Raw genomic sequence first — 57,671 nt, 5'->3', positions numbered from 1 at the left:
GTGATTGAACGTGCTGTGAGTCAATTTTCGCCAGAAGAACTATCTGCTTTTCGTAATTGGTTTGCAGAATTTGATGCTGCTATTTGGGATCAAAAGTTTGAGAAAGATGTACAAACAGGAAAGCTCAATAATCTTGCTCAGAAAGCATTAGAACATCTGCGGAAAGGACACTGTACGGATCTGTGATACACAAAGCAACTCCAGACTTTTGGTATCACTACCGACAGTTACCACGCAATATTCAGGAACTCGCTGATCAGTGTTATGCTTTACTCAAGCAAGATCCCTGGTATCCATCACTGCATTTCAAGAAAGTAGGGAGTTTTTGGTCTGCAAGAATTGGCTTACACTATCGGGCATTAGCTGTTCAAGAAGATAACAAAATAGTTTGGTTTTGGATTGGCTCACATTCAGAATACGATAAACTTCTAGGGCAGTAGCACAAAAATAAATTACTGAAACTGTATCTGTAATGAGATCGCTCTCATTCAGAAACTAGAATAATGATATAGAAAAATCTGGGAGATTATTAGGTATGACTCCAGTATTTAATGAGAAATCAGCTATTATCCGTACAGAACGTGGTCTGACGATCGCTGGAACACGCATCACTATTTATGATGTTATGGATCACCTTTTGGCTGGATGGACACCTCAATTGATCCGAAATTGGCTTCCTTTAACAGAAGAACAACTTGATGCTGCACTTGCATATATTAACGCCAACCGTACTGAAGTAGAAGCAGAATATCAAACAGTTTTAAAAGAAACCCAAGAGCTACGTAAATACTGGGAAGAGAAAAACCGCGATCGCATTGCAAAAATAGCTAAAATGCCACCAAAGCCAGGACAGGAAGAGATTTATGCTAAACTTCTGGCTTGGAAAGCTAAACTTGGTCTAAATTGATGATTTTTCTGGTTGATTACAATCTGACAGGCTATGTGGTTTTGTTTCAAGGAACACTGGCTGCTGAAGGTTGGCTAGAGCTTTTGTCAATTCGTTTTGTAACTCTGAGCGAGGTGGGTTTAGCTGCTGATACCAATGATCGACTTATCTGGCGGTTCGCACAGTCTAATCAGATGCTTCTTTTAACAGCGAATAGAAACGCCAAAGGTGAGGATTCACTCGAACAAACAATTCGTGAAGAAGGCACATTAACAACACTACCTGTAATTACAATTAGTAGTTTGGATAGACTTATTGAGCGAGAGTATCGAGAACAGTGTAGTGCGCGTATTGTTGAAATTGTACTGGATATTGAAAACTACTTGGGCGTTAGTCGTTTGTTCATTCCGTAATTCTAAAGGGATTCTGTGCGATCGCTTTTAGCCAGCATTACCAAATTATACGAATAGCTGATTGTAGTGAATGAGCGATCGCCTGTGGTGATTTTGTGCGATCGCTTTTAGCCAGCATTACCAAATTATACAAATAGCTGGTTGTAGTGAATGAGCGACTACCTGTTGCAACTAAAAGTTATGATTAAGCATCTAACGCTTTATGAAATGCGTTAAAATATACTTCCAATATTTTAAGTCAAATCTATTTGTATCTATCGCGTATGAGATTGGAAGACCTTAGAAAAGATAATATTGGTCAGATTTATGCTTGGTTTCCTAAAAAGGGAGACAATGAATCTTCTAGGCTCCTAATTACCTACCCTTACTATTCAATCAAAGCTTTCTACTTCTCATGCCAGAATCTTGAGCAACTGGAGCATTCAAAAAATATAATCAATCAAGGAAATGTATCTATCAGTGCAGTTGGTTTTTGGTTTCTGGCTATTGAAGCATTTATAAATACATTGTTAAAAATTGCTTGTTTCCTTGTAAATAGGGATTTCAAAAAACTAAGAGGAAAAGATATTAACGGTCGCATTTCAGCAATTTTTGATATATTGCAAATAGAGAAAAATGAATTTCAGCGATCAGGAATAGTACCCAAGTTAGAAGAATTTAAAACTTTCAGAAACGAAATTTTTCATGACAGATTCTTTGATTCAGAAGTTCAATTTTACAAGACAAGTTTTTCTTCTATACCTTATATGGCTAATCAGGTAGATGTTTTACAAGCCTCAATTATTGCTTTGGAAATTTTTCAGGCATTCCGATTTGTATACCCTGGATGTGATTTAATGCCAGATATATTTATTCAGAAAAATACATCATTTGGATTTATTAAGTATGATCTTCTTTATAAAGAAGTCATGTTACCGCTTTTTTATGAAGCTCTAAATAAACATAGTCTCGATACAAATTTAGCAACTGAACCTTTAGAAATAAGACTTCCAGAGAGTTCAATATTACAGAAGGGAGATGTTGAGATACAAATACGAGCAGATCATCAAGAAAACCTTGTTTACTCAGCCAATAATACTGAAACAAATATAGGAGCTACTTTGTTTGATAAAGTCCGTGACTATATCAAAATAAATGAGGAAGAAACCTTTCCACCTCCTAAGTATTAATAACTAAATAAACAATTTCATTTTGAGGAGTTAAAACTATCCCTACACCAGAACAAAAAACGCAGTGTTATATATTGTGCTGCTGGTTTACAAAACTTTATTTACCTATCAATATTGTTCGGATGGATGAACGAACAGGAAATATATTCTTGCTGGCAGGCGAGGAAAATATTATAGAAGTATACCCTAACGGACGGTGGAGGTACATCAGATGAGTAAGCCTAACTTTCAAGCTATGAGTCAGAAAGAATTACATGATTATGTTCTTACTCATCGGGATGACCAAGAAGCTTTTTATGCTTACATAGACAAATTACACGCAGAAGCAAATTGGATTGAAATGCCACCATTAGAATCATTGCAAGATTTGGATAATTATCCTGAATTTATGGAACGTTTTCGTGGTAATTCTCAAGCTTGATGTGATATGGAATAAGCTAATGACTAAATAACAAATAGCCATTAGCCATACTCATAAAAAACTCTCTGCGTTTGAATTTACGCAGTCCGAAAACGCGCCAACTCCTCACCTGTCTTCGCATCGTGGGCGTGGACTGTACACACCAGACAGGAATCAAAAGCACGCGCAACGTGTCCTACTTCTACTGGGTCAGTAGGATCGGCAATAGGCGTACCTACCAAAGCTTCTTCAATAGGGCCGCGTTTACCTTCACCGTCACGGGGGCCGATGTTCCACGTTCCCGGTGCAATTACTTGGTAGTTCTTAATCTTACCGCCTTCTATATCTACCCAGTGACACAAAGCACCCCGCGCGGCTTCGGTTGCGCCCCAACCTTTGCCGTCTTTTTCTGTGGGTTTAATATACCAAGGGTCGTTTAACTTGAACTCGCGCAAGCAGTGTTCGGCTTGACGATATAGTTTGACGATTTCGTGAAGTCTGGCTAACTGACGGACGTGAATGTTCGCACCGCCCATTTTCTTGAATACATCTAAGATGAAGCCATCATGATGTTGCCAAGATTCACCGTGATTACCACCTGCTACTAGCTGACGCGCTAAGGGGCCTGCTTCTAAGCGTCCGAAGTCTTTGTGTAATACTGCACTCGCCCAAGAATAGGCGTTGTCGAAGTCTTTTGTATTGTTAGCGATGGGTTTTGTAGTGCGATCGCTCGGATGAATATCTGCTGTCCCTTCATCGTACCAAGAATGGGTTAAATTCTCACGAGCGAAGGACTGATCCATCAAGGTGTGAGTGTCGGTGAAGCTATCATACACGCCACTCTTCATAATCATTGCCGCATTGCGCCCTTCAATGGTGGGCTTTTGGTATCTATCTTCATGGGCTAAATATCCCCAAGTGACGTATTTACCAACACCAGCACCATATCTATCTAGACCAATATCTAGACCCATCCGCCAATAAAAACCTAAGTCTGACTCACGATGCTTGATGTCTTCATCTAACCAGTTCATGAAGTCATCGTAAGTCTGAATTTCTTCGTAGCGTTCTAAAGAACAGCCTAACCATACTGGTTCTAACCAGTTGGTGCGGAAGTATTCTAAAATTGCCCAAGCGCGGGTAATGTCGGTGAGGGTAGGGGCGCACATCACACCACCAGGCACCATATAACTGCTATGACAACTGGTGGTATGCTGAAAATGTTCCTGGGTAACTTATTCAATAAAGTAATTTTGCTCTGTAAGAACATTTTATTTTCACCATTTCAGTTTATAAATAAGGGAATATTTAGGGAATGAGCCGAGAAAATCAGGGTAATTGCGAGGAAACATATTCCACATCTACACATGAATATGTAAATGCAGATTTAACCGACTTATTCGCCGATATATTTGCCGATTTTGAGCCGCAGAACACCACAGACGGTAGCTATAGGGGAACAATGGCGAAAATAAAAGCAACGGAATTACAGTATCAAGCAGTTTTTGAACAAAAGTTAGTCGAAGCCAATACTAATTTAAAAAGGGAGAGAATAAGAGTTAGCATTAAACAAACTGGCAATTCTCTCCAATTACGAGCTACCCTACCCTTAAAACCAGGCGATGGAAATTCAGGTAAGCAAAAAAAACAGTATGACTTGTCTCTAGGGATACCAGCAAATTTAGAGGGATTAAAAACTGCAATTGAGGAAAGTTATGAGTTGGGTAAATTAATTGCTCGTCACACTTTCCAGTGGAATGAAAAGTATTTAGGAATTAAATCTAGAGAAAAGCAAGAAATAAAAACAATTAGGGAATTATTAGATACATTTGAAGAAAAATATTACCAAACACGTCAGAAAAGTATCACCAGTCAAAATACTTTTGCTAACTACATATCTGTCATCAAAAGAAACTTCCCTCTCACTTATTTAGCCACAAAAGAAAATTTTGAGGAAATTATTAATTCAGTTCAGGGTAATAAAAAAAATGAACTGATTGCGGTAACTTCTGTTTTGATTAAAACCTTTAATTTAGGATTTAAACTCGATGTTAAACGTGATAATGTCACCCCTGCTTATCGAGAAATCCCTGATGATGAAAAAATAATATCTGCTTTTGAATTATTTGAAAAATTCGCCCTTAACCGCAAAAATACAAATATTAGTGATGAAATAGACACTTGGGAAATGTGGCGTTGGGTATATGGAATGTTGGCGACTTATGGGTTAAGACCAAGGGAATTATTTGTAGAACCGGATATTGATTGGTGGATGTCTCCCCAAAATATAGACCATACTTGGAAGGTGAATAAAAATACAAAAACTGGATATCGAGAAGTTCTTCCTTTTATAGCTGAATGGATAGAATTATTTGATTTAAAAAATCCCAAAGCATTAAATATTTTAGAACAAAAGGTGGCAAAAATTGCATCTGTACAAAATATTAATTGGATGCGGAGAGATATATCAAGATGGTTTAAAAAAGTGGGAATTGAGTTTCAACCTTATGATTTACGCCATGCTTGTGCGATTCGAGCGCATCTTCAAGGAATACCCATTAAAGCCGCAGCAGATAATTTAGGTCATACTGTTGATGAGCATACAAAAACTTATCAAAGATGGTTTGGGATTGAAAATCGGAAAAAAGCCTTTGGTGAGGTAATTAGTCAAAAGTCGTTAATTGAGTTGCAGAAGAATGAAATATTGGCTTTAAGGATGGAGAATGAGAGGTTGAGGTTAGAGGTGGAAAAGTTGAAATTGTTGGAGAATGTCTAAATAAATAGTTAGACTGCAACACTTCCAATCAAATTCCTGATCTGAGACTCAGGAATTGCTAAGGTTCTTCTCTTGAAGTAGTATGGAGACTGACATTTAATAAAGGATTTAGAATATGGGATATGTTGAAAACACACAGTCAAACACCGAGATTTTAGCGAAAGAAACTCTCATTTCCGTAGGATTTTATACAACTAATATCGGAAAACTTTCTAGTACTGATACCTCAAGATTTCAAGAAGCCTTTAGTACTGCTATCTCCAATCTAAAGAACGACTACACTAAAGACAAGTATATACGTGACGAGAGATTTGTTCAATCTTGGGATCACATTCAAGGTGAGGCGCGAGAACTCATAATTAAACTTCTAAAAATGTACTGTGCTGCTGAGTACTCAGGATTTATCCTTTACAAAGAACTATCATATGAACTTAAAGAAACAAACAGTGTCCTCTCAGATGGATTCTCTCTGATGTCTCGTGATGAAGCTCGTCACGCTAGTTTTTTAAATAAAGCCTTCTTAGATTTTCATATTAAACCTGGATTGGGTTTTCTAAAGAAAGAACATAGAAAATATGTTTTTCTACCTTTTTCATGGTTTATCTACTCTACTTATCTGTCTGAGAGAATTTCTAGCTGTTATTACATAACTATTTTCGAGCATTTAGAATCTCATCCTGAATACTCCATTTATCCTCTTTTTAGCTTCTATAAATCATGGAGTGAAGATGAGAATCGACATGGAGATTTTTTTGGTGCAATTATTAAATCCCAACTACAACTTTCTAATGGATTAAAGGCAAGATTACTCTGCAAGTTCTTCTTGCTGATGATTTTCAGCATGACATACTTCAAGCATAAAAGTAATGATAAACTCCTTGCATTGCTTGGGCTAGATGCTCGTGACTACTACATATCTACAATAAGAAAAGTCAACAACTCTATCAGAAAAGATTTACCTGTAGTTCTCAATGTTGAAGAGTCGCATTTCTTTGAAGAATTAGATATTTGCTTGCTGCATATCTCAGAAAATGAAAAAATCAATATTTCAAATCAGAACAATCTCTTAAAATTGATTAGAAAGATTCCGCATTATTCCATTATTTTATTAGTTATGTTACGTTTATTTGTCATGAAATCAATTAATACACAAGTGCGATCGCCAATTCTGTAGGGTGCTTTAATGAAATGTAATGCACCTTATAATTTTACCGTTAAACATCTTTGGGAAAAGCGATCTTTCTTGTGCTTCCTTAACTGTGATTAACAGTGATCGCTAATATTGGGTTAACGCGATCGCTCAAAATCCATTATCTTGCGCTTCCTTAACTGCGATTAACTGCGATCGCGCAATATCCAAACAAATCAATCATACAAAATACTCAAGCCCGAATCACAGTAATCCGACGCTGATGTTGTGTCAGCACAACCTGAGTTGATAAACGTTCTTCCATTGGCAAGGCATTTTTCCGCCTGTCAAACACAAATAACCAACCAAAATCTAACCCCAAACGCCCTAAATAGGATTCCAACTGCTCAATCCCCTCAGCTTGGGGATCGCGCTTTTTCTCCCGCCATACCTTTAACTCGATACCTAATATCACACCTTTGTAACGCAGACATAAATCCATTCTGTCACTACCAATTGCATATTCCCTCTCCAAAATGCCACCACCATTAACCACACGATGCAAGAAAGCCATCAATACAATATGCGGTGCAATTTCATGATAGCTAGTGCTACCTAATAACGGTTCTCCGTGCTGTCGCCAAAACTTGAGAAATGCTGCAAGTAACGCATCTATATTTAATTCTCCTTCTGGAGTTAACCAAGTTGGTGCAATCACTGGTAGGGAAGCCATTGGTGTCACTGTTAATACCCTGGGTAAAACTTCCCGATAAATGGGATTAGCAATAGTTAATCCACCGTGGGGGTGCATTTTACATAAACCTAAATCAATCACAAATTGAATATCATCATTGGGTATATCCCCCAATTCCAAACCCGCTAACATCGGCTCGATAATTGCTTTGATCCTTGGTTCTCGTAAGCGTTCAGCTAAACTATCCAAGTGAGTATCTTGACGAGCAATTAAGATTTCTTTTGCTTGTAAAATATGTTCTTTGGTAATAGAAATACTTCTATCTTTCACCATTTTTTCCACAACTTCTTTAGCAAGGGCATTGACTAACCAAGGTTGTCCTTGGGTTAAATCAAAGGCTGTTGCTGTGGCTTCTGGTGTGAAAATTTGTCCTGTTTCTGCTGTATGTTGTTGATATAGTTCTGCAACTTCCTCGGCATTAAAATTTCTCAGGGTAATTGAACTGACTTTAATATTAAAAGGGCTGGATGTGTTTAATCTGTCGCTACCACCGGATGCTACTTTATAATCCCGCACATCCCTTAAACCTATTAATCCCACCGATGAGGGAAAATTTTCTGGACGGTTGGGAAAACCATCTCTTAACTGTCGTAATACTGAAATTAGTGTTTGGTCTTGTAGGGAATCAATTTCATCTATAAATAATACTAACGGACGATTTATAGCTTTTGACCAAGCTCTTAAATTTTCGCCAATTCTCTGCCCAGGGGCATTATAAACCCAAGCTGGGGGTTGTAGTTCTGGGGGTAAGTTATCCTCAATTGTATTACGCCAAGTTCCCAAAATCGCTAATTCTGCTGCACTGGGGTCATGATTGAAAGCACTTCCCACTTCCGCAGATACCATTACTGCTGCATAACGTCCTGTGGCGGTAAGTTGCTGTGCTAGGGCTAACATTGCTGTGGTTTTCCCTGTTTGTCGCGGTGCATGAACGACAAAATAACTACGCTGTCGAATTAGCTCCTCCAAATCTGGTAATCGTATTGTTGGAGAGAGCATATAGTGGATATCGTCTTTACAAGGGCCTGCAATATTAAACCAGCGAGACATAGGATTTTGGCAGTTAGCGGATACTTTGAGTTTAGATGATTTTGGGGTTGGAGCGAGGCAATGTAGGGAAAAGTTAGGTAACGCCTGAGAAAAGGAAATAACTCTTATGAAAGAAAAATAAATGGACTTATGATATAGCTGAGGGTGGGTTTATTGCCTAATTTAAGGAAAAACTAGGGAATCATCACACCTATCCTGGCAAGTCTTTACTATATAAGCGATTTACTGATTTATTTCCATATAACTGCTGTGCGGCCATTGTCCACCTAGTAGAGCGTAAATTTCTACGGGTTTGGCGGAAATGGTCACGCCAAGTTCGTAAGATTTCCCGGTGAACGCAGAAAAGCGGCGGACTGCTTCATCATAGAAGCGGCTACTACGGTAGTTTTTGTTTGTTAAGTCAATGGCGAACAATCCATAAAAGTAACGGGGGATACTTTGGATAGTTTCGACAATTTGACCGAGGTTTCTGGCTAAGATGGCGTTGCGTGGTACTTCTGTACCCCAGGCTGTATCCAATGCCCAGGATGCAGATGTGAGGTGAGAACCGCCGCAAATACCGCAAATCCGGGGTGTGACAATTAATCCGGCTTGGGGGTCTTTGCCACGGAGGATAATTTCAAAGCCGCGAAATAGTTCGGCGTGAGTCCAGGCGTTGACTACATAGCCGTCGGCAATTTCCACGCGAACGTCTAAATCACCCTCGACTCTCCCGACGGGTGATATATCTAATGTTTGTTTTCCCATTTATTTTGTCCTTTGTTATTTGTCATTTGTCATTTGTTGGTGTTGTTTATTAGAGAGGATTTATCTCACGCAGAGACGCAGAGGCGCGGAGAGAATAGGGAGTAGTAGATTTCACTACCTTGATTCAGTCACACCGTTTTTTACTAATGACTAATGACCAATGACTAAACTGTGAAAAAGTCTTCTTCTGCCCAAGGTGGTGCGGCATCTTTGGCGACCATTGTTAAGAGGGCGTAGTCTTTTTTGTTGACTCCTGGTGGTAGTTCTTTGGGAACTCCCATGACGGTTTGGGTTTTAAATACGGTTCCGGGTTTGAGGTCAAAGAAGGGAAATTCTGGTTCTGTACAACCTAAACACGGCATTCCGGCGCGGGTTTTGGAGGAGACGCGGTTCCACAAGATGCGGTTGCAGGATGAATGAGTCATGGGGCCGCGACAGCCTAAGTCGTAGAAGAGACAGCCTTTGCGTTGACCAAATTCGGCGGTGGTGGCTTTGTAGGCAAAGTGGACGTTGCGGGTACAGCCTGTTTGGGTGTAAGTGTTGAAGAAGGTTTGGGGGCGATTGAGTTCATCCAAAGCAATATCGCCGATGCGTCCGGTAGCGATCGCCACTAATATCTGCGTTATCCAATCAGGGTGTGCGGGACATCCTGGAATGTTGATCACAGGTAATCCTGATTTGGCGCGGAAGTCTTTACCTAAAAAGCCGCCTTCTTCACGTTTGAGAAATTGTAAGCCTTGGGATTCGCTGGGGTTGGGAGACATTGCGGGAATCCCGCCCCAAGTAGCACAATCTCCGACAGCAACTATGAAGCTGGCAGCTTTGGCTAGGTCAATTAACCAATCTTTCATCGGGCGATCGGCAAAGCGATTCCATTCCCCTGTGCCGTTGGGGGCATTTACTACACTGCCTTCAAATACCAAAATATCGAGGGAGATGTTACCTAAAATGCAGTCCCAAAGCAGGGTTTGTAAGTTATTGCCTAATTCCAACCCCAAGGAAGGATGCCAAAGCACTTTAATGCCAAAGTCAGATATGAGGTCGCATACTGTCGGTTCTTCGGCATTGAGAAACGACATGGTGTTGCCCGAACAGGCACCACCTTGCAGCCAGAGTACGTTAGTCATTGGCTATGTGTTGGTTGATTTTTTATCCAGGTGATCAGCGTTGTAGAGTCTCACCTGTTTCTGATGTTTATTCTTCACCATAAGGTATTTTTTTATTATATTTTTATTTTTTCAAGAAAAATTAATTATCTTCAGGATGATGTAAATATGATGCAGAGGCAATAATAGTTCATATCATGAAGGTTTAAATAGGTATTTATGGCTATCAAATAATATATTTAGTTTGCTAGTGATACAAAAAATAATTTTAATCAGGAGAGTATGGAATTTTGATAATAATATTGTTAATTCTCCTCTAGATTTTTGAAAATAGAGTGTTTTATAGTAAGGAAACTGGGGGATAAAGTATGAAGTGTAAAGTCTGAAGTCTGAAATTTATGCTTTGATGTCTCACTACAAACCACAACATCAATAAGTTACCCATAATTAATTGCTCTCTAGCGAAATATATGGGTGTATTTATTCATACTTCACACTTCATACTTCATACTTTCATAGCCTTTGGTAGTGAGGAAAATTTTGTGTATTTTGATGGCGGGAATCGAGTAATTTTCTTAATAGCTAGAGTAGGGTAATTATGACACCTAGCATTACAGATTCGGCGGTGAAAGCAGCTGTAGCAGCGATCGCGTCGGAGTCAGCAACGACAGCAGAAAAAATCCAGATGCTCATCGAAATGGCACAAGGGTTTCAAAAGAAGCCGAAAACTGCCCAGGATTTGCGAAATGCAGTTGGATTGTATTATCGTGCTTATGAAATGTCTGGTAATGAGTATCCACTGCTGAAGGCTAAGGCGCAGGTGGGAATGGCTGGAACTTTGCAGATTATTCCCCACACGGATACGGAATTGCTGCTACAAGCCAAGGCTGGTTATGAAGAAGCATTACCAGTTTTACAAGAGTTAGCCACGCCGGAGGAAGTTGCAGAGGCGCAGATGAATTATGGCTTGGTGTTGCAATCTTTAGCGCCGTATAATTTAGCGCGAATTAGTGATAGTATTCAGGCTTATCATGAAGCTTTGCGGGTGTTTACCTGGGAAGATTACCCGCAAGATTACGCGATTTTATACAACAATATTGCGATCGCTTACCTGTCGATGCCAATGGCTTCAGAACGGGAATATTTACGCCAGGGGTTAGCAGTGCAATCATTTGAAGTTGCTCTCAAGCATATTAATCTGATTGAGCATCCGAGAGAATATGCGATGTTGCAAAACAACTTAGGGAATGCTTTGCAATATTTAGTTAGTTCTCATCCTGTCGAGAATAATTTAAAGGCGATCGCAGCATACAATGAGGCGTTAAAAGTGCGTAATTCTAGGGATACACCTTTAGAATATGCCAACACAATTTCCAACAAAGCTAACGCCTTATTCAATTTACCTGATAATCCGGAAAAGCCGGAATTAGGTAATCCTAACAATCTTTTACAAGCACGCAATTACTATAAAGAAGCTTGGTCAATCTTTACCGAACATCAACAGTTAGAACAAGCTGAGTTAGTCGTGCAGGCATTAAAAGATGTAGAAGTGGAAATTATGGCTAGTAGTTAGGCTTACCAGACTTATTAACGAACCGCAAAGGACACAAAGAGCGCGTTCGCGCAGCGTCTCGCAGAGAAGGAAGAAAAATGAGTGAGTTATTGAGCAATTTTAGTGTGAGTGATTTTCTCACGAGTATGGTGTCTAGTGACATCAACATAGTTACTGGATTTTTGTGGCTAATTATCGCAACAGTTATCTCGATGATTGGCGGTGCAATTGGCGGGATGATTTTAGCAGGTAAAGATATTGGTTATTCTTTTTCGGCAATGTTGGGGGCGTTATTTGCTCCGGCTGGTGCAGTTCCAGCAATACTTTTAGGTTTTGCTTTATTAACTTTGTTAAATAAATACTAGGAGGAAAAATGTTTGAATTAGGTTGGTTTTCGGCTAAGTTATTTTTCCGAGGTAAGCTATTACGCGAACCTATGTATTTTGTGCAACAAACTGGCATTGGGATTAGTGTTGGTTTGCTATCACTATTAGCACTAGCCCAAGCCGAAATTCCTTTGTGTATTCCTATAACTCTATCTAGTTTAATTACAGGCGCTTTGATGCCTTTCTTACTGAAAGATTTCAAAATGAAGTAATGAAATAGTCAACATTTCACACTTCACACTTCATACTTCACACTTCACACTTTTCTTGATGACAAACCTCGAAGAATTCATTGAAGAAATTAACCGCTTTGAGGCAATTATATCTGAGTGGGATGAAAGTCAAAGGTGTGTAGCTGTCGGTTTAAAACGAGCAATTGAAGCTTTGCATAAAGAAGCACTGACAAGGTTAATTAAAAGCCTGAAACAAGATTCAGTGTCAGCTTTGCGCCATGCTGCTGATGATCAAGTTGTGTATGCAGTGTTGCTATATCATGACTTAGTTAAACCACCGTTACCACCAATATTACAACGCATTCAAGCCGCCCTTGATGAAGTACGTCCAGGGTTAAAAAGTCACAAGGGAGATATAGAATTAGTTGCTTTTAAACCACCAGATACGGTAGAAGTTAGGTTAATCGGAACTTGCAGCAGTTGTCCAGCTTCTAATTTGACTTTATCTCAGGGAGTCGAACAGGCAATTAAAAATTATTGTCCAGAAATTACGCAAGTGGTTGCGGTTGGCGATCGCTCTACGGTAGATAATACCAATACTGGTTTAACTACTCCTTTTCCGCCCACAATTACAACTGCTTGGGTGAGGGTAGCAACAGTAGAACAAATTCCTGATGCGGGGATATTTGTCACCAAAGTTGGCGGACATTCACTGATTTTATATCGTCAAGGCGATCGCATTACCTGTTACCGCAACGCTTGTTCTCATCTCGCATCACCACTGGACGGCGGAAAGGTAGAAAATGGTATTATCACCTGTCCTACTCACGGGTTTCAATATCAACTAGATACAGGGAAATGTTTAACTGCTGATGTCCCTTTACACTCCTATCAAGTTCAAATTAAAGGTGATAAGGCGTTTGTCAAAATTTCCCGATAATCAGGAACCCTTACATTCACATTAGGACTTACACATAAAAACGAAAAAGCAAGGGTTGAGGAGAGGGTGTAGAGGCGAAATCAAGTCAAAAGTCAAAAATTCTCTTACTTTTGAACTTTGAATTTTGATTTCTCCGTAGGGGTGTATGTCTCCAAAGCCCCACCCCTGATACCCTTTCGCCTCTAAACCCCATCTCCACAAACAATCTTGCTGCGTAAGTCCTGAGTTAATATCAATCAATAGCCGCTATGCTTATATTATATATTTGTGAAATTTTCACAAATATATAGTTTAGTATGCAGAGGTTACTATGCTCATAGAGTTTAGTGTCGGTAATTACCGTTCTTTTAAGGATAAAGTTACCTTTAGCATGGTTGCGGCTAACATTGTTGCCAAAGATAAGCAACTTGATGATAACAATGTTTTTGCAGTTGATGACGAGTTGAAATTACTTAAAAGTGCGGCAATTTATGGTGCTAATGCTAGTGGAAAGAGTAATCTAGCAAAAGCCATGAACTTTATGAAGTGGTTTATGATTAACTCTTCTAAGGAAACACAAAGCACAGAAAAAATTAGAGTTGAGCCTTTTAGATTAAGCACAGAAACCGAAACACAACCATCTTTATTTGAAATTGTCTTTTTATTAAATAACAAAAAGTATAGATATGGATTTGAAGCTAATCAAGAAAGAGTTGTTTCTGAGTGGCTATTTTACGTTCCTAATAAAAGAGAAACTCGGCTGTTTGAAAGAGTGAATAATGGGAATACTGATAAAATCAATTTATCTAAAACCTTTAAAGGTGAGGGTATTCATCCAAAAACTAGACGCAATGCACTTTTTTTATCAGTAGCTGCTCAATTTAATGTAGAAATTGCTGAAATAATATTAAATTGGTTAACAACAAAGCTTCAGATTGTATCAGGTTTAGAAGACAAGAATTACTTGGATTATACAATAGACAGTTTATCTAAAGAAGATAGTTCTAAAAGAGAAATTGTCCAACTAATAAAACAACTAGATTTGAGTATTAAAGAAATCAAATTAATTAAATCTATAATTCATGGAAATATTGATTATTTATTCACAATAATCAAGACTGGACATAACAAGTTCGATACAGAGGGTAATTCTGTCTCTATAGAATTATTTGATTTAGATAGTCAAGAATCAGAAGGAACTCAAAAAATATTTTTTATTGCTGGACTTTTAATCAATACTCTTAAAGAGGGTAAAGCTTTAATATTTGATGAATTTGATGCTAGGCTGCATCCTTTAATTAGCAAAGCAATTGTTACATTATTTAACTCTAATGAAACGAACTATCATAATGCACAATTAATATTTATGACACATGATACTAATTTACTCACCAATAAACTCTTCCGTAGAGATCAGATTTGGTTTACTGAAAAGAACAAATATGGTGCAACAGATTTATATTCATTAGTAGAATTTAAAATCCGCAATGATGCCTCATTTGAAAGTGATTATATTAAAGGCAGATATGGCGCAATTCCATACATTGGTGATTTAAGTCAACTCTTTGGTGAGCCTGATGCCTAGAAAAGACTCAAGAAAAGCATCATCTCGTGGCTATGCTGATAGAAAAGTTGAAACAAAAGAACCATTTGATAGGTTTTTAATAGTTTGTGAAGGAAGGGAAACCGAACCGAAATACTTTAAAAGCTTTCCTGTTGCTGGGGATGTAAAGGATATGAGTAAGATTTTAGGATTAGGTGTTAATCCTAGCAAACTAGTGGAAAAGACAAAAGAATTAAAAGCTCAAGGAGATTACGATCAAGTTTGGTGTGTATTTGACCGAGATGATTGGCCTAAGCAAGATTTTAATAATGCAATTGCTAATGCAGAAAGAGAGGGATTCAAAGTTGCTTACTCTAATGAAGCTTTTGAGCTATGGTACGTTTTACATTTTGAATTTCTTAACACTGGGCTTCCTCGAAATGATTATATTAATAAGTTAAATACATTTCTGAACAAGAAGTACAAAAAGAATAGTTTAACAATATATGAGGAGCTAGAAAGTCGACAAGCTATTGCCATTAAAAATGCTAAAAAACTTATGAAACAATATGATCCTCCCAATCCAGAAAGTGATAATCCTTCAACAACAGTACATTATTTAGTTGAAGAGCTAAATAAATTTATTAGATGATATAGGAATCCGGTTTGATTTCTGAATTTATTTGTGTAGGTAGGGAATAGAGAATGGGGAGTCGGGAGTATGAAAGAAGCCTGATCTGAATGTACTGATTTTTTTCCCAAATCAAATATGAGTCCTATAGTTAACTATTTTAATCAGGTGGGCATTGCCCACCACAAGTTTCTACACCTTAAACTTTTCAGTAATTCGCTTCATCGCTTCTTCGACATTTTCCCGGCTGTTGAATGCGGAAATGCGGAAGTAGCCTTCACCCGCAGCGCCAAAGCCAGAACCAGGTGTACCAACTACATTGCAAGTATGCAGCAATTTATCAAAGAAATCCCAACTCGATAGTCCATTGGGAGTTTTCACCCAAACGTAAGGCGCATTGACACCGCCATAAACTGCGAGTCCGGCGGCGGTGAGTTTTTCTCGAATAATTTTGGCATTTTCTAAATAGAAACTCACCAAAGCCTTTGTTTGTGCTTGTCCATCTTCAAAATAAACTGCTTCCGCACCCCGTTGCACAATGTAAGACACACCGTTGAACTTGGTGGACTGGCGGCGGTTCCACAGTTTCCAAAGTTCCACATCGGAACCATCTGCGGCTTTGGCTGTTAAGGTTTTGGGTACAACAGTTAAAGCACAACGAGTTCCGGTAAAGCCTGCATTTTTAGAAAAAGAACGAAATTCGATCGCACAATCTCGCGCACCTGCAATTTCATAAATAGAATGAGGTAAGCTCGGATCTGTAATATAAGCTTCGTAAGCTGCATCAAAGAAAATAATTGAACCGTTGGCTTTGGCGTAGTCTACCCAAGCTTTGAGATGTTCTTTGGTTGCAGTTGCACCAGTGGGGTTATTGGGGAAACAAAGGTAAATTAAATCAACTTTTTCTTTCGGAATTTCTGCCGTGAAGTTATTTTCTGCTGTCACAGGCAGATATACTAAGCCTGCAAACTCACCTTTCTCATTGGCTACACCTGTATGACCCGCCATCACATTGGTGTCTACATATACAGGATACACAGGGTCAGTCACAGCAATGACGTTGTTGTTACCAAAGATATCGAGAATATTACCAGTGTCGCACTTGGAACCATCAGAAATAAAGATTTCTGACGCATCGATGTCTGCACCGCGTGCTTGAAAGTCCTGAGCCGCAATTTTTTCCCTTAACCAAGCATAACCTTGTTCTGGCCCGTAGCCTTTAAAAGTTGCGCGATCGCCCATTTCTTCCACAGCTTTAATCATCGCTGTGCGGCACGCTTCTGGTAAAGGTTCGGTCACATCGCCAATTCCCAAACGAATAACTTTAGCATCAGGGTTAGCTTCCGCAAAAGCATTTACCCGCCGCGCAATTTCCGGGAACAGATAGCCAGCCTTCAGCTTCAGGTAGTTGTCGTTAATCGTCGCCATATTAGATAGTGAAATACGCACTACAACAGCTTACAGCTAATTGCTCTTGATGATACCTAGACTGATTAACTTTTCCCTACTTAATTCTTTCATCTCTATCCGCCATTGATACTTATCACTAGAATCAAATTTGATATTTTTTTCCCAAGCTAATAGAGCTTCTTCATAGTTACCAAGCTCTTCAAAAGTTACAGCTTTTACCCCCCATCCCCAAGCATCTTTGGGATAAGATTCAGTATATCTTTCAATCGCTTCTATTAATTTTTGAACATAGATTATATCAAAGATACAAACTATCCTAATTGCTAAAATTAGGCTTTGCCATGAAAAACGATTATGTGGATCAAGTTTAATTGCTTCTTCCCATGCAGATACTACTTTTCTATAATTACCTAATACTCCCACATTCTGCCGGAGAGTTAATGCTTTCCTTTGCCATGAAAAAGCACTTTTAGGATCTATCTTAATCGCCCTATCGTACATTTTTAATGCTACTTTGGGCGAAAACTTTTCTAGCACTATACCTACTAATTGAAAAATGAATGCTGGTTTGTATATCAGATAAACAATACCCATAACTAACAGCAGTAATGCTGTGTACCAACGATCAAATAAATACCAACCACCTAGAGAAAATTCTGCGGAAATTCCCAAAAGCAACGTAGCAACCGCAGATGGAAAAAAAAGTATTAAACCAGCAATTGGAATAAATGGTAATAGAAAGCAAACTAAAAGTAGTCCAATTAAAGAAGCAATACCATTGCTACCTTGTAATTTGGATGGCAACCAAAATGAAATAATTCGATAACCATCTAGCGGCGGAATTGGCAGCAAGTTAAATACTGCTATGACAAACTGCAAACTAATGAAGGCTGCTATAAATGCAGAGAACCAATGCGGTAAATTCCCAGCAATGCTGAAATGAAATATAGGAACTAATAGTAATCCAAAAAGTATACTGGCGATCGGCCCTGCTGCTGCTGTCAGGCTTGACCAAAAACGGTTACGAATTTGATCAAATTCAATATAAACCGCAGCACCTGGTAAAGCTATTCCACCTGTTATTAAAAAAATTCCCGGCAGGATAATACTGTGTATAGGATTGATATACCGACGCGGGTCAAAGCTTAAATATCCTTTGTTTTTGACTGAGGTATCGCCACCCCAATACGCTACAATTGCATGACCAAACTCATGAAAACTAATCGCAACAATCCACAACAAGCAGGCCATAACTGAAGCCAGTAGTTTAATTCTGGCTGGATAGAATTTGCTGAAATCAGCAGTGGTGATCATTTGTGGAAATATCTTACCATCATGAGTGATGTAAAAACCATCATAGTCATTGTGATAAACTCTAGCGACTCCGTATCGGTCGAACGATTCACATTGATAAAACTGAAGTTGGATGGCGAATTGACCAGTTGTGTCAATATATCCACATTTATTATCTTTTGCTACAACTGCAAGCCCATAAGAAAAACGATGTTTCGTAATCTCGTTTGGCTCAATCTGTTGGGGATATTTTTCAAATTTTGATTTCAAATCTTCACTTGAATAAAGTGAATCATTTGGATCAAACTCTGGCTTAATGATAACTTTGCCTGTTTTATCAATAAAACCAATCTTGCCATTAGAGACTACTAAACCACGGTCTTCAAATAAGCTATCAGCATAATCAAATTGTGGAGTAACAATAAATTTGCCTGTTTTGTCAATGTAGCCCCATTTTTTGTCTACTCTGACTGCTGCTAATCCCTGTGAAAAGCTTTGACAGCGATCAAATTGTGGTTTGATGACAATTTTTCCTTGTTTATCTTGATAACCACATTTATTCCAGGAGAATGATGAATATTCTGAGGTTCTGACTATAGGTTGAAAATCTCGCCGCCACATTTCAATAATTGCAAGTTCTTCCTGAAATTCTTTCGCTAACAGAGGTGGATTATCAAAGTTGCCGACTGGCTGACCTGATTTATCCCAATAATAGATGATGGGATCATAAACGATTTGCAAACGTGATTTGTCTATCACACTTAAGTCAGTTTTTGCTATTCCTTGAAAAAATTTAATTGGTGATTTATCTATAGGCTGGATAATCCATTTACCTTCGGGATTGATTACGCCCCATAAACCATTTACTTGAACAGTTGCTACACCACCAGAAAATTTCTGAACTTTATCGTATTGGTAGGGGATTACTAATTCGCCACTTTGATTAATAAATCCCCATTTACGGTTGAGTTTAATACCTGCCAAGCCTTCCGAAAAAGAACTTGATGACCACTCATCATCATCAATATCATCGTAAGGAGAACTTGACTCACCAACTTTATCGTATTGCGGAGGAATAGTTATTTGTCCCTGAATGTTGATGAATCCCCATTTATCTTTGACTTTTACGGGTGCAAATCCCTCCGCAAATTCCTCTGCATATTTAAACTGAGGTTCTACAACCATCTGTGCAGCTTGATTGATGTAAGCATATCCGCTTCTCACTCCCCTCATATAAAACTGCACAGGATATAAGTTTTCTGTCTTAGTTGCATATCCCTTTTGCAACACACTCATGGGATATAGTTTTTCAATCTGAGAGACTTGATCTATGTGAAAAGCGATCGCTCCTACCAATGCCAACAAAAACAGAACTAGCAACCAAGTCCTTTTCTGGAACACCATTAGTAGAAGTCTCCTTACTTTTGGTAGATAGAGCTACTACTGTTTCTGACTCACCAGTAGCATCAAAACTTATAATCGCATATATTTGTATATTTTCTCGTAGTTGCTTTTGAAAGGCGATACACTGTACTCCAGTTTTTACTGTTAGATGTGTAATATTTACTACTAAGATATGGCAAAATCTGTATATTGCCGCAGTTCTTCGGGATGGAAACCCAAAACAATATCTTCGTGCGGAATACCTGCTGCTAAGAATGCTTCTGCCACTGGCTCAGATGTGCCATCGTATTGAATCCACACTTTATTATTAATGATATCTATATGCACTATCGAACCATGCACACGCCGCACCCCATCCCAACCAACGTGTACAACTTCGTAATGGTCTCGCTCTGAGTCAATCACTGCTTCTGTATCTATTTGACCATTAGCAGGTTTGTGACCAGCATATTCAAATATTAATTGACGAATAATTTCCCGATAGCGAGTTAGTTTATCCATTGAATAATTCTCTCTAGTTGCTGGGCATCGGTAAATAATGAAACATCGAGTAGGCAAAGGCTTGTAACTCTTACTAAAAGTATAATTTTTGTAAAAAAGCGATCGCCTCTTTTCAAATACAAGATGCGATCGCTTTACAAAAATTTAGATAACAGCAATAAGTTTGACAAGCCTCAAACAAAACTAGTTCCTAGCCTCTAGTCCCTAGTCCCTATTTCAGCTTTTAAACATCCTGCTCGCTTAACTCACGGGTGATATGGTCAAAAGGCTCATCAACAAAAGCCGCATTAGCTATACCTGCTGCTGCTACTTGTTCTTTGACGAGATCCTTCATGATTTGTACACCACGAACTGTCGGCCCAATAGGTACACCTAAAGAATTGTAAGTTTCTCTCAAGCCTTGTAACACACGCTCATCCAACACATTGGTGTTACCCGCAACTAGCGCATAAGTAGCGTAGCGGAGGTAATAGTCCATATCGCGTAAACAAGCCGCATAACGACGAGTTGTATAGGCATTGCCACCGGGACGAATCAATTCTGGTAATTCTTCAAATAATTTAGAACCAGCCTGCTTGACAATTGCAGCCGCATTTGAATTGATAGCAGCCGCCGCTTGTACCCGTGCTGTACCACTTTCAAAATAAGATTTCAGACTGTCGATCGCATTCCGGTCAAAATAACGGCCAGCTACGTCATAATTCTTAATTAAAGTTGTAACTGCATCGCGCATTCCTTTTCTCCCAATCTTTACTATCTATGGTTTGATATTTATTTGGCTGCACTTACGCACCAGTAAATTTTTGTGCTATTTAAAATAAGTTCTGCACAAAAACAATCTATCCGCTACTTAAGGATTCTATGCCAAAGTTGCCCCCGATGAAATGAACTTTCTTGTTTTTACAGATGCCGCGCGAAAGGTTAATATAACCTGTAATCCAGGGAATCTGTAACAAAGACTACATAATTATGTAATCTCAAATCTTTACGATAATCCAGGTGTGTCACAACTTGGTGTGGATCAGTAGGGTTAGAATGCTTTGGCAGATTCTGGTTTTACAATAGGAAATTGGCAGAGAAGGAGTAAAAATGACAACCCCACAAGAAGTCTTGAAATTGATCCAAGACCAAAACATTCAGATGATTGATCTGAAATTCATCGATACACCAGGAACATGGCAGCACTTAACCGTGTACCAGAACCAAATCGATGAAAGTTCATTCACTGATGGCGTACCTTTCGACGGTTCCAGCATTCGGGGTTGGAAAGGTATCGAAGAATCAGACATGACAATGGTGTTAGATCCCAACACAGCTTGGATCGACCCATTCATGGCAGAGCCAACCTTAAGCATAATTTGTAGCATTAAGGAACCCCGTACAGGGGAATGGTACAACCGTTGTCCACGGGTTATTGCCCAAAAAGCTGTTGATTATCTAGTTTCTACTGGTATTGGTGATACCACTTTCTTTGGCCCTGAAGCTGAATTCTTCATTTTTGATGATGTCCGCTTTGACCAAACCGCCAACTCCGGCTACTACTATGTAGACTCTGTAGAAGGTCGTTGGAACTCTGGTAGACAAGAAGGCCCCAACTTGGGTTACAAACCACGCTTCAAAGAAGGTTATTTCCCAGTTTCGCCAACCGACAGTTTCCAAGACATTCGCACAGAAATGTTGCTGACAATGGCAAAATGTGGTGTCCCCATTGAAAAACAACACCACGAAGTGGCAACTGGTGGTCAGTGCGAACTCGGCTTCCGCTTTGGTAAGTTAATTGAAGCGGCTGACTGGCTGATGACTTACAAATATGTCATCAAAAACGTAGCTAAGAAATATGGCAAAACCGTTACCTTCATGCCAAAACCAATTTTTGGCGATAACGGTTCCGGTATGCACTGTCACCAGTCCATTTGGAAAGATGGCAAGCCTCTATTTGCTGGCGATAAGTATGCTGGTTTAAGTGAAATGGCACTACATTACATTGGTGGCATTCTCAAACACGCACCAGCACTATTGGGTATCACCAACCCCACCACAAACTCCTACAAACGTCTCGTACCAGGTTACGAAGCACCTGTTAACTTGGCTTACTCCCAAGGTAATCGTTCTGCTTCTGTGCGGATTCCTCTTTCCGGCACTAACCCCAAAGCAAAACGCCTAGAGTTCCGTTGTCCAGACGCTACTTCTAACCCTTACTTGGCATTTGCGGCTATGCTTTGTGCTGGCTTGGATGGCATCAAAAACAAAATTGATCCCGGCGAGCCTCTAGATAAAAATATCTATGAACTGTCTCCAGAAGAGTTGGCAAAAGTTCCTTCTACCCCAGGTTCTCTAGATAAAGCATTAGCAGCCCTAGAGAATGACCACGCCTTCTTGACCGACACAGGCGTGTTCACAGAAGACTTTATCCAAAACTGGATTGACTACAAACTAGCTAATGAAGTTGAGCAGTTGCAGTTGCGTCCTCATCCTTATGAGTTTTATCTCTACTACGACTGCTAATTGTATTCAGTAGTAACTTTTGAAAGCCACCTCTGGAGGTGGCTTTTTTTATGATTTAACGCTCTTGACAACTCTTTCAACCTAGCTCATCGAAGCGTTGCTGCTGCCATAAATCGCGCGTGCAGTTTGGTCTACCTTGCCTTGAATGGGATTCCAATAATGGGAAACTTCTTCAGGAAGACCAAGTTCTTGTGCCGCACGCATCAGCATTGATTGTTGACGGTTTTTAACTTGTTGATGTTGGCGCACCATCAATGCACGAGATTTTTCTTGAATAGACATACTTCAGTCCCCCTTAAGGTTTAGTTATATTTTTTAGCTGATAGTTCTTTCATTTATTAATATAGCAAAAATTCTGTAGCTTAAGCTACCGTTTTTGTTTTTAAGCCGATAAAGAAAGAAAACTTAATATTTAAGGGGCTGTGATGAGTATTTTTGCGTGAGAGAAAAACCCAAAAGTCATGATTTTCTGATATTTGTACCAAAAATTACCTTTAGAAAAATCAATCATTTCGGTTTCCGGCAAGTAAAGAAAAACTGAGATAGCATCAAAAATGACAGTTAATAAAACTTCATACTATGACAGTTACTTATCCACGGAAATTTCAAGATAATCTAGGTGCGAGAGATATCTTAAAGCGGGTAGTGGGCGATCGCGAATTACACCTGATAACCCTAAATCGCTACCGTTACAACGAACAGCGCAGTTGCAAAGACTTAACAGAAGTAATTGAAAAACTCAACGGACAGCCACGAGAACTGATCAAGGATTTATCGCATCACATTGCAGATGAAGCGCGTCATGCTATGTGGTTAACCGATTTATTAATAGACCTGGGAGCCGATATCGGTACGCCCCCAGGAATTTCTTATATTGATGAATTTGAAAAGCTTATAGACCAATCTTCTTATGATGAAGCAGGGACACTAGAAGATGGTATTATTGCTCCCCTAGCAGCAATTAACGTGACCGAAAAACGCGGCTGTGAGTATTTCTCCGCCCACATTTATGCCCTCAAGCAAGCACCACAGACCGAAGAAAACATCAAAATCCGCGAAACCATCGAAAAAATTCTACCAGAAGAAGCCGGACACGTCCGTTGGGGAAACCGTTGGTTAGGCAAAATAGCTGATAAAAGTCCAGAACATCGGCAAAAAGTCGAGCAAGCCAAGCGTAAATATGCAGCAATAGAACAAGCTGCTTATGAGTCAGGGATGGATATTACCCTGGGTGCAGAACTTCGACGTGTAACAAGGCTGGTGGAAGTAGCAAACACTATGCCACTCTGGGAACGTCCCCAATACTTGATGGAACGCTTACCCCAAGCTTTACTCGCCCCTGAATTGCAATTTACCAGAATTCAAGCAGCACAAAAAGCTTGGCAGCGTAACCCACAAGAATTTATGGAAAAGTTTGTGCCAATGTTCATCAACGGCATCAAAAAGAGCGAGATAGAAACAGATAAAACTAAGGTTTAAATTGAGTAGGACTTACGCATAACAACGAAAAATCAAGGGTTTGGGCGAGGGTGTAGGGGTACAAGGTATAGGGGTGTATAATCTAAAACCTTTACGCCACACACCCTTACACCCTTACACCCAATCTTCATAGACAATATTGGTGCGTAAGTCCTGGAAGTGTATGTATCTAAAACCCTTACACCCTTACACCCAATATTCATAGACAATCTTGGTGTGTAAATCCTGCTAAGGACAAAGGACAAATGACTAATAACTGATCAAAACCCCGCGATGGGATCAGGTTGAGATTGGAGATATTGTAAAAAGCTGTGCAGTTCTTCTTCCGTCAGCAAAGTACGTCCCCGTTTACCGTAGGTTTTAATCAGATGTTCTCTTCCCTGTTCTGGTGTCCAGCCTAAACGTTGCAACTCCACATCGGTTTTTGCAATCACATCAGACAAATCGACTGCTTCTGCTTTCTTTTTTCTTTTACTGGTGGTTGTGGAAGTAGTTGCAGTTTCAGAAGAACTATAATTGCGGGGTGTAAATGGAGTGACATTACTTGCAGTCATTCCCGAAAAAGCAGGTGTTTCTGGCTGATGCGGAACTTCAATTTCTAAATTATCGACAGAGGGAACAAACGCTGGCTCTCGATTGGGAGTTAAAGGTAAGCTAGGCGTTAAATCTGGGGTATGAGTATCAATGCTTAATGCTTCCGCAGTAAATAAATCGGGTGTGATAGTTTTACTACTAGCAGCGACTGGAGATATTTCCGGTTTACTAGTCACTAATTCCAAATTCTTATCGGGGGTAGCTGCATAAGTTGATTCTACTGTTGTCTGAATCACAGGCATAGGAGCTACAGAATTTGTCACTTGCGGCGATGATTCTGCCTGAGTTTGTGGTTTATTTTTTACCCCTAATACCATCAGCGCCCGGTTGCGGGCTTGGTCTTCTGCGGCTTCTACGGTTTCGGCGGCGGCTAAACCAGTAGCACGGATTACACCGTCAATCTGCACACTGGCTCTAACAATATATTTGCCTTGAAAAATGTCTACTAATTCGGAAGTTAAACTACCGTTGGGATACAAGCTCTGAAATTGAGCCAACATAATACTGTCACCAAAATCTAATGTCTGCTAAATCACGGGGTTAATTTTCTTGGATTTCTCTCTTGTGAGAAATCCAGGGGTGTGGGAGGGGTAGGAGGATGGTGAAGAAATCTTTCCCCCCTCTCTCCCCACACTCCCCACACTCCCCACACCCCCTACCTATACGTGAGAAATTCGGGTTTTATCTATAGCAGGGAACAGAGAGGGGGAAACAAGGACGTTTGACAATTATTCCTTGTCTTCATTCATCTGGCAACTGCGATATTTACCCCAATGGCGAAAGGAAGATAACTATAAATATGTCCACAGTGAATCTATGGAAATATTTTAATTTAAGTCTATAATTCCTGGGTTGGTAGAGAAAAGTTTTCGGAAATCTCAGCTTTGGCAAAGTTGATTTGTCCTGGAAAGCGATCGCCTACAACCCCTGCCCCATCCTCCAGCTAATTTTTCTGGTATCTTAAAGTTCAGAGTAATGTTTATGCTTTATCTGTGGTGTCGTCATTGCAGCAGTAACAATTATTTTGAGGCATAATTAACTACTAGCTCTATTTATGTAGGTTATATCGCCTTCAGTGCTATACTATTTACCTAAATCTCTATTTAGAATTATTTCCTAGAAGTACGCTCTAAATCTACAATAATGGAGATAAGGTTCGCCCTCACTGCTTGTCTGACTGCTGACCTAATTGTTACCGATTCTACATGTGGGAATATTGGGTTAATCGGCAGTTTCTCCTAGTTAAACATCAGAGTCGGATGGCGTAAAAGCACCTTCAAGCTAGACAATCAAACACCTGTGGTTTTTCCGAATTGATCGCTTTTGGGTACTGTGGAGATGAACCTTAAGCCAACCTCTCAAAAACCCTTTGCGTAATTAATTAGCAGGTAAAACCCCCTCATCAGGCGTACTTTATCAGTTTGGTTCAGTGAAGGAGCAGAAAACGTCAATTAACTCTGAAATGGTCATGCAGTGAGAAGTTCTCAAATTTGGGGAGTAAGTTAATCTCCAGGTAGGAGAACTTCACAGAACCAAGCCTCAAGGCAACTCGTTTCCAGTTAGTTAGTATCTGTAGGCCGTGAGGGTATACAGAACAGAACCAGATTCAAGAAGAATTCAGAAGTCAGAATTCAGGAGTCAGAACAAGAAAGTGTGATGAAGCAGCGCCAAGAGTTAGAACCACCAAATCATAAATTGAGTGTGAGACTTAAACCCCTGATTCATCCACCAGTCGCCAAAAGGTAAATTCTGAATTCTGACTCCTGTCTCCTGGATTTTTCATTGTTAAACCAACATGATGTTTTGACCAAAGGTCGGTTCACTGCATGGAATTTTCAATCGCTACACTCCTTGCCAATTTCACCGATGATAAATTGGTAGCTCGGAAAGTTTTAGAAAAGAAACTTGGCTGCGAAGATGAGGATAGTTTAGAAAAGCTGCATATTGCCTTAGATATTCTCGAAAAAATCGGAATTTTAGTCAAAGAACGGGGTAAATATCGCCGCGTCTTTGAAGAAGGGGTGATTGAAGCCAAGCTTCGCTGTTCTAGTAAAGGTTTTTGTTTTGCGATTCAAGATGTAGAAGGCGCTGAAGATATCTACATCCGCGAAAGTCATTTAAGTAATGCGTGGAATGGCGATCGCGTTTTGGTAAGAGTTCTCAAAGAAGGCAGTCGGCGGCGCTCTCCCGAAGGCGAAGTTAAGTTAATTTTAGAACGTTCTAATCACACTTTACTAGCCCGGATTAAACAAGTAGAAAGTGGTTTTCGCGCTGTACCTTTAGATGATCGCCTGTTGTTTGAACTCAAGTTGCAAACAAATGGGATGACTTTTGCCGAAGCCATCGACCATCTCGCCCATGTGGAAGTACTGCGTTATCCTTTAGCACAATATCCCCCCCTGGGAAGGGTCGTGCAAATTTTGGGTAGCGATGCGGAAGCCGCCGCCGATATTGATTTGGTGACTTGTAAACATGATTTATCCCGCAATTTTTCCGAAGCGGTACAAGAAGCAGCTGCGAAGTTACCCAAACGCATCCTGAAAGCGGACATCAAAACCAGATTAGATTTACGCAGTTTATTTACCTTGGCAATTACGGGGATCAATACTGATGCCAAGTTAGTAGAAAATGCTTTGAGTTTGGAAAAAACCAACAAAGGTTGGCGTTTAGGCTTTCACATTGCCGATGTTTCTCACTTCATTCAACCTGATGAAATTTTAGACAGAGAAGCCTTGAAGCGCGGACGTTCTGTGTATTTGGGTGATTTAGTCTTGCCTATGTTACCAGACACAGTAGCCGATCGCTGTTCTTTGGTGGCGGGAAGCGATCGCCTGACACTCTCATTCTTAATTACCATCGACCCAACGTCAGGGGAAGTGGAAGAATGGGAAATTCAGCCGAGTGTGATTAATGTTGATACCGCCATCAATAAAGACAAGGCGGAAGCAGTTCTCAGTGGTCAACCTGCTAAGGAATCTGAGGAAGTTATTCAGTTATTGCAAAACCTGGAAGGTTTACACCAAGTTGTCAAACAAGCACGCCTAGCCCGTGGTAGCTTGCAATTAAACTTGCCACCCAATCAAAATCCTTACTTTGATGAAGGAATGTTAGGTGCGGTTGTGGTGAATAATTTAACTGTGCGATCGCTCCTCACAGAGTTTACCCTGTTAGTCAATCAACTCATGGCAGAACATCTCAGTGCATTAGGTATTCCCGCCATTTGGAGAGTCCAAGGCGCACCTGATCCCGAAGATGTCCAAGAAATGCTCAAACTGGCAATTAATTTGGGTGTGGAACTGACATTAGACCCCGAAACGGATATCCAACCCTTAGATTATCAGTTATTAACGCGAGCCTTTGCCGAATCGCCTTCCGAACAGGTGTTAACTTATTTGTTGCAAGACACCCTCAAGCCAGCCGCCTACAGCACCACCAAAGGCAGTCATTTTGGCTTGGCACTAGCGCAATATACCCACTGTACTTCGCCCTTACGCCGCTATCCCGATTTGCTCTTGCAACGAGTTTACTACCGACTGATTGAACATGGACGCGATCGCCGCACTACCCGCGTTAAAGACCGCGTTAACCTGCGTCATTCATCATCCCACATCGAAGTAAGTTGGAACGTCTTACCGCCCGAATTGCAACAAGAACTGCAAAGCGATTTAACCAGAGTCATCATTCAACTCAACGACCGTGAAAAAGAAGTCCAAGAAGCTGAAGCTGACTTGGCAGGGTTGCAAAAAGCCCAACTGATGAAACAACGCATCGGGCAAGTATTCCAAGGCGTAATTACTGGTGTGCAGTCCTACGGGTTCTTTGTAGAAATTGAAGTCCCAACCACAGACTCGCCCAAACAAAAACATCCCAGTGCGCCATTACGGGTAGAAGGATTAGTCCACGTTAGTTCATTAAAAGATGACTGGTATGAATATCGCGCCAGACAACAAGCCTTGTTTGGTCGAAAAAATCGTGCTTCTTACAGATTAGGCGATCGTGTATCTGTCCAGGTGAAGAGTGTCGATTATTACCGCCAACAAATTGATTTAGTCACCGTTGGCAGTGATGGCCTACCTAAAGGCTTAGGTAATTCTAGTCTTAACGATGACCGAGATGATATTTATCTATCTCGTGACCTTGAACCTAGCGATTTAGAAGCTTATGCTGATGATGAATAAGTTTTGTTAAGAAAACCGCGTGTCACATCACACCAAGCCTTTAATCATTGGCGTATCAGGAGCATCTGGGCTAATTTATGCCGTTCGCGCTCTCAAGTATTTGCTTGCTGCTGACTATGAAATTGAATTAGTTGCCTCTAAATCAAGTTACATGGTTTGGCAAGCAGAACAGGAAATTAAAATGCCAGCCGAACCAACTCAACAAGAGCAATTCTGGCGCGAACAAGCAGGAGTAGCCGTTGCAGGCAAACTACGCTGTCATCCTTGGAGTGATGTGGGAGCCAATATCGCCAGTGGCTCCTTTCGCACTTTGGGGATGATCATCATCCCTTGTAGTATGAGTACAGTTGCCAAGCTTGCTGGTGGCTTGAGTTCCGACCTATTGGAACGAGCTGCCGATGTCCAAATCAAAGAAGGACGCAAACTAGTTATCGTTCCCCGTGAAACTCCTTTTAGCCTGATTCATCTGCGGAACTTAACAACCTTGGCCGAAACGGGGGTGAGAATTGTCCCAGCTATACCTGCTTGGTATCACAACCCGCAAACTATCGAGGATTTGGTAGATTTCGTTGTTGCCAGGACTTTAGATCAATTGGAGATTGACTGCATCCCCATTCAACGATGGCAAGGTCATCGTTAAAGTATGAAGTATGAAGGCTGAAGTATGAAATTTATATTTCACACTTCACACTTCATACTTCATAATTCATAATTCATACTTTCTTATGGCTGTACTTCGCTTAATTTTATTAGTGGCAATACTAGGAGGACTAACACTTTTGTTAGTGCAGAACTGGTCGCCTGCCATATCGTTAGTATTTTTGGGGGTGCGTACTCAACCATTACCCCTAGCGATGTGGATATTATTCATTACTACTGCGGGTGCGTTGACATCTGTATTGATTACTACTTTATTTAAATTATCAAGTTATTTTGTAGGACAACCGCAACCAGCCCCCAAATCACGAGTTACTCCTAGACGTGTCACCACACCGCGTAGAGAAGAACCTCAATCTCAACCTTATACTCCGCCATCATCCTCTAGGTCAAATCAGGAGGCTGACAGTGAAGAATTTGATGATTGGGAAACTAGCAATAATAACGATGATTGGGATTTTGCGGAAAAGTCAGAACCAGCACCTCCCCCTAGAGCAAAAACCCAGCCAGAACGCGATTTTGAACCAGAAGAACGCCAGCCAGAGCCTAAAACTGCTTCTAAGTCTGGTTCAACCTACTCTTACAGCTACCGCGAACCAAAAAATACGGCGGCAGGCAAAACAGAATCAGTTTATGATGCTGACTACCGCGTGATTATTCCCCCCTACAAACAGCCTGAAGACGAACCCAAAAATACTAATGATGACGATGACTGGTCATTTTTTGAGGATGATGAATTTGGGGATGAAGACAAACCACGGAAATGATTGAGTAGATGAGAGGTAGGAGGTAGGAGGCAGAAGAATTTTAGATTTTGGATTGCCGTTAGCGCAGCGTTAGCGAGTCCGCGAGCGTCTTTTAGATTGAAAGAGTTTCCTAATCTAAAATCCAAAATTTAAAATCCAAAATTGATTCACTCAGCACTTTCAAGTCAGTCTACAAACTTCAGACTTCACATTTCACACTTCTTTCCCGCGATTCTTGCTTGACTTGACCATTCATTGCTGCTTCCTGTAATGACATGAAAGCATTGAAATCTTCTGAGTCATAGCGGGTAGTCAATAAATGGCGCAATTGGTTTTCTGCTTCAACCGTTAGATAGCCAGTTGCTAAAGCTTGATGTACAACGTCACGAATTCGAGTCATGGTTGATGCCTCTTAACACACCACAATTAATTTATTCGGGCTGATTCTGGTAGATTACGCATCGGTTTTGGTGTTTATACCTTAAATTTTGCAAAGCTTAGTTCTGACAAGCTCAAAAATTCAGTCATTTTTTACACCTTGCTTGGCAAAAATTATTGATGAGCAGCTAGTTTCCAAGAACTTTAGAATTCCAATAATGTGATGTTAAAAACACAGTGGGATGCCAATCTAAAAATTCTCACAGTACAGACCAAAAGTTACGTAGATTTATGTTGACTGAATTTGGTTACTTAAAGTTTCAAACAAGCTTTATAAAAATTCCGTTAAGTCTAAAGATATCTAAGTAATAACTTCCAAGTCACCTAACAACAGTTAGTAAATTCGTTATAAATTTAATTTTGATTTATTCTGACTTCATCGAATAATAGTTAGGATATTTTCGGGGTTATATAAAATACATCAATAATGGTAATGATAAGACCAGATGCAAATCAGGCAGAAGAGGAATTTTTTGAAGCTAAAAGTAATTGGGAGTTAGAAAAGTTATACGTAGATTTAGCTTCCACAAAGGGTAAGGCTTTAACACCTGTAGAAAAGAAATTCTTGAGGGGTTTACTGTGTGGTTGTAGTCCGGCGGAAATTGCCAGTATAGTTTATCAAAGTCGCAGTAGTAGTACTGTGAGAGTTTATTTGTCTAATGGTTTATACAAGTATATAGAAGAAATGCTGAGTAATGCTGCTGGCTACTCAGTGAAGGTAAAAAATTGGAGCCGTGTAACTTATTTACTTGAGAAAGCTGGGTATAAGAAAATCAGGTTTCAATTACCAGCTGCCATTATTCCCCAACAAACACAAACAACTCAACAGACAGAGTTAGTCAAAACTTCTGCTACGTTGGTTCAAGACTGGGGTGAGGCAATTGATGTTAGTGTTTTTCATGGGCGCACCACAGAACTAGCAAAAACTCAGCAATGGGTTTTGCAAGAAGGTTGTCGCTTGCTCTTACTATTAGGGATGGGTGGGATTGGTAAGACTGCTTTCTCGGTGAAGTTGGCACAAGAAATTAAACATCAGTTCGATTATGTTATCTGGCGATCGCTACGTCTTTCACCTGCCCCAGAGCAGATAATTGAACAGTTAATTCAGACTTTATCGCCCAATGCCGAGATAGTAATTGCAGAAACAATAGAAGGGCGCATCTCTCAATTGATAGATTTTCTGCGGCATAATAAATGTTTAATTATTTTAGATAATTTGGATGCAGTTTTAGCAAGTCATGATATTGAGGCAAATTTAACAGTTAGTCACCAAGGGATAAAGAATCATGTTCCGGCTTTTATCCTGCCGCAAATTCAATATCGTTCAGGTTATGAAATCTATGGTGAACTGATCAGGCGAATAGGTGAGTCTCAACATCAAAGTTGCTTACTATTAACCAGCCGAGAAAAAACTTCAGAGATAGCAGCTTTAGAAGGTAACACATTACCTGTGCGATCGCTCAAATTAACTGGTTTAAATCAATCAGAAAGTCTATCACTTCTAAAGTATAAAGGATTATTCAATATATCAGCAGAAAAATGCCGCATTTTGTCAGAACAATATGCCGGTAACCCCTTATTTCTGAAATTAGTAGCGACGACAATTCAAGATTTATTTGGGGGCAATATTGATGAGTTTATTCAGCAGGGAACCGTAGTTTTTGGCGAAATTCGCACCATATTAGACCAACAGTTTAATCGGTTGTCGCAGTTAGAAAAGCACATAATGTACTGGTTGGCAATGAATAAGAACGCTGTTTCGGTGCGACAATTGCAGAAAAACACCATACCAGGGTTATCGCCTAGATTGTCGCAAAGATTAATCTTAGAAGCTGTAGATTTGTTGCATAAGCGATCGCTACTGGAAAAAACTACACCTACGCCCATCGAACAACAAGCTTCTAGCTTTTCGCTAACTGTGGTGTTAATGGAGTATATCGTTGAACGGTTAATTGAGGAAAACTTGAAATTAAGTGACGAACAAGAAAGCTACTTTTTAATGAGTCAGACGATTTTTGCCGCCCACCTCAAAAACCATATCAAACAAAGTCGCTTGAATGCCGAGATTTAAAGTAAAGTGAGGAATTGAGAATTTACTGGAGTAAAGCAACGGGCGAGCGTAGTTGAAAGGATAAGTTAACGGCAAGCCAAGACGCAAACAGTAATTCCCAATCCAAAATCTAAAATTTCAAATCTAAAATTGTATGAGCAGCTTATTGCAAGGAGTCAGCCTATACTTGATTGGCATGATGGGCGCTGGTAAAACAACGGTAGGACGTTTACTAGCACAGCAGTTGGGTTATGGGTTTGTAGATACTGATGATGTGATTACTCAAGCCACAGGTAGATCCATCAATCAGTTATTTGCCGAAGAAGGAGAAACTGCATTCCGCCAGTTGGAAAGTGATGTATTGGCACAAATTAGCGCCCATATTAAATTGACTGTAGCCACAGGTGGCGGCATTGTGCTGCGGCGAGAAAATTGGAGTTACTTGCGCCACGGTTTAATTGTGTGGCTAGATGTACCCGTGGAATTACTCTACACCCGCTTGGCGGAAGATAATACCAGACCACTACTGCAAGATCCTGATCCCCAAGGTAAATTGCGATCGCTCCTCGAACAACGCCAACCACTCTACGCCCAAGCTGATTTACACATCATCGTCAACGAAGGTGAAACACCAGAACAAATCGCTAACAGAGTGATGGTAGCCATTCCTAGTGTGTTGAAAACTACTGCATCACACCAGAATGTAGAAAATTGAGCGATCGCCTTGTTCATACTCAGCACTTCCAAGCAAGAGATTGTGACCAGTGAAAAAGTCTTCTACACTGACTGCATAGGTTTAAAATCTCAACCATGATGGTCAACGATACTGAGTATATCAGGCAAGCTGAAGCCACCCGTGTGCGGGTACTCAGCGAAGCACTACCCTACATTCAACAATTCGCGGGACGTACTGTTGTTGTGAAATATGGTGGTGCGGCGATGAAAGACAGCACCCTCAAAGACAAGGTAATCCGCGATATTGTCTTTTTAGCTTGTGTTGGTTTGCGTCCCATTCTTGTTCACGGTGGCGGCCCAGAAATTAACAGTTGGTTAGATAAATTAGGCATTGAACCACAATTTAAGAATGGTTTACGAGTTACTGACGCTGCCACAATGGATGTTGTGGAAATGGTGTTAGTTGGTCGGGTAAATAAAGAAATTGTGGCTTTGATTAACCAAGCCGGTGGTATGGCGGTAGGACTATGTGGCAAAGATGGTCACTTAATTACCGCCCGTCCCCAAGGTCAAGAAGGCATCGGCTTTGTAGGTGAAGTTAGCGGTGTTAATATCAAAATTTTAGAAACTCTGTCGAGTAATGGTTATATTCCAGTAGTGTCAAGTGTCGCCGCCGATGATTCGGGACAGGCTTATAACATTAACGCAGATACCATTGCGGGGGAAATTGCGGCGGCGCTGGGGGCAGAAAAGTTAATTTTGCTGACTGATACTAGAGGGATTTTAAAAGATTATAAAGACCCATCAACGTTGATTCCCAAAGTGGATATTCGGGAAGCGAGGGAATTGATTGCTAGTGGTGTAGTCAGTGGCGGGATGATCCCCAAAGTTAATTGCTGCGTGCGATCGCTCGCTCAAGGAGTCAGGGCTGCACATATTATCGATGGTCGTTTACCCCACGCACTGCTACTGGAAATCTTTACCGATGTTGGGATCGGGACAATGATTTCCGGTTCTCACTTTGCTTAAGTTATTGGTCATTTGTCCTTTGTCATTTGTCCTGTGTTCTTTGGTTTAACAAATGACTAACGACTAATGACAAAGGACTAACGTCATTACCAAGGATGAGTGATAATCACCCGCGATCGCCCTCTAAATGGTGTCCGTTGCCAGGAATTATTGATAATCACTGGATTCACGATTGTGGAATCTTTAATAATGGGATTAATCAAAGTCGGATTCACCAGCGTGGAATTATTGAACCTGTCGTACCTGACTTGGGGATAATAATTGGGGTAGATGGTGCGGCTAGGTAAAAGCCCTGTTGTGGGATCTACGGGCATAGGCGTGGCAATCGGACTACCATAAATAAAAGAACCAACAGCAGGCGGCTGATTGACGCTAAAAGGATTGCTGCGATCAATCACAATCACTTGTTGGGCTGAAGCTGGGGTAATTACGGTACTCATCAATACCAAAGTGATCCCGGCTCCTAGCCAATTCAGTTGAGAAAGCTTGATATCTACCATATTTTGCTCACCTGCATTGCATAATTAAGGGTTTTTACAGATGACTTCTAGTTAAAATTTTAAAAGCTTATTTACTTGAAGATTGCCAGCTTTTGAAAAGATTACAAAAAGATTCCTGGCGTTGGCAAAATTAAAGCAGTGCTGATTTAATATGCAAGACGTGAGTGAACAAAGTTTAGAAATTGCCAGAAAGCGTTACCAAGCTGGAAGAATTGCCTTTGAAAATGGGCAGTATCGGGAAGCGATTGAAAATCTGGAAAAGGCCAGCGCCTTGTTAGCGCGAAATTCTCGCTTGGGAGGAGAAGCGCAATTGTGGCTAGTAACAGCTTATGAAGCAGCCGGCAGAAATGAAGAAGCGATCGCACTTTGCAAACAACTACAACGCCATCCCTATTCCGAAACGAATAAACAAGCTCGGCGATTGCTCTACATTTTACAAGCACCAAAGCTGAAACGCCCCAGCGAATGGATGACGGAGATTCCCGATTTGGGTGCATTATCAGATAATGAATCGAAAATGCGGGTTGCGGCTAATTCCCCCAAACCTTCTGCCAAGAAAAAACCTGCTGAACAGGAATTTGTTGATCTCAGCCAAGTTAATACCAAAGATAATCGCTTTATTTGGGTGGCGATCGCTGCTATTGGATTAATTCTCTCTTACTTAACTTGGTTGGCATTCTGAAGTGTGAAGTATGAAGTATGAAGTGGTTATCAATCATGCAGAACAAGATACCCTACTTATTAAAGAAGTCTGATCTGCAACCCTTATACCCTAAGCCAAAGATAAAATTTTATTTCAGACTTCATATTTCATACTTCTTGAGGAGAAATACAGTGATGAATTTTTCTAAGTTGGGAAAAATATTGATGAGGTTAACTCAACCATTGGGCTGGTTAACGATACAAATCAGACACAACATTAACCACATCTTTTCTCCAAGAAAAACTATTTTGTGGCTAGTAGTGTTAACATCCCTGCTGTTATCTGGGTGTGTAAAGTATGATGTTGGCGTGAATTTTCATCACTCCAATAGCGGCGAACTAGTACAGCATATTAAGTTAGGTGAACAACTTACTAGTTTTAGTGGTGATTATGTATATGCCTGGTTAGATAGTATAGAAAATCGGACTCGTAAACTAGAAGGTAAAGTCAAGCGTATTTCGCAAGAAGAACTAATAGTTACTATCCCCTTTAGTAACGGTCGAGAATTACAAACTAAGTTTAATGACTTTTTTAATTCCCATAACAATCAAAAAGTAGCAGCTACAAATAGTGAAGCTGATGCAGAACTACCGAAAATAGAATCTAATTTACTGCTATTCCAGAATAATTTTTTATTGTTAGTGCGGAATCGGTTAATTTATGATTTAGACTTGCGATCGCTGGCTTTAATTGCCAGTAAAGGTAACGTTATTGCTGATCCCGGTGCAATTCTCAATTTAGAATTTAGCTTAAACACTCCCTGGGGTGCGAACAATATTCAACTCACCGAAAATGCTGTTGAACCCGAAAAACAAGGTAATCAACTGCTATGGCGACTCCAACCCGGTGAACTCAATCATATAGAAGTAGTATTTTGGCTTCCCAGTCCTCTCGGTATTGGTGCTTTGTTAATTGTGTTGTTTGTTTGGGGTGGATTGTACGTTAGATATAATTTTATGCCAGATCCGAGAGTTCAGTTTACACCTCAATCAACGGCTACAGAACCTTAATTGATCAAAAGAGAATTCAGGAGTCAGAAGTCAGAATTCAGGAGTCAGGAACCAGAATTCTGACTTCTTCTTTAAAGCTGCGAATTCTATTCTTTATTATTTCTTTTTACTTTTGCCTTTTTACTTTTGCCTTGTTGTACGATGTTGGCGCACCTCTGGCTTGAGTTGTTCCCCATTCCAATCATAAATGTCTTCTTCTTGCGGTTGATGAAATGTGGCACCAGATTTCATTGGGTAAATACCTTAGAAAGGGTCAATCTTTCTATTATCTTCTTACTGCCAGAACAAACCAGTGAGTACAAGAGGTAAAAGTATTAATATGGACGCAATTAAAACAACAGTTGCTGGGTCAATTTGAATGGTATTCTTCTGTGGGTCACGCATTTGACTAATCTCGAACAATAACTATACTTATAACTATTCTCTATGAAGATGTACCAAATTATTTTGGGATATAGCAGTCCTGTGTGAGATAGGAACGAAAGAGACAAGGGAGACAAGGGAGCAAGATGTTTATCAATTATTTAAGATTGCTATAGCAGTCCTAAATCATTTGTGAACAACGAGATCCCCGACTTCTCAAAGAAGTCGGGGATCTGAGCCTCTCAATTTTTACAACTCACGTAGGATTGCTATATAAGAATAGTCTGAAAACAAACTCTGCATACGTTGTCTTGAAAATATAGCGGTAGTCAGATATGTTAGGACAGTTTGAAAGCTTGAATGCGAGGGATAGTAAGACTTTTTCTCCTGCCTGGTTGATGAGCGGACTTGTACTGAGCGCAGTCGAAGTAGCCGAACCACTGCCTTCTGCTATAAAACAAACTGCCAACGAACAACAACTCGCTGGCAGTTTCTTGGAAAAACTTTAACTAGTACAGGTTAGCGTAAATAAACAGACCAGAAGAAATTGCTAAAAGGCTTGTGGTATTGTTATTCTTTCTTTTTCCTTTTGCCTTTTTACTTTTGCCTTGTTGTACTAGATTTAGGCATTTCCTAACGATAGTTTGTAAATTGTAATGCAACTGGATAGTCTTCTTGTTTTAACCGTTGAATGACAATTTGCAAATCATCTTTTGATTTAGCAGAAACCCGCACAGCATCACCTTGAATGGAAGCTTGTACCTTTTTAAATTCATCACGAATCAATTTAGAAATTTGCTTGGCAATTTCCTGGCTGATGCCTTTTTTGAGGGTGATTTCTTGACGTACACGATTACCACTTGCAGATTCAACTTTGCCAAATTCAAAAATCTTTTGAGAGAGACTACGTTTGGCAGCTTTTTCGCGGAGAATGTTGTGTACAGAATCTAAAGTAAACTCACTGTCGGTATTAACAGTAATAGTTGTTTCACCCAACTCAACTGTAGTTTTAGTATCTTTGAGGTCGTATCTACTGTTAACGTCTCGCACAACTTGATCAACAGCGTTAACTAATTCTTGCCGATCAAAATCGCTCACAATGTCAAAGGAGTAAGTTGAAGCCATAAAAAATGTTAACTTTGGGATTGTAGATGAGTTTATTGGTAATTGGTATTATCTATCCTCTTCCCTAATTTTAAGTATTTGCTTGGAGGATGCTAAAGAAGAAGAGAGTTGCAGAACCCAAAGAACCAATAGCAAACATCAGCGATCGCAAAAGCGGTACATTCAAAATATAAAAGATAGAGTATAACAACCGCGTCACGACAAAAGCGATCGCCGCAACTACAGCCACAGCAGAATTGACATTCGTGACATAAGCCATTAATGCGGCGACAGCAAAAATCATAAATGTTTCAAAAGAATTTTGATGCGCCCAAGTCGCTCGTTGAGCGTAAGGTGGCAATTTATCAAACATCGCGCGGGGTGCAGAAATATCATATCCCACACTCAACCGGGCATAAGCCACCAGCAAAAACGGCAGATAAATTAATACAGCAGCTGCGGCAATACAGTACAAAAAAATAGTCATTAGTTACTAGTCCATAATTATTAGTCATTAAGTCATTGGTCATTGGTCATGAGTAAATTGCAAATGACAAAGGACAAATGACAACGGATAAATGACTAATCAAAGTAAAACAAAGTTACTACTTTTCTTTGTTCTTCGGCATCTCCGCAAGTTTGTAGCAGAGTGCGACTGTCATGAAAAGCAAAACAAATTAACTGCTGACAACGAGAGACAATCTCTTTGTTACAGATGTAACTAGCTTCAGCCAGAGTCAGGTTATCGTTACTGGGATTTTCTACCAGGTGCATTACCTGTTCTAACTGTTGCCGAGATTCGTAAGGCTGACGTTCCAAGCTTTGCGGCAGAATTACAGTCAGCAAATTGGGATCAGCCCGCATTGCGCCCTTGATAGCGGCTGAATTCGTTCCCGTAGCCCCAGAGGTAATAATCCGATTGCCTGATAACACCAAGGCATAAGTCATCATTTCAATCAGATTTTGATGGGTAATCGGCACATGACGAGAACCCAGCAAAGCAATTCGCTTAGAACCTGTTTGCTGGATTGTCGCCAGTTCTTGCGCTAATGTATCGAGGTTAATTAGGTCTATTGACTGGCTCAAAGATAAAATTAATTAGAATTGAACGACCTAGATATTTTACCAAACAGAGTGTAGGTAGACAGCCTGCTGAAGTTAGACATTGCTACAATTTTTGAATTATTTAAGTAAGTAGCTGGCGAAGGGAGACAAGGAAGACAGGGTGGACAAGGGAGAGAGATGTTGATAAATCATTGAGGCTTGCCAGATTTAACCAAAATTAGGCTTTTGTGAACCTTGACCGAGCCAATTTTAGATTTTGGATTTTAGATTTAACCCGGCAATCCAAAATCCAAAATTTAAAATCTAAAATTCGGAGGGTCAATCTCAAAGATGCTTGGTGTATGGCTAAGATAAGGCGGCTGCTGTACTTAAGCCCAGTTTCAGTAATAAACGCTCAATGTCAAAATGCTCATTCATCAATTGGCGGATGCACTGCACTTTAATTGGTTCATGGACACGTACTTGACCAAAAGTCCGGTCAACAATTTCTACGGTAGTCAAGGTGTCTAAGTCAACAGACAAAATGGGGATTTCCAGTTCTTCAGCACGACTGAGAATAAATTGCGGCGGTGGTAATTGTCCTGTAAGAATTAGGCATTGAGTTGAGGTTTCTAGGGCAGCTTGTTGAATTTCTACCCGATCGCCTCCTGTGACTACTGCCATGTTACGCCGTTTGCGGAAATACTTGACAGCCGCATTGACGTTCATCGCCCCAATGGCCAGACTTTCTACCATCAAATCTAAGCGATCGCTACGGCAGAGAACTTCGGCATTTAACTGGTTGACTAGTTCCCCGACTCTGACACTCCGCAGTAAATCATTTTTCGGCAGTGTTCCTAATACAGCAATTCCTTGCTGTTCCAAAAATGGCCGCACGAGATTTTCGACCATTTCCACTTCTTTGGCAGGAATATCATTGAGAACAACACCCACCAAGCGATCGCCTACACGCTCTTTTGCTGCCAATACCGCATCTAGAGAAAGTAGCGAATTGTAACGATTAACCAACAAAACCGCCGCGTCTAACACTTCTGCAACTTGTAGCGTTGATAAATCAAATAAATGTCCTTCTGTTAAATTGCCTGGCCCCTCCAGTAAGACTAAATCGCCGCGAGTAACTTGTAAATATTCCTGAATCAACGACTGGCGATAATTGTTGTTATCTTCGCCGCTTAAACGTTTTTGGACACTGACTGCATCTAAAGCCAGCAGAGTAGGCGCAATGCGGTTAGCTGCTAGATTCAGGCTAGAAGCAATAAACTGGACATCTTCTTCAATTAAAGTACCACCAGAGGTTGTCAAACAAGTTCCCAGTGGTTTGCCGTAAGCAATATCCAGTCCTTTTTGCTGTAGCTGATAAGACAAACCCAAAACTGTTGCGGATTTTCCGCTATAAGTTTCGGTTGAGCCAATCAGCAGATGTTTAGCAGATTTCGGCACACATGCACTCCTAATTTCAAAAGGAAGTAGAACCCAGCTAGGTGTTTACTAATTTTAGTTTGTTCCAGCAAAAGACTTACGCTCTTTGCGAGCATAGTTTTTGAGAAATAACATTTTTTTGGTGAAAAAAATAGCTTTTATCTACAGTATTGATACTGTAAAGTTACTAACTACTAGGTATTTAAAATAATGCTGAAAATGTTATGGGCTGGATGCTAAATATATAAACTAAACTATGCCTCAATGCTCGTAAGCATTAGTGTCTGGGCTAGGTTCAAGGGAAATTGTTTTCCCTTGCAATCCTATACCCTAGACTTTCAGGGAATTGATTTATTCATCAATACGCAGCAACTTTCTGTAGAATGATTGCGAAAAGTCTGTGACACGATAACGTTTATAGTTTTCCATTAATTCAATTAAAAAACTAATAAACTCAAAGCTGGCCATCATCACTTCATAACTGAGTTCAGCATTACCATCAAACTGCATTCGGCAGCGCGTTAAGTCTGAAGGTAGGGTGGCCACATTCCAAGAAGCGACAAAAGGAATATTTTCACTGGCTTCTATTTTGCGGTGTCCCTCCAAAATACCTTTTTGATAGAGACTGATAGCGTAGGGCAAGAAATTCCGCTTTGTACCCTGAATATAAGGCAAGTAAACGCTTGCTTGCTGCTGAGTTGCAGGCTGGATTTGCTCAATAGACATTATTGAATATTCCTCAAGTTAGGTGAAACTGGGGATATTAGTAGTTGTCAATAGTATTCCCAAAAAAACTGCTGTAATACACACTACAAAATCACAACTCTCAGAAAAAGCCTCAAAATATTCCGCAAGAAATGTTAACGAATGGCAATAATCAATAAGTAATTCTTTGTATTTTGTCTTTTTAGTTTTGAGTTTGTGATAGTGCCAGCAAAGTTAGTACTAAGAAATATTAAAATTTCAGTTACAATAAGGCTGCATTAGCTTTTATCCAAGCTGGGGCAGTAGCGGCGAAAAAACCTAACATTAGGTCTTCAAGACGCTGATTGCAATGTCTCACAACCCAAAGCTGTGTCTATCTTGTAATTACTTTGTTGAATTTACTGTTGCCCTGAAAAAGCAACATAATCTTGATACAGCAAGTAAAGCTAGATGGCAGAGTCAAAGTTTGACGTTACAGAATTCCCGGCTTATTTATGGGTGTAGAAAAATACTGGTATCGCATTAATTAACCTATGCCAGCGAACTCCTGGCCTGAAAACGATTCATACAAAGAGCTTGACCCGCTAGATTCTCTGTTAGCTGACCTATCGGCGACAGAAGATTCATTGGTAGGGACAAATCGCTTGTCTCAACCATCACGGTTTCAAGGACGTAGAGGTAAAGCCGCTCTGGTGTTGTCAATAGTTTGGAGTGGTACGATCGCTCTACACTTGGCTTCTTGGGCTTACATTTTTGTTCTAGGGTTGACGACAATCCTGGGTATTCATGCGTTAGTGGTGATATTCGCTAAACCTCGCCGCTATCAAAAAGAAATGCAGGGTAATTTACCCTCTGTATCTTTGTTGGTAGCTGCCAAAAATGAGGAAGCGGTGATTGGGAAGTTAGTCAAGAACTTGTGCAATCTGGAATATCCAGATGGACAATACGAAGTCTGGATAGTTGACGATAACAGTACCGACAAAACACCGCAAATCTTAGCGGAACTAGCGCAGGAATACAAAAAACTCAAAGTACTGAGGCGTTCTCCCCAAGCAGGTGGCGGTAAATCGGGAGCATTAAATCAAGTTCTGCCCCAGACAAAAGGCGAAATTGTTGCGGTGTTTGATGCTGATGCTCAAGTGCCATCAGACTTGCTACTCCAGATAGTACCTTTGTTTCAAAGAGAAAAAGTTGGTGCAGTGCAGGTGCGGAAAGCAATCGCCAACGCCAAAGAAAACTTTTGGACTAAGGGACAGATGGCAGAAATGGCACTGGACACTTGGTTCCAACAGCAACGCATTGCTTTGGGTGGGATTGGTGAATTGCGGGGTAACGGCCAATTTGTTCGCCGCACAGCCTTAGATAGTTGTGGTGGATGGAATGAGGAAACCATCACCGACGACTTGGATATGACCTTGCGCTTGCATTTGGATAACTGGGATATTGAGTGTGTCTTCTCCCCAGCCGTGCAGGAAGAAGGTGTGACCAATGCGATCGCGCTTTGGCATCAGCGCAACCGTTGGGCAGAAGGTGGCTATCAGCGTTATTTAGATTACTGGGATCTGATTCTGAAAAACCGCATGGGAACCCGCAAAACCTGGGATATGCTCATGTTTATGATCAGTATGTACATCTTGCCAACGGCTGCTATCCCAGACTTGTTAATGGCAATTGCCAAGCATCGCTTACCACTGCTAGGCCCAGTCACCACCTTGTCTGTGTCTATGTCCGTGTTGGGAATGTTTGCCGGACTAAGGCGGATACGTCAAGAGCAGAAATTCACCGTTGCGACTTATCCGGTGTTACTACTACAAACCCTGCGCGGCACATTATATATGCTGCACTGGTTAGTAGTGATGAGTAGTACCACCGCCCGGATGTCCTTTAGGCCAAAGCGACTGAAATGGGTAAAGACAGTACATTCTGGTAGTGGAGATTAGAAAGGCAAAAGTTAAAAGGCAAAGGGCAAAAGAATGTGTTTCTTTTGCTCTTTTGTTTTTAGCGCAGAAAAAAGCTATGTTAAAAAGTAACAACAATTAATACATTCACATGGAGAAGGCAGGCCCAAACTTCTTTGATGATGAGGTGGTTTTTGCCAGCTATATGCAGCGTCGTCAAGGTCTAGATACACCCAATGACACGCTAGAAAAGCCAGTGTTGATGGATCTCATTCAACCCATTACTGACAAACGTGTCCTTGACATGGGGTGCGGTGATGCAGCAATTGGGCGTGAACTTCTCCTTCAGGGAGCGGCGAGCTACATTGGCATCGAAGGCTCACATAAGATGGCGAATCTTGCACATCAAACACTGGTAAACACTTCTGGCAAAATTATTTTGCAAACGATTGAGGATTGGACGTACCCGCAGGGAGCATTTGATTTAGTTATATCAAGACTTGCCCTACATTATGTCGCTGATCTAGCACTAATTTTTACCAAAGTTTTTGATGCGATCGCCCCATCAGGAAAGTTTGTGTTTTCCGTGGAACATCCTGTGATTACGTCGTGCGATCGCGGCTGGATAGGTGGTACACTCCGCCAAGATTGGATGGTCGATAACTATTTCAAAACCGGACTGCGAGTGACAAACTGGCTTGGTGGCACAGTAAAAAAATATCACCGCACGGTCGAAGAATATTTTCATCTCCTCCAAAAAACTGGATTCATCATTACGGATCTGCGTGAAGCACATCCGCAACGTGAGTACTTCCAAGACATAGAAACTTACGAACGGCGAAAGCGTATTCCACTATTTTTGATTCTCGCAGCCCGCAAGCCTGCTTAGTACCTAAGCAAAAAAATTGTAGCGACTGTCTTGAAAGTTGCTACTAATGCACTGCGAAAGGTTTCTTCATTTCATACTTCAGCCTTCTTAGACTAATCATCGATTTCAACTTCCTCTACCCAATCAGATGGAGTGATAGAACCAGATGAATCGGAACCATCATCAGCAAAGCGGACAATCTGCCCATCGAAAAATTGTGCTAAATGTTGGGCGGCTCTTGTGACTTCCTCCCATTCTTCTGATGAATTTTGTGTGGGTTGTGGGGGAGGTTGGATGTGAGCAGTACCATTACCATTTGTGGGATATTCAGAATATTCTGGTTTTACAGGTGGCGGTGTGACTGGTTGTGGTGGCGGTGTAAATGCTTGGGGTGTTGGTGCTGGGTGATGGTTGTTTTTTTGGGGTAAGGAAGGTTTGTGAAGCCCATTGGAATTATTGGTTGATGGTTCTTTTTTTGGGGGAGAAGCTGTTACGGCTGTAGCTTTTTCTAGGCTGACTTCAACGTTGCGATTCACAGTCTGCTGAAAAGCCCCAGCAATCATGGTGAGGTCAGATTTAACTTTGTCGTACCATGCAGGTTTAACACCTACACGCGCACTATTACCGTTAAACTCAATCAGATGGCACATTTGCCCTAATAATGCCCGACGAGGAAGTAACTGAATATTACTCAGTACTTGCTGCCAAATTTGGGTTAAGTCTGGTTGTGCAGTTTCTGGTGTGGTTTCTGCGGCGACAGGTTCAGGCGGAGGCGGTGAGACGGGTTGTGGGTTTGCAGGTATGACTTCTGTGGTAACTGGTTTTGCAGGTGGCTGATTTAAAGGTGCAGTGTGAGGCGGTGGTGATACAGGTTGCGGGTTTGAAACTGGTGGTGATGGGGGATGATGATTTTGTGGTGCTGGGACATTGACTTTTGGCACAACAACTGTGGATGCTGGCTGAATACTGGCGCTGGGTAACAATCCGAGTAATGTTACTTCTAACCACAAACGCGGCTGGGTAGTATTTTTAATTTGAATTTCTGCTGTTCTCAGGTGTTGTTGTCCTGCCAAGATTGTACTGATGTGTAAGTTTTGGGCTAACTCAACTAATGCTGCCCAAGTTTGTGGAGTACAAGCTATTAAGTCTTGGCGATTAGGGGCAGTTTTAGCAATGAGTAAGTCGCGGTAGAGGTTGGCGAGATTTTGCAGAATAGTGAGTGGTTCTCGTCCTCGGTCAAGGATGTGGCGGCTACAGTCTAAGATTGTTTCTGGGTTATCTTGAGCGATCGCACTCAATAAGACTAACAAGTCGCGTTCACTCACAGAACCAACTAAATCCCAGACTCTTTCCGGTGTGACTTGCCCTGACAATAAAGCTAATTGGTCAAGTAAACTCTCTGCATCCCGCAACCCACCTTGGGAAATTTGCGCTACTAAAGTAACAGCTGCTTCCGAAATATCAATGCTTTCTTTCCAGGCGATCGCATTTAAATGCTTCACCATCGCCTCTAATTGAATGCGTCTAAAATCGAACCTCTGACAACGAGAAATAATTGTTGGTAAAACTCTTTGTGGGTCGGTGGTTGCGAGAACGAAAACTACGTGTTTAGGTGGTTCTTCGAGTGTTTTTAGTAACGCATTGAACGCCTGGGTACTGAGCATGTGACAGTTATGAACTAAAAGTCCATTTGCCACAAAATTATGATTGTCCGCGACTTCAATATCATAAACTCGCTCAATTCCATCGAGGTGAACAGATTCTACCGTTTCCAAACTTGTAATCCATTGTAGGGATTGAATATTGTTTGAGTTCTGCCAACCATTTTCTACTACTATTTGCGCCCATCCAAATGTAGTGGTATTGCTTACCTGTACTATTTCTGATGTAACACCTTGTTTTTGCCGGGTATCCGAGGTTTGTAAGCCAATTGGCAATAAGTTGGTTTTCTTGCTCTGAAAATCCTTCTGTATGTAACTGAATTTGGGGGCTACCTGCTGGTGTAAGACTGAGTGACCCATCGTCGCAATACCACCAAGCAAGTCCTTCTGGGGTAATTCGACTGAGCCAGTCCATCGACACAATTTTTCTGTTGCCGTTCGGTTTGACGATTTCAAAGACATCCTTGAGTTGGGGATGACACATGGTTTTACAGGTAACGGATATGTTTCCGTATCCTCTGTTCTCTGTGATTCCCAGCTTGGGACACAATTGTTGGAGGCGATGTGCTTTGTATTCCAGCCATTCTTGCTGGCTTTCACCATGTGTCCAACACAATCTAGGGAATCTACTGTGTTTGTTGGGGTAAGAGATGGCACAATCCCCCAACAATGTACCGTAGATAAGCCCAAATGCTTCTGGTTGTATAACAGTGGCATTTGCCAGAAATTTTTCTGTTCTGAGTTGCCAAATGCCGTGTCCTTTTTGGTATGGGTGTCTTTGCCAATAAGATTGTATACTGGCGATTCCTTTACCTTTGCGCTGTAAATAGGTAGGAATAAGGAGTTTTTCTCCACATCCGCAAGCACACAAGGGTCGTAACGCTTCTGCTGCTTGAAGAATAGATTCCAGGTCGTAAGATTTTTGTCCGTATTTGTTGCCTTTAAACTGGTGTCCTCTGGCAAATCGGCGGATGCGCCCATCCGTCCCATATTTGTAAATGAGGTTTCCACAGCCACATTCACAGGGGATAGTATCTTCGTTCCTTCTTTTACGTTCTTTGCTGGTATCCATCCCTGCTCTGTTCTGATTAAATGATTACCTGTACATTTAATTACACGCTTAGTTGTCTTGATAACCAGAGTCTGACGTTTTCCCTGATCTAACCATCTCAGGACTTTTTTAAACTCCCATTGACCCGATAAGTCGTTATAACTAAGAACTTTCTTACCTTTAAGTTTGGGGTCGTCAATTCTGAAGAGTCCCTGATCAGTCAATATCAGAGAATCTCCTGTGAGACACTCGTCTATTACATATACTTTATACCGACACTGCACTGGGGCGAATTGTGCTTTTTCGATGAGTTCGCGGATATTATCGACACCAGTGTTACTGGCGGCATCAATTTCTATTACGTCTAAAGAGTAGCCTTTGGTGATTCCCTGACAGACATCGCATACCCCACAAGGTTTGGCGGTGGGTTTGTCACTTTGAAGACAGTTAAGGGATTTGGCGAGAATCCTGGCGCTAGATGTTTTACCCGTACCTCTTGGCCCGGTGAACAAATAAGCCGGGGCAATTTTAGTTGTACGGATAGCATTAATTAGGGTGGTAGCGATCGCCTCTTGCCCCACCAGTTCAGCAAAACTCTTTGGGCGATACTTGTGGTGCAGGGGTTCGTAAGGCATGGAAGGAAAATGTCAATTCATTTTCAGAATCGATTTTTACATAAACGCCCAAATTGGCGCTCAAATATTTTAAACGCAGGGTGTCTGTTTTCCATAATTATAGTACATTTGAACCATATTTTAAAGTATGAAGTATGAAGTGTGAAGTCTGAAATTTGAACTTCATAATTCAGACTTCATACTTCAGCCTTCAAAATGTACATTTTCTTAACTGCACTACCGCCATCTTCGAGAGCGATCGCTACAATCTTATGGTAGACAATACACTTTATGGTGGGACAAATGCTCAAGCGGTTAATTCAATGGCTCAAAAACCTTTTTCAGAGCTTATTTGGCGGCAAATCAACGCCGAAAACAGCCGATGTAAATGTCTCTCAAGAGCCAGCACCGCCTCTGAGTGATACAGACTTAGAATTTCTCTTCACCGAACTGCTAGAAGGCGTACATCAGGCGCGGGGACAAGCTTGGGCGATCAAGTGGCTGCATAATATTGAGCATCGAGTTTCCACAGAACGTTGGCTAGAGTGGTTACACCGTTTTGGGGAAAGATTACTTGCTGCACCGACACCAAATAATGAGTTAGCAGCGCGGCTAGTACAACTAGGCGATTTAGGCGTAGGTGAACTGGGCGATGAAGCTTACGAAATTGGGATGCAATTATTGACACGCAATTCTGGCGAAACCATCTGGGAATATGATGGGCCAGATGTTTTCAGTAACAATTCCTCATCAGATGATGACCAAATATTACAAACAGAAACAACTGATGATTCTGCCTCAGAAGCAGATTACCAAACTGTCACCTTAGAGCAGTTATTTAGTATGATGCAGGAAGATGAAAACCTACGTCAGCAGATTTCCCAACAATTAGGAATTGAGTCTGATGATGCAGAAGTAATTATCAAAGAATTGGTGCATCAATACTATATGCCCAGTAGCGCACCATCTGATGAAGCGACAGCTTAATAGGATTTTGGATTTGTGATTTTAGATTGAGAGCTTAAAAACTAGCAATAGTAATACTGTTACCTCCTAGCGTGAAAGTGCTGAGTGAATCAATTTTGGATTTTAAATTTTGGATTTTAGATTAGTAGGACTTACGCATAAAAACCAAAAATCAAGGGTTTTGGCGAGGGTGTAGGGGTTCAGGGGTATAGGGGAGCCACTGGCGTGGGCGCGTTTCCCGACTTGAGCCAAGTGGCGTGTGTACTGATTCAAAATCCTTACACCCCAAACCCTTTCACCCTTTCACCCAATCTCTACAGATAATCTTTGTGCGTAAGTCCTGATTAGGAAACTCTTTCAATCTAAAAGACGCTCGCGGACTCGCTAACGCTGCGCTAACGGCAATCCAAAATCTAAAATTCTTCTGCCTCCTGCCTCCTGCTATAACAACTAACAAAGTTTTGTATATTTTTGATAAACATCTACCCGATAAACCCGTTAATGGCAGTGGGTTTCACGCAAATCTAGCGTTTTTTGACATAACGATCGCTACAATCTAGGATAAACAAAACCTTCAGAGTATGTGCAGATGCTCACGCAGCTATGGCAGTGGCTTAAAACACATTCAAACCAGCCCACTAGTAGTAAACAGACTTTAAAAACTGTTAGCGAACAGGAAATGGTAGAACCACCTCCTGAATTAACTAATGCTGATTTGGAACTTCTGTTTACCCAACTGCTAGAAGGGGTACATCAAGGACGGGGACAACAATGGGCAATCAAATATCTCCAACGGATGGAAGACCGAATTAGTACCGAACGTTGGATAGATTGGTTACTCATTTATGGTGAACGATTGTTAATCTCCCCTGGGCCGCCTAATCAGCAGTTAGCCTCGCAGATGATCCAACTAGGAGAACTCAATATCGGCAAAGTTGGTGAACTTTCCTATGACATTGGTATTCGTTTAATGACGAGTCATACCGATGACTGGGAAGAAGCTGCTGAGGAACAATCTGTTGTCTCGACAACGAATGAAACAACGAATACTCCTGGGCAGAATTTACTGCGGAATCTGGGCGAATCGCTATGGGAGTACGAGGAAGCAACTGCACAACCTCCAGAAAATGCAGTTAATCAGGTTGCAGATATGACATCATCCTCGGAAGTTTCGACAGAGAATGTCGCAGAAATTATTTGGGAGTATACAGGGGAAGAATTTGTAGTTAGTACCATACCCCAAACAGAACCCGCCCAAAATACAGATATCCCGATTTGGGAATATTCTGGGTCAGCGTTTACCACCACACCAGAGGAAACTAGCGCAGATGATTTAGCCGCCAGTCTTTGGGGTGATCCCACAGCAGAATTGACTGATAGTCCACCACCTCTAGAATACGCCACGGAAAACACAAATATTCCCACTTGGGAGTATGCACCAGAAACGGCAAGAGATAATTTAGCTGCTAGTCTTTGGGGAGATACCGCCGCAGAATTGGTAGATAGTCCACCACCCCAGACTACAGAAAACATGAATACACAGACTGGGGAAGCATTCACCACCGCGCCATCTCAGGAAACAGTCACCAGGGAAGACACCGCAGAAGAAGAATTTGCACCCCCCGCCACCGTGGCTTTTTTAACTCCGGCGGCAGAAGATGTGATTGGTAATTTGGGTGAATTGTCACTAGAATATCCAGATGAACCAGCCAGACTAGCGCGAACAGGTATTTCTGAAAATGCTTGGGATCAATATCTGGCAAATTTAGATCCCACTGTGGCCTACACTTTAGATGAATTGTTGGGCAGGTTGGATCAAAGCGCCCATTTAGTACAGCAATTGGCAATTAATCTGACAACACAATCTAGTCCTACTTTGCCGACTACGCCGAATCCAGCTAATACGGCAATTCAAGCCCAAGCTTGGTTTTATCAAGGTTTACAACAAGCCAAAACGGGGGATTTGGCAGGTGCGATCGCATCTTACGACCGTGCCATTGAATTACAACCGGAATCCCCTGAATACTGGTTTAATCGTGGCTTGACTTTGTTCCATTTAGAACGGTTTGCCGAAGCGGTGGCGGCTTATGACACTGCAATTGATCTGAAACCAGACCATTACAAAGCTTGGTACAATCGTGGCGGTACGCTGGGAGAATTGGGATTATTTGCCGAAGCGATCGCATCTTTTGATCAGGCGATTGAAGTTCACCCCAATTACCCCGAAGCTTGGGCGAGTAAGGCTTTGGCGTTGTTGAAGTTGGGGCAAGTGTGGGAGGCCATTACCAGTTACGATCAAGCTTTAGAATTGCAACCCCAAGACCCGGAAACTTGGTATTACCGAGGCATTGCTTTAGCGGTTAACGAACAATATGAAGATGCGATCGCTTCTTATAATCAAGCTTTAGAATTGCAACCCGATTATTACGAAGTCTGGATTGACCGGGGTGTGGTGCTGTTTAATTTGAGACAGTGGTCAGAGGCGATCGCATCTTGGGATAAAGCCTTAGCAGCCCAACCAGACTTTTATTTGGCTTGGTATAACCGGGGCGTGGCGCTAGATAACTTAGGCAGGCGGGAAGAAGCGATATCTTCCTACGAAAAAGCGATCGCCATTAAACCAGACTTTCATTTAGCTTGGTATAATCAAGCAGTCGCTCTGTTTTATTTGGAACGCTATACTGAGGCGATCGTTGCTTACGACAACGCCTTACAAATTAAACTTGATTATTGGGAAGCTTGGATTGGTCGAGGGACAGCAATTGGTCATGTACCAGAAAGTTATGTCTTCAATTTATTAACCAGCGTCGCCATCAATTACCCAGCTTTAAGACAAGGCGGTTATATAGGTAAACTCGCCAGCTATGAACAAGGGTTAAAACATATCCGCCCAGACACTCACCCAGAAGGTTGGGGTAGATTACATTTGGCGATTGGCAACACCCATTATGAGCAAGGTAAGAAACAATCTGCATCTCGTCAACATTGGCGGAAATCTGTATTTGAATACAACCAAGCCTTATTAACTCTCAGTTGGGAAGGATTTCCCCAGTTACATTTAGAAATACTGCAATCTTTAGTTAAAGTTCTGTTAGGTTTAGGACAAATTACCCAAGCCCAAGAATTACAACAACGGGCTGCTAATTTATTGCAAGCATTGTTGAGTGATGCTGCACGTTCTGAAGAAAGTAAAAAACAGTTGGCGCTAAAATTTGCGGGAATTGGGCAATTAGGCGTTGACTTTTTAGTAGAATCGGGTGATTTAGTAGAAGCTTGGGAATTGGCAGAACAAATAAAAAATGCTTGTTTACAATGGCTATTATTTGGCTGGCAAAATGAAATTTATTTTCTGAATTATAACTCAGTTCAAGAGTTACTGAACCCCAACACGGCAATTATTTACTGGCATATTAGCCCAGCAGCACTGCACACATTTATTATTAAAGATGGCGCTCCTTCGCCAATTTTGGTGTTTATTCCTGTGCAAGCACGAGGTAATATTTCAGCAGCCAATAATAAGCCTTTACAAGAATTACCATTACCAGAAGCAACGCAAAGATTGATTGCTTTTGAACATTGGTTAGAAGATTGGCATAAAACTTATCAAGATTATTGTGAACAAGCCCAAGACCCCCAAACTAAAGGCAATCATGTTTGGCGATCGCAGATGGAATACAGGCTGTTAAATCTGCAAAAAATTCTCGAAATTGCCACAATTACTCAAGAACTGGAAGGAATTACCAACCTCATTTTAATTCCGCACCGCGACTTAGCCAGATTGCCTTTACACCTGCTATTTAATCTGCCTAATTCTGACGCAGAAATGCTCAATCTTCCCGCAAAATTTATTACAAATTATTTGCCTAGTGTCCAAGTAGGATTAAGCTTACAACCCAGAAATATAGAGAACTGGCAAGAACAGATATTACTCAGTATTGAATCTCCAGCACAGACAAATTATGCACCACCAAAATTTGCCAAGTTGGAATCAGAAGTCATTACCCAGATGTTTGAACATCACCAACGCATCCAAGCTGAAGCCGCTATTAAAACTACTGTTGAGAAAGCCTTAGCTGATGATTACAATATCTTGCATTTTACCGGGCAAGTTATCAACAATTTCATTGACAAAAATAAATCAGAATTAACATTAGCAGGAGAAGAAAAACTCACCCTTGCAGAAATCTGCCAAAAAAACCTCACTAGTTACAATTTAGTCTTACTATCGGCGTGTAAATTTGTGAGTCATCTTAACCAAAATATCACTACTGAATATGTCTCTTTAGTAAATGGTTTTCTGTGTGGTGGTGTTCCGCAAGTGATTAGTACTTTGTGGAATGTAGAATCATCAGCGAGTGCATTATTAATTATCGAATTTTATCGCCGCCTACAAGTTAACAAATCACCAGCCACAGCTTTAACAGAAGCAACTACATGGTTGCAAGAAGTCACCGCCGGCGAATTGGCTATTTGGTATGAAAATTTAATTAAAACTCTGCATCCAGATGAGTTGCGAATTAGAACTTATTTAGCTACCCATTTATATAGAATTAGCAAAATAGTTCCTGAGAGAAAGCCTTATAATCATCCTTACTATTGGGCAGGTTTTATCATTACAGGGAGGAATTAAGAGGCTATTTTGAAAAACAAAAGAATAAAATCTTTCTTCCCCATTCCCAACTCCCCACTCCCCACTCCCTATTTCTTAGCGGAAAGTCTAATGGCTTTGGGCAAAAATTCAGTGTAGGATGCGGTAGATAAGAGCGATCGCTAAGGGTTTCCGTCGTGGTTTATGAACAAATTAAAGCCAAATTACCGCAGAGGTTTTTCCCAAAATCAGAAAACCCACCAGTTGTAGAACCGGAACCGATTTTAACTCCTGTCACTTTGCAACCACCAATGCCTGTGGGGGTGGATATCATCTACCACAAATATCGCTGCTGGACGGGGAATACTTTAAGCTGTGAATGGACAGAAAAAACAATAGAACAAAACCCGACAGCTAAAACTTGTCAAACCTGTGGTTTTCCGGCGATTATCCCTGCTAAAACTGAATTTCGGGGGTACAAAGGGCGATATCGCATAGATAAGTATATCGGAAATCGCGGTTTAGGGCGTTTATATCAGGGAATACAGCTAACAGACCAACAGCCAGCAATTATTAAAGAATATTTATTACCTCAACTGGCTTTTAACGCTGAAGAAACCAGAGATAGGAAACAAGCTTTTGAACGTTTGGCTGGTTTGAGTTTAGCTGATGGAAGAATTCAAGATATCCGGCTAAATTTTCCTTGGGATGCAATTTCTGATCCCATTGCTGAACGCTGCTATCTTGTTACTAATGGCAATATCGATGCTTATCCTACTCTCAGAAAATATCTAAAAGCTACTAATAAACCAATGTCTGAGAGGGAAGTATATCGTGTGCTTGACCAAGGATTACAAACTCTACAATTTCTCCACGGTCAAAAATTTAGTCTACCAACTGGACAAATACAACAAGGAATCGCTCACGGTAATATTAATTTAGATAGTCTGCTAATTATGGCAGATACAGCAGAATTTTTTATTCATTTAACAGATTTAACATTATGGGAAAATTTATTTCAATTATCAACTATTAAACCTGTGATTTCGACGGTAGCACAAGACTTAGTTGATTTAGGCTATGTAGCTTTTTATTTATTGCAAGGTAATATTTTAGATACAACTATTGACCCCAGAAAAGAACAATATTGGCAAGCTATAACTCTTGAATTTAAAGCTTTTTTGTTCCGGCTTTTAGGCTTGGATAAGCCATTTAATAATGCGGAAGAAGCGAGAGAAGCATTATTACAAGTTTATCAGGTTTTACCAAGGGAAATATTAATAATTCCAGAACAACCAGAGACCTCCAAAGCCAAACTTTATCGTCCGTCGATATTACTATTAAGTATTCTGGGGGGATTATTGTTATGTGGGTTGATAGTATGGATAGTTCAGAGATGGAAATCTCCAGAAACTGTGATGGAAGAACCAGTAGTTTGCTGTTTAAAAAGTGTGACTGGTGTACCTGGGGGTAAATTTAACTATACTGGTGAAAAAGACAGTACTTGGAGTTTTATCCGGCGACAAAGCAATTTAATCTTGCAAAATAAAACACTGGAAGAAAAGTTAAAAGCAAGTCAGCCAAAATTACAGTTAAACTATCAACCAGAAGATAGTATAGAACAAGCGATCGCCAGTGTCAAAGATAAGCAAAAAGATTTTGCGATCGCTAATATGGTAGAACCATTAACTCCAGAACTAAAACATCAAGAATTTGCTTATGATGGTTTGGTGGTCTTTGTGGCTTTTAGTTACTCCAAGCGCGATAAAAGTTTACCACGAGCTTTAAATGGTCAGATTAGTATTCAGCAATTACAAGATTTATATACAGGTAAGATTAATAATTGGCAACAACTGAAAGGCTTCAATTTACCTAAATTACCAGTTAATCTTTATATACCAAAAGACGCAGAAACTATCAGGATATTTGAACAGCGAGTACTCAGGAACGAAGAAGCGATCGCAACTTTCCGTTATTTAAAACAACAGCAACAATCAAACACATCTTTTACTTATTCTGGCATCAATATCACATCTTTATCAACCTTAGAAATGCTACAAAAAGTTCTGCGAGACTTTGAAGAAGATAATATTGGTAGTATTGGTTTTGCTACACTCAGTCAAGTATTTGGTCAGTGTTCTGTTTATCCTTTGGCTATAGCAGATGGGAATAAAGCAGCAGTACAAACTTTAGTACAAGATAACGGAAAGCCAATAAATCCAAATACTGACTTGTGTGATGATAAAGGCAGTTATCAGCCCAACATCCAAGTATTTAAAACAGGTAGCTATCCCCTCAGCTATCCATTAGTTGTATTGTATCCAGGAGATAATAGCCGTCCTCCCATCGGTCAAAAATTTGCGGAAATGCTAAGAACCGCAGAAGTACAGCAAATATTAGAGAAAACTGGTTTAGTACCACTAAGTCGTCAATAAAGCAGTAAAAGTAGACTATTGGCTAATTGTCGATGTGACAAATTGGCTGATATATATAAATCTATTTATCCAATTGTTTAGCTATGACCGATGACAGTAATCAGCAAAAAAAACTTGCCAAGTTAGCAGGTAAGGTAATGTGCGATCGTCAATTGTTATGGAAGTTGACAGATAAAGTTTATGAACTGATGAAGGAAGATTTACAACAGCAAAAAGAAAGACTTAAAAATTAGATAGGAGTGAGTTATGGCTAATACTAGCCGAGAATTAAACTATGTTACCGCTAATAGATTTTATGTCGAAATTGAGAGTAATATTACCGCCTGCTTTACAGAATGCCAAGGCTTAGGTGTGAATATCAAAACTGAAAAATTTGCTGAAGGCGGTGTGAATAATCAACAACGAGTCTTGTTAAGTCCCGCAGATTTTTCTGATGTTACTCTCAAACGGGGAATTACAAATGACTTAACCTTTTGGAATTGGATGAATAAAATTTTAAGTGGTGCAATAGAACGGCGTAACGTCAATATTTTAGTGTTTAATCAAGCTGGTGAAACCATGCAATGTTGGACTTTAATTGGTGCTGTACCTATCTCATGGAAAGCACCAGGTTTAAGCGCCGATTCTAGCACAGTTGCTATTGAAGAATTAACTTTAACTTATGAAGGCTTAAAAGTTGATAAAACAAGGTCTGGCGGTGCATCAATTTTATCAGGACGCGATAGTTCAGGTTCATTTGCTAGTAATTAAAAGTATATGACAGAAAATCTGACAACAGGTTTTAGTTCAGAACCTTCAGAACCAGACCTAAATCTAGGGATAAAGCAACCTTTATTACCTCATCAACCTTTGGGAAGTAAATTTATTAGGCCTAAATTTTTATCACCATTAGGAGCAAAATCACTATCAAATTTTGATTCTTCCATATTTTTTAATCCAGTTATCACAGATTTTAACATCATTGAAAATTCCTTTCAAGATTCACCTTTTTTTTCTGAATCTAAATCACAGCATTTCAATACACCAAGTCATTCTGAAGGAAATAAAGTCAAAAAAAATAGTTCAAATTCACCCAACATTCAACAAAAATCAGCAGGAAGTAACTCCAGTTTAAGTAGAGATATATTATTAAGTCAGGACAGTGATATCAGATTATCTCCAAGTGAAGCGATCGCCAATATAGATGTAACCACACCAAACACGAATTATATCAACCCAACAATAGAAAATAATGATATTGGCGAAATAAATAAATTATCAAACACACCTCAACAAGCACATATAATATCATCAATTTCTGATAATAAAGACTCAAAATTAATTCAACCACAAATCAATACTAATAATTCTGTTACAAATCAAAAAAATGAGGCTCTACCCAATCCATCGCAACCAAGACAACACACATCACTAACTATTCAACCGCAAGCAGATAGTGGTAAAGCTGAATATTCACAAACTGAGTTAAATGAAAAAGCGATCGCACCTTACAACACTGGTAAAGAATCACCAATTATTCAACCAAAAATAGATAGTAATAATTCTGTCTCTCTTCAAGCAGAAATAGTAGAAAATGACAACTCACGAACTACGTTAAATGAGAAAGCGATCGCACCTTCCAATCTTGATACAGAATCACCAGTTATTCAACCAAAATTAGATAGTAATAATTCTGCATATCATCAAGCAGAAATAGTAGAAAATGACAACTCACGAACTACGTTAAATGAGAAAGCGATCGCACCTTTCAATACTGCTACAGAATCACCAGTTATTCAACCAAAATTAGATAGTAATAATTCTGCATATCATCAAGCAGAAATAGTAGAAAATGACAACTCACGAACTACGTTAAATGAGAAAGCGATCGCACCTTTCAATACTGCTACAGAATCACCAGTTATTCAACCAAAATTAGATAGTAATAATTCTGCATATCATCAAGCAGAAATAGTAGAAAATGACAACTCACGAACTACGTTAAATGAGAAAGCGATCGCACCTTCCAATCTTGGTACAGAATCAAACATTATTCAACCAAAACTAGATAGTAATAATTCTGTCTATCCTCAATCAGAGATAGTAGAAAATGAATACTCACAAACTGAGTTCAATGAAAAAGCGATCG

Annotated in this window: 50 protein-coding genes and 2 pseudogenes (1 of these 52 running past the window's edge); 34 read left to right on the top strand and 18 right to left on the bottom strand. The window is 40.4% G+C overall.

Annotated elements, in window-relative coordinates:
• The 7 genes from H6G28_RS37010 to H6G28_RS26200 all read left to right on the top strand — a co-directional run.
• Positions 1-186, top strand: the final stretch of a protein-coding gene (locus H6G28_RS37010) for a hypothetical protein (protein WP_242049298.1). It extends 210 nt beyond the left edge of the window; 186 of the gene's 396 nt are visible here — the last part of the coding sequence; its start codon lies beyond the left edge, outside the window; it ends in the stop codon at positions 184-186.
• Complete coding sequence (locus H6G28_RS26220) at positions 183-440, top strand: ParE family toxin-like protein (protein ID WP_190675384.1); 258 nt, start codon at positions 183-185, stop codon at positions 438-440. Before H6G28_RS37010 ends, H6G28_RS26220 begins: the two co-directional genes overlap by 4 nt.
• A 95-nt stretch (positions 441-535) precedes the next feature.
• On the top strand, positions 536-907 hold the full coding sequence (locus H6G28_RS26215; protein ID WP_190675382.1) for a DUF433 domain-containing protein: 372 nt from the start codon (positions 536-538) through the stop codon (positions 905-907).
• Positions 907-1,299: an ACP S-malonyltransferase gene (locus H6G28_RS26210; protein WP_190675380.1), complete on the top strand. Its 393-nt coding sequence runs from the start codon at positions 907-909 to the stop codon at positions 1,297-1,299. The genes H6G28_RS26215 and H6G28_RS26210 overlap by 1 nt, the downstream gene beginning before the upstream one ends.
• Before the next feature lie 269 nt (positions 1,300-1,568).
• On the top strand, positions 1,569-2,468 hold the full coding sequence (locus H6G28_RS26205; RefSeq protein WP_190675378.1) for a hypothetical protein: 900 nt from the start codon (positions 1,569-1,571) through the stop codon (positions 2,466-2,468).
• 38 nt (positions 2,469-2,506) lie between these two features.
• A complete protein-coding gene (locus H6G28_RS37855; protein ID WP_397330223.1) occupies positions 2,507-2,683 on the top strand; it encodes a DUF6888 family protein in 177 nt (58 codons plus the stop codon).
• On the top strand, positions 2,680-2,889 hold the full coding sequence (locus tag H6G28_RS26200; protein WP_190675376.1) for a DUF6887 family protein: 210 nt from the start codon (positions 2,680-2,682) through the stop codon (positions 2,887-2,889). Before H6G28_RS37855 ends, H6G28_RS26200 begins: the two co-directional genes overlap by 4 nt.
• Before the next feature lie 77 nt (positions 2,890-2,966).
• On the opposite strand, the pseudogene H6G28_RS26195 reads toward H6G28_RS26200, so the two are convergent.
• Positions 2,967-4,067, bottom strand: a pseudogene (locus H6G28_RS26195) (nickel-dependent hydrogenase large subunit); the annotation flags it as partial.
• Between the two features lie 116 nt (positions 4,068-4,183).
• On the opposite strand from H6G28_RS26195, the gene H6G28_RS26190 reads away from it, so the two are divergent.
• Both H6G28_RS26190 and acsF read left to right on the top strand, forming a co-directional pair.
• Positions 4,184-5,644, top strand: a complete 1,461-nt coding sequence (locus tag H6G28_RS26190; protein WP_190675374.1) for a site-specific integrase — start codon at positions 4,184-4,186, stop codon at positions 5,642-5,644.
• 115 nt (positions 5,645-5,759) lie between these two features.
• Entirely contained in the window at positions 5,760-6,818 is a 1,059-nt protein-coding gene (acsF, locus tag H6G28_RS26185; RefSeq protein ID WP_190675372.1) for a magnesium-protoporphyrin IX monomethyl ester (oxidative) cyclase, read from the top strand.
• Between the two features lie 208 nt (positions 6,819-7,026).
• Here the strand turns inward: acsF and H6G28_RS26180 are convergent, their stop codons facing one another.
• The 3 genes and pseudogenes from H6G28_RS26180 to H6G28_RS26170 form a co-directional block, all read right to left on the bottom strand.
• Positions 7,027-8,577: an ATP-binding protein gene (locus tag H6G28_RS26180; protein ID WP_190675370.1), complete on the bottom strand. Its 1,551-nt coding sequence runs from the start codon at positions 8,575-8,577 to the stop codon at positions 7,027-7,029.
• 237 nt (positions 8,578-8,814) lie between these two features.
• Positions 8,815-9,324 (bottom strand): annotated as a pseudogene (locus tag H6G28_RS26175) (nickel-dependent hydrogenase large subunit); the annotation flags it as partial.
• A gap of 164 nt (positions 9,325-9,488) precedes the next feature.
• Complete coding sequence (locus tag H6G28_RS26170) at positions 9,489-10,451, bottom strand: NADH-quinone oxidoreductase subunit B family protein (protein WP_190675367.1); 963 nt, start codon at positions 10,449-10,451, stop codon at positions 9,489-9,491.
• Positions 10,452-11,028: 577 nt separating this feature from the next.
• Here H6G28_RS26170 and H6G28_RS26165 point away from each other — a divergent pair.
• The 6 genes from H6G28_RS26165 to H6G28_RS26140 all read left to right on the top strand — a co-directional run bounded on the left by H6G28_RS26165 (position 11,029) and on the right by H6G28_RS26140 (position 15,655).
• The gene (locus tag H6G28_RS26165; RefSeq protein ID WP_190675365.1) at positions 11,029-12,003 is read left to right on the top strand and encodes a hypothetical protein; all 975 of its coding nucleotides are present in this window, start codon (positions 11,029-11,031) and stop codon (positions 12,001-12,003) included.
• A gap of 77 nt (positions 12,004-12,080) precedes the next feature.
• A complete protein-coding gene (locus H6G28_RS26160) occupies positions 12,081-12,347 on the top strand; it encodes an asr0689 family protein (protein ID WP_190590198.1) in 267 nt (88 codons plus the stop codon).
• Positions 12,348-12,355: 8 nt separating this feature from the next.
• Positions 12,356-12,580, top strand: a complete 225-nt coding sequence (locus H6G28_RS26155) for a hypothetical protein (protein ID WP_190590197.1) — start codon at positions 12,356-12,358, stop codon at positions 12,578-12,580.
• 58 nt (positions 12,581-12,638) lie between these two features.
• Positions 12,639-13,481, top strand: coding sequence for a NifU family protein (locus tag H6G28_RS26150; protein WP_190675363.1), 843 nt, complete (start codon positions 12,639-12,641; stop codon positions 13,479-13,481).
• A 310-nt stretch (positions 13,482-13,791) separates the two neighbouring features.
• Positions 13,792-15,045, top strand: a complete 1,254-nt coding sequence (locus H6G28_RS26145; protein ID WP_190675361.1) for an AAA family ATPase — start codon at positions 13,792-13,794, stop codon at positions 15,043-15,045.
• Positions 15,038-15,655, top strand: a complete 618-nt coding sequence (locus H6G28_RS26140; protein WP_190675359.1) for an RloB family protein — start codon at positions 15,038-15,040, stop codon at positions 15,653-15,655. The genes H6G28_RS26145 and H6G28_RS26140 overlap by 8 nt, the downstream gene beginning before the upstream one ends.
• A gap of 171 nt (positions 15,656-15,826) precedes the next feature.
• Here the strand turns inward: H6G28_RS26140 and H6G28_RS26135 are convergent, their stop codons facing one another.
• The 4 genes from H6G28_RS26135 to apcB form a co-directional block, all read right to left on the bottom strand.
• Positions 15,827-17,062: an LL-diaminopimelate aminotransferase gene (locus H6G28_RS26135; RefSeq protein ID WP_190675440.1), complete on the bottom strand. Its 1,236-nt coding sequence runs from the start codon at positions 17,060-17,062 to the stop codon at positions 15,827-15,829.
• A gap of 36 nt (positions 17,063-17,098) precedes the next feature.
• Positions 17,099-19,741 (bottom strand): WG repeat-containing protein, encoded by a 2,643-nt coding sequence (locus tag H6G28_RS26130; RefSeq protein ID WP_190675357.1) that lies wholly within the window; start codon positions 19,739-19,741, stop codon positions 17,099-17,101.
• Between the two features lie 165 nt (positions 19,742-19,906).
• Complete coding sequence (locus H6G28_RS26125; RefSeq protein WP_190675355.1) at positions 19,907-20,242, bottom strand: XisI protein; 336 nt, start codon at positions 20,240-20,242, stop codon at positions 19,907-19,909.
• A gap of 223 nt (positions 20,243-20,465) precedes the next feature.
• Positions 20,466-20,975 (bottom strand): allophycocyanin subunit beta, encoded by a 510-nt coding sequence (apcB, locus tag H6G28_RS26120; protein WP_190675352.1) that lies wholly within the window; start codon positions 20,973-20,975, stop codon positions 20,466-20,468.
• A 356-nt stretch (positions 20,976-21,331) separates the two neighbouring features.
• Between apcB and glnA the strand changes: the two genes are divergently transcribed.
• A complete protein-coding gene (gene glnA, locus H6G28_RS26115; protein WP_190590189.1) occupies positions 21,332-22,747 on the top strand; it encodes a type I glutamate--ammonia ligase in 1,416 nt (471 codons plus the stop codon).
• A gap of 81 nt (positions 22,748-22,828) precedes the next feature.
• On the opposite strand, the gene gifA is transcribed toward glnA, so the two are convergent.
• Positions 22,829-23,029, bottom strand: coding sequence for a glutamine synthetase inactivation factor IF7A (gene gifA, locus H6G28_RS26110; protein ID WP_190590188.1), 201 nt, complete (start codon positions 23,027-23,029; stop codon positions 22,829-22,831).
• Between the two features lie 297 nt (positions 23,030-23,326).
• Between gifA and H6G28_RS26105 the strand changes: the two genes are divergently transcribed.
• The gene (locus H6G28_RS26105) at positions 23,327-24,226 is read left to right on the top strand and encodes a ferritin-like domain-containing protein (RefSeq protein ID WP_190675351.1); all 900 of its coding nucleotides are present in this window, start codon (positions 23,327-23,329) and stop codon (positions 24,224-24,226) included.
• 260 nt (positions 24,227-24,486) lie between these two features.
• Here the strand turns inward: H6G28_RS26105 and H6G28_RS26100 are convergent, their stop codons facing one another.
• On the bottom strand, positions 24,487-25,320 hold the full coding sequence (locus H6G28_RS26100) for a slr1353 family protein (RefSeq protein WP_190675349.1): 834 nt from the start codon (positions 25,318-25,320) through the stop codon (positions 24,487-24,489).
• A gap of 1,326 nt (positions 25,321-26,646) precedes the next feature.
• Between H6G28_RS26100 and H6G28_RS26095 the strand changes: the two genes are divergently transcribed.
• The 3 genes from H6G28_RS26095 (at position 26,647) to H6G28_RS26085 (ending at position 30,422) form a co-directional block, all read left to right on the top strand.
• Entirely contained in the window at positions 26,647-28,998 is a 2,352-nt protein-coding gene (locus H6G28_RS26095; RefSeq protein WP_190590185.1) for a ribonuclease R family protein, read from the top strand.
• 19 nt (positions 28,999-29,017) lie between these two features.
• Positions 29,018-29,638, top strand: coding sequence for a flavin prenyltransferase UbiX (locus H6G28_RS26090; protein ID WP_190590184.1), 621 nt, complete (start codon positions 29,018-29,020; stop codon positions 29,636-29,638).
• 85 nt (positions 29,639-29,723) lie between these two features.
• Positions 29,724-30,422, top strand: coding sequence for a LapA family protein (locus H6G28_RS26085; protein ID WP_190675347.1), 699 nt, complete (start codon positions 29,724-29,726; stop codon positions 30,420-30,422).
• A 178-nt stretch (positions 30,423-30,600) separates the two neighbouring features.
• Here H6G28_RS26085 and H6G28_RS26080 read toward each other — a convergent pair whose 3' ends face one another.
• A complete protein-coding gene (locus tag H6G28_RS26080) occupies positions 30,601-30,801 on the bottom strand; it encodes a hypothetical protein (protein WP_190590182.1) in 201 nt (66 codons plus the stop codon).
• Between the two features lie 471 nt (positions 30,802-31,272).
• Between H6G28_RS26080 and H6G28_RS26075 the strand changes: the two genes are divergently transcribed.
• The 3 genes from H6G28_RS26075 (at position 31,273) to argB (ending at position 34,593) form a co-directional block, all read left to right on the top strand.
• On the top strand, positions 31,273-32,910 hold the full coding sequence (locus H6G28_RS26075) for an NB-ARC domain-containing protein (RefSeq protein ID WP_190675345.1): 1,638 nt from the start codon (positions 31,273-31,275) through the stop codon (positions 32,908-32,910).
• Positions 32,911-33,043: 133 nt separating this feature from the next.
• Positions 33,044-33,604: a shikimate kinase gene (locus H6G28_RS26070; protein ID WP_190675343.1), complete on the top strand. Its 561-nt coding sequence runs from the start codon at positions 33,044-33,046 to the stop codon at positions 33,602-33,604.
• Positions 33,605-33,699: 95 nt separating this feature from the next.
• Positions 33,700-34,593, top strand: coding sequence for an acetylglutamate kinase (gene argB / locus H6G28_RS26065; protein ID WP_190590179.1), 894 nt, complete (start codon positions 33,700-33,702; stop codon positions 34,591-34,593).
• Positions 34,594-34,679: 86 nt separating this feature from the next.
• On the opposite strand, the gene H6G28_RS26060 is transcribed toward argB, so the two are convergent.
• Positions 34,680-35,093, bottom strand: a complete 414-nt coding sequence (locus tag H6G28_RS26060) for a hypothetical protein (RefSeq protein ID WP_190590178.1) — start codon at positions 35,091-35,093, stop codon at positions 34,680-34,682.
• Positions 35,094-35,244: 151 nt separating this feature from the next.
• Between H6G28_RS26060 and H6G28_RS26055 the strand changes: the two genes are divergently transcribed.
• The 3 genes from H6G28_RS26055 (at position 35,245) to H6G28_RS26045 (ending at position 37,678) form a co-directional block, all read left to right on the top strand.
• Positions 35,245-35,775, top strand: coding sequence for a tetratricopeptide repeat protein (locus H6G28_RS26055; protein ID WP_190590177.1), 531 nt, complete (start codon positions 35,245-35,247; stop codon positions 35,773-35,775).
• 155 nt (positions 35,776-35,930) lie between these two features.
• On the top strand, positions 35,931-36,806 hold the full coding sequence (locus H6G28_RS26050) for a DUF3153 domain-containing protein (protein WP_190675438.1): 876 nt from the start codon (positions 35,931-35,933) through the stop codon (positions 36,804-36,806).
• Positions 36,807-37,504: 698 nt separating this feature from the next.
• Entirely contained in the window at positions 37,505-37,678 is a 174-nt protein-coding gene (locus H6G28_RS26045) for a hypothetical protein (RefSeq protein ID WP_190590175.1), read from the top strand.
• Between the two features lie 124 nt (positions 37,679-37,802).
• Here the strand turns inward: H6G28_RS26045 and H6G28_RS26040 are convergent, their stop codons facing one another.
• From H6G28_RS26040 to ebsA, 5 genes are all read right to left on the bottom strand, one after another.
• A complete protein-coding gene (locus tag H6G28_RS26040) occupies positions 37,803-38,294 on the bottom strand; it encodes a YajQ family cyclic di-GMP-binding protein (RefSeq protein WP_190590174.1) in 492 nt (163 codons plus the stop codon).
• A gap of 70 nt (positions 38,295-38,364) precedes the next feature.
• Complete coding sequence (locus H6G28_RS26035) at positions 38,365-38,760, bottom strand: MAPEG family protein (protein WP_190675341.1); 396 nt, start codon at positions 38,758-38,760, stop codon at positions 38,365-38,367.
• Positions 38,761-38,855: 95 nt separating this feature from the next.
• Positions 38,856-39,359 carry a hypothetical protein gene (locus H6G28_RS26030; RefSeq protein ID WP_062294944.1) on the bottom strand — a complete coding sequence of 168 codons (504 nt, stop codon included), beginning with the start codon at positions 39,357-39,359 and terminating at the stop codon, positions 38,856-38,858.
• A 324-nt stretch (positions 39,360-39,683) separates the two neighbouring features.
• A complete protein-coding gene (locus H6G28_RS26025; RefSeq protein ID WP_190590172.1) occupies positions 39,684-40,778 on the bottom strand; it encodes a phosphotransacetylase family protein in 1,095 nt (364 codons plus the stop codon).
• Between the two features lie 330 nt (positions 40,779-41,108).
• Positions 41,109-41,483 carry a type IV pilus biogenesis protein EbsA gene (ebsA, locus tag H6G28_RS26020; protein WP_190590171.1) on the bottom strand — a complete coding sequence of 125 codons (375 nt, stop codon included), beginning with the start codon at positions 41,481-41,483 and terminating at the stop codon, positions 41,109-41,111.
• A gap of 512 nt (positions 41,484-41,995) precedes the next feature.
• Here ebsA and H6G28_RS26015 point away from each other — a divergent pair.
• Both H6G28_RS26015 and H6G28_RS26010 read left to right on the top strand, forming a co-directional pair.
• On the top strand, positions 41,996-43,402 hold the full coding sequence (locus H6G28_RS26015) for a glycosyltransferase family 2 protein (protein WP_190590170.1): 1,407 nt from the start codon (positions 41,996-41,998) through the stop codon (positions 43,400-43,402).
• Positions 43,403-43,511: 109 nt separating this feature from the next.
• Positions 43,512-44,249: a class I SAM-dependent DNA methyltransferase gene (locus H6G28_RS26010; protein ID WP_190675339.1), complete on the top strand. Its 738-nt coding sequence runs from the start codon at positions 43,512-43,514 to the stop codon at positions 44,247-44,249.
• Positions 44,250-44,341: 92 nt separating this feature from the next.
• Here the strand turns inward: H6G28_RS26010 and dnaX are convergent, their stop codons facing one another.
• The gene (gene dnaX / locus H6G28_RS26005; RefSeq protein ID WP_190675336.1) at positions 44,342-47,575 is read right to left on the bottom strand and encodes a DNA polymerase III subunit gamma/tau; all 3,234 of its coding nucleotides are present in this window, start codon (positions 47,573-47,575) and stop codon (positions 44,342-44,344) included.
• A 282-nt stretch (positions 47,576-47,857) separates the two neighbouring features.
• On the opposite strand from dnaX, the gene H6G28_RS26000 reads away from it, so the two are divergent.
• The 6 genes from H6G28_RS26000 to H6G28_RS25975 all read left to right on the top strand — a co-directional run.
• Positions 47,858-48,541 carry a hypothetical protein gene (locus tag H6G28_RS26000; RefSeq protein WP_190675436.1) on the top strand — a complete coding sequence of 228 codons (684 nt, stop codon included), beginning with the start codon at positions 47,858-47,860 and terminating at the stop codon, positions 48,539-48,541.
• A 568-nt stretch (positions 48,542-49,109) separates the two neighbouring features.
• Positions 49,110-53,150 (top strand): CHAT domain-containing protein, encoded by a 4,041-nt coding sequence (locus H6G28_RS25995; RefSeq protein ID WP_190675334.1) that lies wholly within the window; start codon positions 49,110-49,112, stop codon positions 53,148-53,150.
• Positions 53,151-53,305: 155 nt separating this feature from the next.
• A complete protein-coding gene (locus H6G28_RS37685) occupies positions 53,306-55,543 on the top strand; it encodes a substrate-binding domain-containing protein (RefSeq protein WP_190675332.1) in 2,238 nt (745 codons plus the stop codon).
• A gap of 83 nt (positions 55,544-55,626) precedes the next feature.
• Positions 55,627-55,776: a hypothetical protein gene (locus tag H6G28_RS25985; protein ID WP_190590166.1), complete on the top strand. Its 150-nt coding sequence runs from the start codon at positions 55,627-55,629 to the stop codon at positions 55,774-55,776.
• 13 nt (positions 55,777-55,789) lie between these two features.
• On the top strand, positions 55,790-56,293 hold the full coding sequence (locus H6G28_RS25980) for a contractile injection system inner tube protein (RefSeq protein ID WP_190590165.1): 504 nt from the start codon (positions 55,790-55,792) through the stop codon (positions 56,291-56,293).
• 6 nt (positions 56,294-56,299) lie between these two features.
• On the top strand, positions 56,300-57,671 hold a 1,372-nt coding region (locus H6G28_RS25975; protein WP_190675330.1), incomplete at its 3' end, for a hypothetical protein.

It is taken from the genome of Nostoc sp. FACHB-190 (assembly GCF_014696905.1).
Taxonomy (GTDB): Bacteria; Cyanobacteriota; Cyanobacteriia; order Cyanobacteriales; family Nostocaceae; genus Nostoc_B.
The sequence above is the reverse complement of the archived record's forward strand: the minus strand, read 5'-3'. Positions and strand labels throughout refer to the sequence as shown.

Bases quoted from the DNA above. Each gene is read 5' to 3' on its own strand.
- H6G28_RS26100 (WP_190675349.1), bottom strand. From the start codon at position 25,320: ATGTTGGCTCAATTTCAGAGCTTGTATCCCAACGGTAGTTTAACTTCC.
- acsF (WP_190675372.1), top strand. From the start codon at position 5,760: ATGGGATATGTTGAAAACACACAGTCAAACACCGAGATTTTAGCGAAA.
- argB (WP_190590179.1), top strand. From the start codon at position 33,700: ATGATGGTCAACGATACTGAGTATATCAGGCAAGCTGAAGCCACCCGT.
- H6G28_RS26170 (WP_190675367.1), bottom strand. From the start codon at position 10,451: ATGACTAACGTACTCTGGCTGCAAGGTGGTGCCTGTTCGGGCAACACC.
- H6G28_RS26215 (WP_190675382.1), top strand. From the start codon at position 536: ATGACTCCAGTATTTAATGAGAAATCAGCTATTATCCGTACAGAACGT.
- H6G28_RS26155 (WP_190590197.1), top strand. From the start codon at position 12,356: ATGTTTGAATTAGGTTGGTTTTCGGCTAAGTTATTTTTCCGAGGTAAG.
- H6G28_RS26080 (WP_190590182.1), bottom strand. From the start codon at position 30,801: ATGACTCGAATTCGTGACGTTGTACATCAAGCTTTAGCAACTGGCTAT.
- H6G28_RS26190 (WP_190675374.1), top strand. From the start codon at position 4,184: ATGAGCCGAGAAAATCAGGGTAATTGCGAGGAAACATATTCCACATCT.
- H6G28_RS26055 (WP_190590177.1), top strand. From the start codon at position 35,245: ATGCAAGACGTGAGTGAACAAAGTTTAGAAATTGCCAGAAAGCGTTAC.
- H6G28_RS26125 (WP_190675355.1), bottom strand. From the start codon at position 20,242: ATGGATAAACTAACTCGCTATCGGGAAATTATTCGTCAATTAATATTT.
- H6G28_RS26180 (WP_190675370.1), bottom strand. From the start codon at position 8,577: ATGTCTCGCTGGTTTAATATTGCAGGCCCTTGTAAAGACGATATCCAC.
- H6G28_RS26000 (WP_190675436.1), top strand. From the start codon at position 47,858: ATGCTCAAGCGGTTAATTCAATGGCTCAAAAACCTTTTTCAGAGCTTA.
- H6G28_RS26085 (WP_190675347.1), top strand. From the start codon at position 29,724: ATGGCTGTACTTCGCTTAATTTTATTAGTGGCAATACTAGGAGGACTA.
- apcB (WP_190675352.1), bottom strand. From the start codon at position 20,975: ATGCGCGATGCAGTTACAACTTTAATTAAGAATTATGACGTAGCTGGC.
- H6G28_RS26015 (WP_190590170.1), top strand. From the start codon at position 41,996: ATGCCAGCGAACTCCTGGCCTGAAAACGATTCATACAAAGAGCTTGAC.
- H6G28_RS26060 (WP_190590178.1), bottom strand. From the start codon at position 35,093: ATGGTAGATATCAAGCTTTCTCAACTGAATTGGCTAGGAGCCGGGATC.
- H6G28_RS26140 (WP_190675359.1), top strand. From the start codon at position 15,038: ATGCCTAGAAAAGACTCAAGAAAAGCATCATCTCGTGGCTATGCTGAT.
- glnA (WP_190590189.1), top strand. From the start codon at position 21,332: ATGACAACCCCACAAGAAGTCTTGAAATTGATCCAAGACCAAAACATT.
- H6G28_RS26010 (WP_190675339.1), top strand. From the start codon at position 43,512: ATGGAGAAGGCAGGCCCAAACTTCTTTGATGATGAGGTGGTTTTTGCC.
- H6G28_RS26095 (WP_190590185.1), top strand. From the start codon at position 26,647: ATGGAATTTTCAATCGCTACACTCCTTGCCAATTTCACCGATGATAAA.
- H6G28_RS26135 (WP_190675440.1), bottom strand. From the start codon at position 17,062: ATGGCGACGATTAACGACAACTACCTGAAGCTGAAGGCTGGCTATCTG.
- H6G28_RS25980 (WP_190590165.1), top strand. From the start codon at position 55,790: ATGGCTAATACTAGCCGAGAATTAAACTATGTTACCGCTAATAGATTT.
- H6G28_RS26035 (WP_190675341.1), bottom strand. From the start codon at position 38,760: ATGACTATTTTTTTGTACTGTATTGCCGCAGCTGCTGTATTAATTTAT.
- H6G28_RS26130 (WP_190675357.1), bottom strand. From the start codon at position 19,741: ATGGTGTTCCAGAAAAGGACTTGGTTGCTAGTTCTGTTTTTGTTGGCA.
- H6G28_RS26075 (WP_190675345.1), top strand. From the start codon at position 31,273: ATGATAAGACCAGATGCAAATCAGGCAGAAGAGGAATTTTTTGAAGCT.
- H6G28_RS26210 (WP_190675380.1), top strand. From the start codon at position 907: ATGATTTTTCTGGTTGATTACAATCTGACAGGCTATGTGGTTTTGTTT.
- H6G28_RS26160 (WP_190590198.1), top strand. From the start codon at position 12,081: ATGAGTGAGTTATTGAGCAATTTTAGTGTGAGTGATTTTCTCACGAGT.
- H6G28_RS26105 (WP_190675351.1), top strand. From the start codon at position 23,327: ATGACAGTTACTTATCCACGGAAATTTCAAGATAATCTAGGTGCGAGA.
- H6G28_RS26070 (WP_190675343.1), top strand. From the start codon at position 33,044: ATGAGCAGCTTATTGCAAGGAGTCAGCCTATACTTGATTGGCATGATG.
- H6G28_RS25995 (WP_190675334.1), top strand. From the start codon at position 49,110: ATGCTCACGCAGCTATGGCAGTGGCTTAAAACACATTCAAACCAGCCC.
- H6G28_RS26040 (WP_190590174.1), bottom strand. From the start codon at position 38,294: ATGGCTTCAACTTACTCCTTTGACATTGTGAGCGATTTTGATCGGCAA.
- H6G28_RS26045 (WP_190590175.1), top strand. From the start codon at position 37,505: ATGTTAGGACAGTTTGAAAGCTTGAATGCGAGGGATAGTAAGACTTTT.
- gifA (WP_190590188.1), bottom strand. From the start codon at position 23,029: ATGTCTATTCAAGAAAAATCTCGTGCATTGATGGTGCGCCAACATCAA.
- ebsA (WP_190590171.1), bottom strand. From the start codon at position 41,483: ATGTCTATTGAGCAAATCCAGCCTGCAACTCAGCAGCAAGCAAGCGTT.
- H6G28_RS26200 (WP_190675376.1), top strand. From the start codon at position 2,680: ATGAGTAAGCCTAACTTTCAAGCTATGAGTCAGAAAGAATTACATGAT.
- H6G28_RS26050 (WP_190675438.1), top strand. From the start codon at position 35,931: ATGAATTTTTCTAAGTTGGGAAAAATATTGATGAGGTTAACTCAACCA.
- H6G28_RS26150 (WP_190675363.1), top strand. From the start codon at position 12,639: ATGACAAACCTCGAAGAATTCATTGAAGAAATTAACCGCTTTGAGGCA.
- dnaX (WP_190675336.1), bottom strand. From the start codon at position 47,575: ATGCCTTACGAACCCCTGCACCACAAGTATCGCCCAAAGAGTTTTGCT.
- H6G28_RS25985 (WP_190590166.1), top strand. From the start codon at position 55,627: ATGACCGATGACAGTAATCAGCAAAAAAAACTTGCCAAGTTAGCAGGT.
- H6G28_RS26165 (WP_190675365.1), top strand. From the start codon at position 11,029: ATGACACCTAGCATTACAGATTCGGCGGTGAAAGCAGCTGTAGCAGCG.
- H6G28_RS26145 (WP_190675361.1), top strand. From the start codon at position 13,792: ATGCTCATAGAGTTTAGTGTCGGTAATTACCGTTCTTTTAAGGATAAA.